This is a genomic window from Rhodococcus sp. 1168, assembly GCF_002091955.1.
In the GTDB taxonomy this organism is placed as follows: Bacteria; Actinomycetota; Actinomycetes; order Mycobacteriales; family Mycobacteriaceae; genus Rhodococcoides.
Genome location: NZ_MKKY01000036.1, coordinates 56,845 through 114,515, shown reverse-complemented (window position 1 = coordinate 114,515; position 57,671 = coordinate 56,845). Strand labels below are relative to the sequence as shown.

General features: G+C 62.0%; 53 protein-coding genes, 4 tRNA genes and 2 pseudogenes (2 of these 59 only partly in view). 40 read left to right on the top strand and 19 right to left on the bottom strand.

Features of this window, described 5'->3' with window-relative positions:
• The 4 genes and pseudogenes from BJI47_RS05605 to BJI47_RS05585 form a co-directional block, all read right to left on the bottom strand.
• Positions 1-264 carry the 5' portion of a nuclear transport factor 2 family protein gene (locus tag BJI47_RS05605; RefSeq protein WP_088942800.1) on the bottom strand. 240 nt of this gene lie to the left of the window's left edge, so the window shows 264 of its 504 coding nt (coding positions 1-264); the start codon lies at positions 262-264; its stop codon lies beyond the left edge, outside the window.
• 42 nt (positions 265-306) lie between these two features.
• The gene (locus BJI47_RS05600) at positions 307-1,170 is read right to left on the bottom strand and encodes an SDR family NAD(P)-dependent oxidoreductase (RefSeq protein WP_254900405.1); all 864 of its coding nucleotides are present in this window, start codon (positions 1,168-1,170) and stop codon (positions 307-309) included.
• A 260-nt stretch (positions 1,171-1,430) separates the two neighbouring features.
• A pseudogene (locus tag BJI47_RS05595) lies at positions 1,431-1,640 on the bottom strand (hydroxylase); the annotation flags it as partial.
• A gap of 340 nt (positions 1,641-1,980) precedes the next feature.
• Positions 1,981-2,394 carry a nuclear transport factor 2 family protein gene (locus tag BJI47_RS05585; protein WP_088942798.1) on the bottom strand — a complete coding sequence of 138 codons (414 nt, stop codon included), beginning with the start codon at positions 2,392-2,394 and terminating at the stop codon, positions 1,981-1,983.
• 183 nt (positions 2,395-2,577) lie between these two features.
• Between BJI47_RS05585 and BJI47_RS23655 the strand changes: the two are divergent.
• Both BJI47_RS23655 and BJI47_RS05575 read left to right on the top strand, forming a co-directional pair.
• Positions 2,578-2,703: pseudogene (locus BJI47_RS23655) on the top strand (2,3-dihydroxybiphenyl 1,2-dioxygenase); the annotation flags it as partial.
• Positions 2,704-2,832: 129 nt separating this feature from the next.
• Positions 2,833-3,366, top strand: coding sequence for a LiaF domain-containing protein (locus BJI47_RS05575; RefSeq protein WP_088942796.1), 534 nt, complete (start codon positions 2,833-2,835; stop codon positions 3,364-3,366).
• Positions 3,367-3,369: 3 nt separating this feature from the next.
• Here BJI47_RS05575 and BJI47_RS05570 read toward each other — a convergent pair whose 3' ends face one another.
• The 4 genes from BJI47_RS05570 to BJI47_RS05555 form a co-directional block, all read right to left on the bottom strand.
• Positions 3,370-4,143: a PIG-L family deacetylase gene (locus BJI47_RS05570; RefSeq protein WP_088942795.1), complete on the bottom strand. Its 774-nt coding sequence runs from the start codon at positions 4,141-4,143 to the stop codon at positions 3,370-3,372.
• Between the two features lie 156 nt (positions 4,144-4,299).
• Positions 4,300-5,448, bottom strand: coding sequence for an o-succinylbenzoate--CoA ligase (menE, locus tag BJI47_RS05565; RefSeq protein ID WP_088942794.1), 1,149 nt, complete (start codon positions 5,446-5,448; stop codon positions 4,300-4,302).
• A 10-nt stretch (positions 5,449-5,458) separates the two neighbouring features.
• Positions 5,459-5,734, bottom strand: coding sequence for a DUF3349 domain-containing protein (locus BJI47_RS05560; protein ID WP_088942793.1), 276 nt, complete (start codon positions 5,732-5,734; stop codon positions 5,459-5,461).
• Positions 5,735-6,079, bottom strand: a complete 345-nt coding sequence (locus BJI47_RS05555) for a DUF3349 domain-containing protein (protein WP_088942792.1) — start codon at positions 6,077-6,079, stop codon at positions 5,735-5,737.
• Positions 6,080-6,229: 150 nt separating this feature from the next.
• Between BJI47_RS05555 and BJI47_RS05550 the strand changes: the two genes are divergently transcribed.
• Both BJI47_RS05550 and BJI47_RS05545 read left to right on the top strand, forming a co-directional pair.
• Positions 6,230-7,570: a hypothetical protein gene (locus tag BJI47_RS05550; RefSeq protein WP_254900404.1), complete on the top strand. Its 1,341-nt coding sequence runs from the start codon at positions 6,230-6,232 to the stop codon at positions 7,568-7,570.
• 76 nt (positions 7,571-7,646) lie between these two features.
• On the top strand, positions 7,647-8,951 hold the full coding sequence (locus BJI47_RS05545; protein WP_088942791.1) for an EAL domain-containing protein: 1,305 nt from the start codon (positions 7,647-7,649) through the stop codon (positions 8,949-8,951).
• On the opposite strand, the gene BJI47_RS05540 is transcribed toward BJI47_RS05545, so the two are convergent.
• From BJI47_RS05540 to BJI47_RS05525, 4 genes are read right to left on the bottom strand one after another with little or no spacing between them, the layout of a single operon-like run.
• Positions 8,918-9,304, bottom strand: coding sequence for a VOC family protein (locus BJI47_RS05540; RefSeq protein WP_088942790.1), 387 nt, complete (start codon positions 9,302-9,304; stop codon positions 8,918-8,920). The two genes, BJI47_RS05545 and BJI47_RS05540, sit on opposite strands and share 34 nt — an antisense overlap.
• 41 nt (positions 9,305-9,345) lie before the next feature.
• A complete protein-coding gene (locus tag BJI47_RS05535) occupies positions 9,346-9,783 on the bottom strand; it encodes a hypothetical protein (protein WP_088942789.1) in 438 nt (145 codons plus the stop codon).
• 42 nt (positions 9,784-9,825) lie between these two features.
• A complete protein-coding gene (locus tag BJI47_RS05530; protein WP_088942788.1) occupies positions 9,826-10,962 on the bottom strand; it encodes a GGDEF domain-containing protein in 1,137 nt (378 codons plus the stop codon).
• Between the two features lie 21 nt (positions 10,963-10,983).
• The gene (locus BJI47_RS05525) at positions 10,984-11,877 is read right to left on the bottom strand and encodes a 1,4-dihydroxy-2-naphthoyl-CoA synthase (RefSeq protein WP_084346377.1); all 894 of its coding nucleotides are present in this window, start codon (positions 11,875-11,877) and stop codon (positions 10,984-10,986) included.
• Between the two features lie 72 nt (positions 11,878-11,949).
• Between BJI47_RS05525 and BJI47_RS05520 the strand changes: the two genes are divergently transcribed.
• The 3 genes from BJI47_RS05520 to BJI47_RS05510 all read left to right on the top strand — a co-directional run bounded on the left by BJI47_RS05520 (position 11,950) and on the right by BJI47_RS05510 (position 14,368).
• On the top strand, positions 11,950-12,579 hold the full coding sequence (locus BJI47_RS05520) for a PaaI family thioesterase (protein WP_088942787.1): 630 nt from the start codon (positions 11,950-11,952) through the stop codon (positions 12,577-12,579).
• Positions 12,576-13,559 carry an o-succinylbenzoate synthase gene (locus BJI47_RS05515; RefSeq protein WP_088942786.1) on the top strand — a complete coding sequence of 328 codons (984 nt, stop codon included), beginning with the start codon at positions 12,576-12,578 and terminating at the stop codon, positions 13,557-13,559. The genes BJI47_RS05520 and BJI47_RS05515 overlap by 4 nt, the downstream gene beginning before the upstream one ends.
• A gap of 362 nt (positions 13,560-13,921) precedes the next feature.
• Positions 13,922-14,368, top strand: a complete 447-nt coding sequence (locus tag BJI47_RS05510) for a hypothetical protein (RefSeq protein ID WP_088942785.1) — start codon at positions 13,922-13,924, stop codon at positions 14,366-14,368.
• A 49-nt stretch (positions 14,369-14,417) separates the two neighbouring features.
• On the opposite strand, the gene BJI47_RS05505 is transcribed toward BJI47_RS05510, so the two are convergent.
• On the bottom strand, positions 14,418-15,836 hold the full coding sequence (locus tag BJI47_RS05505; protein WP_088942784.1) for a DUF2252 domain-containing protein: 1,419 nt from the start codon (positions 15,834-15,836) through the stop codon (positions 14,418-14,420).
• Between the two features lie 61 nt (positions 15,837-15,897).
• A complete protein-coding gene (locus tag BJI47_RS05500; RefSeq protein ID WP_088942783.1) occupies positions 15,898-16,491 on the bottom strand; it encodes a flavin reductase family protein in 594 nt (197 codons plus the stop codon).
• A gap of 168 nt (positions 16,492-16,659) precedes the next feature.
• Here BJI47_RS05500 and menD point away from each other — a divergent pair, with 168 nt between their 5' ends.
• Entirely contained in the window at positions 16,660-18,270 is a 1,611-nt protein-coding gene (gene menD, locus BJI47_RS05495) for a 2-succinyl-5-enolpyruvyl-6-hydroxy-3-cyclohexene-1-carboxylic-acid synthase (RefSeq protein ID WP_088942782.1), read from the top strand.
• Here menD and BJI47_RS05490 read toward each other — a convergent pair.
• Complete coding sequence (locus BJI47_RS05490; RefSeq protein ID WP_088942781.1) at positions 18,267-18,785, bottom strand: DUF2505 domain-containing protein; 519 nt, start codon at positions 18,783-18,785, stop codon at positions 18,267-18,269. The two genes, menD and BJI47_RS05490, sit on opposite strands and share 4 nt — an antisense overlap.
• A gap of 64 nt (positions 18,786-18,849) precedes the next feature.
• On the opposite strand from BJI47_RS05490, the gene BJI47_RS05485 reads away from it, so the two are divergent.
• The 3 genes from BJI47_RS05485 to BJI47_RS05475 all read left to right on the top strand — a co-directional run bounded on the left by BJI47_RS05485 (position 18,850) and on the right by BJI47_RS05475 (position 21,214).
• Complete coding sequence (locus BJI47_RS05485) at positions 18,850-19,293, top strand: DUF3592 domain-containing protein (RefSeq protein ID WP_254900403.1); 444 nt, start codon at positions 18,850-18,852, stop codon at positions 19,291-19,293.
• Between the two features lie 75 nt (positions 19,294-19,368).
• The gene (locus tag BJI47_RS05480) at positions 19,369-20,505 is read left to right on the top strand and encodes a glycosyltransferase family 1 protein (protein WP_217808509.1); all 1,137 of its coding nucleotides are present in this window, start codon (positions 19,369-19,371) and stop codon (positions 20,503-20,505) included.
• 16 nt (positions 20,506-20,521) lie between these two features.
• Positions 20,522-21,214: a demethylmenaquinone methyltransferase gene (locus BJI47_RS05475; protein ID WP_088942780.1), complete on the top strand. Its 693-nt coding sequence runs from the start codon at positions 20,522-20,524 to the stop codon at positions 21,212-21,214.
• A gap of 6 nt (positions 21,215-21,220) precedes the next feature.
• Here BJI47_RS05475 and BJI47_RS05470 read toward each other — a convergent pair whose 3' ends face one another.
• Positions 21,221-22,465, bottom strand: a complete 1,245-nt coding sequence (locus BJI47_RS05470; RefSeq protein ID WP_088942779.1) for a geranylgeranyl reductase family protein — start codon at positions 22,463-22,465, stop codon at positions 21,221-21,223.
• Between the two features lie 174 nt (positions 22,466-22,639).
• On the opposite strand from BJI47_RS05470, the gene BJI47_RS05465 reads away from it, so the two are divergent.
• The gene (locus BJI47_RS05465; RefSeq protein ID WP_088942778.1) at positions 22,640-23,659 is read left to right on the top strand and encodes a polyprenyl synthetase family protein; all 1,020 of its coding nucleotides are present in this window, start codon (positions 22,640-22,642) and stop codon (positions 23,657-23,659) included.
• A gap of 73 nt (positions 23,660-23,732) precedes the next feature.
• Positions 23,733-24,596, top strand: coding sequence for a zinc metalloprotease HtpX (gene htpX / locus BJI47_RS05460; protein ID WP_088942777.1), 864 nt, complete (start codon positions 23,733-23,735; stop codon positions 24,594-24,596).
• Between the two features lie 57 nt (positions 24,597-24,653).
• Here the strand turns inward: htpX and BJI47_RS05455 are convergent, their stop codons facing one another.
• Positions 24,654-25,154, bottom strand: coding sequence for a YajQ family cyclic di-GMP-binding protein (locus BJI47_RS05455; protein WP_088942776.1), 501 nt, complete (start codon positions 25,152-25,154; stop codon positions 24,654-24,656).
• Positions 25,155-25,309: 155 nt separating this feature from the next.
• Here BJI47_RS05455 and BJI47_RS05450 point away from each other — a divergent pair.
• The 11 genes from BJI47_RS05450 (at position 25,310) to rplA (ending at position 30,111) form a co-directional block, all read left to right on the top strand.
• Positions 25,310-25,392: transfer RNA gene (locus tag BJI47_RS05450), tRNA-Tyr, on the top strand.
• 149 nt (positions 25,393-25,541) lie between these two features.
• Positions 25,542-25,614: transfer RNA gene (locus BJI47_RS05445), tRNA-Thr, on the top strand.
• Between the two features lie 82 nt (positions 25,615-25,696).
• Positions 25,697-25,769 (top strand) — tRNA-Met (locus BJI47_RS05440).
• A gap of 84 nt (positions 25,770-25,853) precedes the next feature.
• Positions 25,854-26,021 carry a 50S ribosomal protein L33 gene (gene rpmG, locus BJI47_RS05435; protein WP_084346147.1) on the top strand — a complete coding sequence of 56 codons (168 nt, stop codon included), beginning with the start codon at positions 25,854-25,856 and terminating at the stop codon, positions 26,019-26,021.
• Between the two features lie 157 nt (positions 26,022-26,178).
• Positions 26,179-26,664, top strand: coding sequence for a (3R)-hydroxyacyl-ACP dehydratase subunit HadA (gene hadA / locus BJI47_RS05430; RefSeq protein WP_254900417.1), 486 nt, complete (start codon positions 26,179-26,181; stop codon positions 26,662-26,664).
• Positions 26,651-27,076 carry a (3R)-hydroxyacyl-ACP dehydratase subunit HadB gene (gene hadB / locus BJI47_RS05425; protein WP_217808508.1) on the top strand — a complete coding sequence of 142 codons (426 nt, stop codon included), beginning with the start codon at positions 26,651-26,653 and terminating at the stop codon, positions 27,074-27,076. Before hadA ends, hadB begins: the two co-directional genes overlap by 14 nt.
• A gap of 198 nt (positions 27,077-27,274) precedes the next feature.
• Positions 27,275-27,347: transfer RNA gene (locus BJI47_RS05420), tRNA-Trp, on the top strand.
• 66 nt (positions 27,348-27,413) lie between these two features.
• Positions 27,414-27,875 carry a preprotein translocase subunit SecE gene (gene secE / locus BJI47_RS05415; RefSeq protein WP_088942774.1) on the top strand — a complete coding sequence of 154 codons (462 nt, stop codon included), beginning with the start codon at positions 27,414-27,416 and terminating at the stop codon, positions 27,873-27,875.
• A gap of 74 nt (positions 27,876-27,949) precedes the next feature.
• On the top strand, positions 27,950-28,792 hold the full coding sequence (gene nusG, locus BJI47_RS05410; protein ID WP_088942773.1) for a transcription termination/antitermination protein NusG: 843 nt from the start codon (positions 27,950-27,952) through the stop codon (positions 28,790-28,792).
• A gap of 63 nt (positions 28,793-28,855) precedes the next feature.
• Complete coding sequence (gene rplK, locus BJI47_RS05405) at positions 28,856-29,293, top strand: 50S ribosomal protein L11 (protein ID WP_084346142.1); 438 nt, start codon at positions 28,856-28,858, stop codon at positions 29,291-29,293.
• Positions 29,294-29,391: 98 nt separating this feature from the next.
• The gene (gene rplA / locus BJI47_RS05400) at positions 29,392-30,111 is read left to right on the top strand and encodes a 50S ribosomal protein L1 (RefSeq protein WP_088942772.1); all 720 of its coding nucleotides are present in this window, start codon (positions 29,392-29,394) and stop codon (positions 30,109-30,111) included.
• A gap of 57 nt (positions 30,112-30,168) precedes the next feature.
• On the opposite strand, the gene BJI47_RS05395 is transcribed toward rplA, so the two are convergent.
• On the bottom strand, positions 30,169-31,080 hold the full coding sequence (locus BJI47_RS05395; RefSeq protein ID WP_088942771.1) for an alpha/beta fold hydrolase: 912 nt from the start codon (positions 31,078-31,080) through the stop codon (positions 30,169-30,171).
• 8 nt (positions 31,081-31,088) lie between these two features.
• Positions 31,089-33,059, bottom strand: a complete 1,971-nt coding sequence (locus tag BJI47_RS05390; RefSeq protein ID WP_088942770.1) for a CocE/NonD family hydrolase — start codon at positions 33,057-33,059, stop codon at positions 31,089-31,091.
• A 499-nt stretch (positions 33,060-33,558) separates the two neighbouring features.
• On the opposite strand from BJI47_RS05390, the gene rplJ reads away from it, so the two are divergent.
• The 16 genes from rplJ to BJI47_RS05310 form a co-directional block, all read left to right on the top strand.
• Positions 33,559-34,140, top strand: a complete 582-nt coding sequence (gene rplJ, locus BJI47_RS05385) for a 50S ribosomal protein L10 (RefSeq protein ID WP_088942769.1) — start codon at positions 33,559-33,561, stop codon at positions 34,138-34,140.
• Between the two features lie 84 nt (positions 34,141-34,224).
• Entirely contained in the window at positions 34,225-34,611 is a 387-nt protein-coding gene (gene rplL / locus BJI47_RS05380) for a 50S ribosomal protein L7/L12 (protein WP_088942768.1), read from the top strand.
• A 397-nt stretch (positions 34,612-35,008) separates the two neighbouring features.
• On the top strand, positions 35,009-36,262 hold the full coding sequence (locus tag BJI47_RS05375) for an ABC transporter ATP-binding protein (protein ID WP_176224683.1): 1,254 nt from the start codon (positions 35,009-35,011) through the stop codon (positions 36,260-36,262).
• A 5-nt stretch (positions 36,263-36,267) separates the two neighbouring features.
• On the top strand, positions 36,268-37,062 hold the full coding sequence (locus BJI47_RS05370) for an ABC transporter permease (protein ID WP_088942766.1): 795 nt from the start codon (positions 36,268-36,270) through the stop codon (positions 37,060-37,062).
• Between the two features lie 6 nt (positions 37,063-37,068).
• Positions 37,069-37,929, top strand: coding sequence for an ABC transporter permease (locus BJI47_RS05365; RefSeq protein ID WP_088942765.1), 861 nt, complete (start codon positions 37,069-37,071; stop codon positions 37,927-37,929).
• On the top strand, positions 37,926-39,281 hold the full coding sequence (locus tag BJI47_RS05360) for an MCE family protein (RefSeq protein WP_088942764.1): 1,356 nt from the start codon (positions 37,926-37,928) through the stop codon (positions 39,279-39,281). Before BJI47_RS05365 ends, BJI47_RS05360 begins: the two co-directional genes overlap by 4 nt.
• Entirely contained in the window at positions 39,278-40,345 is a 1,068-nt protein-coding gene (locus tag BJI47_RS05355; protein WP_088942763.1) for an MCE family protein, read from the top strand. The genes BJI47_RS05360 and BJI47_RS05355 overlap by 4 nt, the downstream gene beginning before the upstream one ends.
• Positions 40,342-41,334: an MCE family protein gene (locus tag BJI47_RS05350; RefSeq protein ID WP_088942762.1), complete on the top strand. Its 993-nt coding sequence runs from the start codon at positions 40,342-40,344 to the stop codon at positions 41,332-41,334. The genes BJI47_RS05355 and BJI47_RS05350 overlap by 4 nt, the downstream gene beginning before the upstream one ends.
• Positions 41,334-42,620, top strand: a complete 1,287-nt coding sequence (locus BJI47_RS05345; RefSeq protein ID WP_088942761.1) for an MCE family protein — start codon at positions 41,334-41,336, stop codon at positions 42,618-42,620. Before BJI47_RS05350 ends, BJI47_RS05345 begins: the two co-directional genes overlap by 1 nt.
• Positions 42,621-42,622: 2 nt before the next feature.
• Positions 42,623-43,912 carry an MCE family protein gene (locus tag BJI47_RS05340; RefSeq protein WP_176224694.1) on the top strand — a complete coding sequence of 430 codons (1,290 nt, stop codon included), beginning with the start codon at positions 42,623-42,625 and terminating at the stop codon, positions 43,910-43,912.
• Positions 43,909-45,156 (top strand): MCE family protein, encoded by a 1,248-nt coding sequence (locus BJI47_RS05335; protein ID WP_088942759.1) that lies wholly within the window; start codon positions 43,909-43,911, stop codon positions 45,154-45,156. Before BJI47_RS05340 ends, BJI47_RS05335 begins: the two co-directional genes overlap by 4 nt.
• A gap of 91 nt (positions 45,157-45,247) precedes the next feature.
• Positions 45,248-45,955, top strand: coding sequence for a hypothetical protein (locus BJI47_RS05330; RefSeq protein WP_254900416.1), 708 nt, complete (start codon positions 45,248-45,250; stop codon positions 45,953-45,955).
• Positions 45,956-46,026: 71 nt separating this feature from the next.
• On the top strand, positions 46,027-46,806 hold the full coding sequence (locus tag BJI47_RS05325; RefSeq protein ID WP_088942757.1) for a hypothetical protein: 780 nt from the start codon (positions 46,027-46,029) through the stop codon (positions 46,804-46,806).
• A 212-nt stretch (positions 46,807-47,018) separates the two neighbouring features.
• Positions 47,019-49,580 (top strand): aminotransferase class III-fold pyridoxal phosphate-dependent enzyme, encoded by a 2,562-nt coding sequence (locus BJI47_RS05320; protein ID WP_088942756.1) that lies wholly within the window; start codon positions 47,019-47,021, stop codon positions 49,578-49,580.
• A 574-nt stretch (positions 49,581-50,154) separates the two neighbouring features.
• On the top strand, positions 50,155-53,661 hold the full coding sequence (gene rpoB / locus BJI47_RS05315) for a DNA-directed RNA polymerase subunit beta (protein WP_088942755.1): 3,507 nt from the start codon (positions 50,155-50,157) through the stop codon (positions 53,659-53,661).
• Between the two features lie 110 nt (positions 53,662-53,771).
• Positions 53,772-57,671 carry the 5' portion of a DNA-directed RNA polymerase subunit beta' gene (locus tag BJI47_RS05310; RefSeq protein WP_088942754.1) on the top strand. It continues 57 nt past the right edge of the window, so 3,900 of the gene's 3,957 nt are visible here — the first part of the coding sequence; it begins with the start codon at positions 53,772-53,774; its stop codon lies beyond the right edge, outside the window.

Sequence of the window (57,671 nt, the reverse complement as noted above, 5' to 3'; positions counted from 1 at the left end):
GAACGCGTGGTGCATGTCGAGGACGGCATACGTTCCCGATTCTTTCCTCAGTGCAACCTTGCGGAAGATCTCGGCGACTGGATCTGCATCCTCGTGTTTTCCTAGTCGGCCGTAGTCCATGATCGCTCCGCGTTCGATGAAGCATGCGCGAAATGTGTCGACATCCTTGGAGTCGCATGCTCTCAGGTAGCGATGTTTCAGCGATTTGATTGCCTCGATCTTCTCGAGGTCGGACAATCTTTGTTCGATCGATGGAATGCTCACATCAGAATCCTTTCGTCGGAAAAATTTGAATCGGTCTGAGCCTCAATCGATTACCGCGGAACTGTACTGCGGTGGATCGCCCAGCATGGGCCGATGCGAAGGGGGCAGATTTCCGTCGACGTCGACCACACCGAGTTCGGCGGCGAGCTCTGCACCGACGAGAACGTGTCCGCTGCGCTGCATCAGGTGCGGATCACGCGCCAACGCTGCGATGATCCTTCCGGTGAATTCCGGTGTCTCCGCAGTAGCAGCCAACTGTGCGTACGCGTCCGGATTGGCGGCAAAGCCCGCGAGGGTGCGCTCGGTCTTGAGCAACCCCATCCAGATCGAGATCACTGCCACACCGAACGGCCGGAAGTCGTGAGCCATGTCGTGAGCCATCTTGTCCACCGCTGCTTTTCCTGCGCCGTAGGCAGGTCCGTGCATGTAACACGTGCCGCCGAAGCTGGAAGTGTTCACCACGAGGCCGCTTCCGCCTTCGATCAGCAATGGCGCCGCGAAGTGCGAAGCGACATAGGTCGATCGCATTCCGACATCGAGCAGATCGAGCAACGACAGCGGCTTCTCCCAGAACGGACCCTTCATGGTCAGCGCATCGGGAACGGCGAGTGCATTGTTGACGAGGATGTCCAGTCGACCTTGCTCTTTGCGAACTTTCTCGAAGAGATTCTCGACCTCGCCGTCCACCGAGTGGTCGGTGATCACTGGAATACCGGTTCCGCCGCGCCGAGTGATCTCCTCTGCCGTCGCGAAGACGGTGCCTGGAAGAGGCGAATCCCCGGCCGAGGCAGTACGACCCGTGACATACACGGTGGCCCCCGTATCGCCGAGTGCCAACGCTATTCCCTTGCCGGCCCCGCGGCTTGCGCCCGTCACCACAGCGACGCGATCATCTTCCGAACTCAACACAAGCTCCTTCTTCGATTCTTCCGTCACGGGATTACCCGAACGGTACGCGTTCGATCTCTCAGTGCAGCAACAAAAGTAGAAAGTCGGCTCACCGAAGGGCCACCCTCGGTGAGCCGCATGAGGCAGCTGCGCGGATACCGACCCGGGTGGGTGAATTCATGGCGGATCGGTCCGAATCGCAGCGGCGACAACATATGTAGGAAGTCTTACCGTCAGATCATCGCTCGCAGTGGCCCCTCCGGCACTTCACCCATGGCAATCGTGTAGTCCTTACGTGGCAGCACCACGTGAATCATCTCGGGTGGCATCATGGCGTTTCCCTCGGCATCGCCGACCATCGCGCCCAGAAAGATCCATTCGCAGTGATCGGTGCCCGAAGAGAAGTTCCAGTGGCCACGCAGGGTGTATCCACCATCGGTAGGCGTCGCGATACCTTGGGCGGCGTACGGAGATGCGATCCAGGTGTCCGGCTTGTCGGACCAGTCTCACGCTCTGGTCCGAGAGCTTGCCGAGATCTCCGGTCTCCTGGGCCGCTCCAGCCAACTGAGCGGCAATTTCCTCGACTTCGAGAACCACTTCATGGACCATCGTGTACCTCCGTGTGATGTCCGGCGACCCATCCGGTAGCTGACTCCTTGGTCACAGTAGATTTCACAGTCCGGCGAAAGAACGGGCGCTCCCGCTCATCGGAAGCGCCAGTTCTTTCGCCGGGCACGGGGCATGGATTCCCACGTCGTCCTCGATTGGTTCCAAGTTTCGGGGCAGCAGTATCACCGGACGTGCGAACGGGCACCCGTTCCTTCAGATCTATTCGCTCGAATCGTCCGCACCACGAGACATCCGGACGTCCTCAGGAGACCAATACGCTTTCGTCGAGGTGATTCGTCCGTCGCCATCCAGCGTCATCACATCGAACGGCTCTATCTCGACAACTCCGTCTGCTGTGTGGGTTCGCACGAGAAAGTGAAATGCGACCGAATCGCCACTGTGGCGGAAGTTGAGCAGTTCGGTCTCTCGTCTGGACTCGATCAACGGTTTGAAGAACTGTGCAATCGCGTCCTTTCCACACAATGCTGCGGATCCGACTGGATCCTCCACCGTTGCTCCCTCGGCGTACAGGCTTGCGATCTGGTCCGATGACGTCGCACCCGCGATCGTGGCCAGGTATCGGGTCACGGTGGAGAGGGCTGAATCGCGAGTGATCTTGTTTGTCAGGGTCATGTGATGAAACTACGACCACTCCACACTCGTAGAACACTGCAACTCCTACTGAGCGGACTGATCGAGAGTGCCCCTCGCTCGATCGGATTCCACAAAACTTGTCCGGATCTCCCGATGCACGGAAGGATTCGCTTCGGTGGTCGAACAGACGCAATAGCTTTGTGTCGAAGGCGAACTCGGTTTCACGAGCGGCATCACAGCCTTGCTCTGATGCCGGTACCCGAGGGCAAAGATCCCGGACTGGTGCACGTGATGGTCGAAGTCGACCAGCTGGACGCAGTCGGGCGGGCACTCGATGAGGTGACGAAGCTGAAGTTCCCGGTGCACGTGGGTATGTGTGCATCCACAGCAGCTCACTCTCGTGGACTGTTCGATCAACGGTGGATCCGACATCGGTAGTTGGTTGGTTGCCTATCGACTGGACGTACCCTGTGCACTATGTCTGAGGGAAATGAGCTCGAAAATGCCCGTGGTGCTGCACAAACGAGGCTGGAGCGAGCAGTCGGCCAGGGGAGGCTGACGCTTGCTCAGTATTCAGAACACGCTGCCGTGGTGTGGGCGCCGACGGCAAAGCAGAACGAACTCGATGCCATTGCGCCCAACACGGTGGAACCCATTCCGACGCGCGCTCAATCTCAGTCGAAAATCCTGTGCCTGTTGAGCGATGTGAAGCGCGCCGGACGATGGGCTTTGGCGAAGTCGACAGTGGCAATGCTGATCATGGGTGACCTCACCTTGGATCTACGGTCTGCGATCATCGGCTCCAACGAATCGACCATCACCATCGTCTCGCTCTTCGGCGATTCCGAGCTGATCGTGCCCGAAGGCGTGAACGTCGAGATCGGAGGATTCGACGTCCTCGGCGATCGCGACATAGATACGGGCTCGGTGGACCCGGGCCCGTATGCGCCCACCATCAAGATCCGATCGTTCTCGATGTTCGGTGACCTGAAAGTGCAGTCCGCACGCTGACCGTCACATCGGCAGTGATGTCTCCGTCTGACCGTGCTCGGCGCCGACACGGCGGAACCACTCGCGGCCGAAGGCAGCCGTGAGCATGTCGAGCGGCAGATCCAGGAACGGTCCGAAGTCGCCGACCTGAGTCTCGTGGGCGTGCATCGCTGCCCGCTTGGCGTCCATCGCGGCGCTGACGTCCACGATCGTGGTGATCTCCGCTTCCGGGAGGCCGAACGAATCGAGATCCGGCGGAGAGTTCTCCTCCGACCAATTCGGGTTCGCCATAACGAGAGCCTTCATATGGTCGCGATTGGTCGTTGCCTCGTAGACGTTCGGGGTGCCTGCTAGTTCGGCCGCACGCATACCCACGACATGCACCTTGATGTGATCGGGATGCCCGTAACCACCGTTGGGGTCGTAGATCGTGACGACATCGGCCTGCTCTTCCTCGAGGACGTCGGCCAGCTTTCGCGCGGCCGCATCCACATCGGCATTGCAGAACGCGTCGGGGTTGTCGTTCTCGACGGTCCCCGCCATCCCCGAGTCCGCATAGTGCAGCATCACCACACGGTCGGCGCCGAGCACTGACGCGGAGCTCTCCAGTTCGAACCTGCGTCGCTCGACGAGGGTTTCGCCGTCGCGGAGGATACCGTCGGGGAACTCGCCGAGTGCACCGTCGGTTGCGATGACCAGAACGACGCGGTGACCGGCGTTGGCGGCGAGACGCATGATCCCGCCGGTGGTGAAGACCTCGTCGTCGGGATGGGCGTGAAAGCAGACCAGAGTGCTCATGCCCGAAATGTTTGCACGAACGCTCCGGCAGTTCCTACTCGGTGGAGTAGGAGCACACCGAGCGCACACCCTTTTTGCCAACCGCACCCCCGTCCTCGGACATCGAAATGGTGTTCCGGTTTGCAAAAACGGTGCGCGCTCACCCCTCAGCGAGACCTACGACGGCGTCAGCCCGGCCAGCGTGAGACGCAGCGCCGCCCGATCGAGTTTGCCGGGGCCACGGGTGGGAAGGGAGTCGAGCAGGTACAGCTCGCGGGGTGCGGCGGTGACGTCCAAGGTGCTCCCGACGTGTTCGCGTAACGCCGCCAATGTCACTGGACCGCCGACGACAGCGACCACGACGCGGTGCCCGAGGCGCTCGTCGGCCAGGCCGACCACCGCGCACTCCTGCACGGCCGGATGCGTCGAGAGTGCGGCTTCCACCACCTGCGGCACGACGGTGAGTCCGCCGGTCGTGATGGCCTCGTCGAGGCGGCCCTGTATCGACAGCACCCCGTCGAGGAGAACTCCGGCATCGTCGGTGCGGAACCACCCCGGCTCGGCGAAGGCAGGGTGAGTGGGCATGCCGCGGTAGCCGAGCGCGAGAGTGGCCCCACCGAGTACGACCCTGCCGTTGTCGATCCGGACCCGGGCGCCATCGAGCGGCATACCGTCGTACACGCAGCCGCCGGCGGTCTCGCTCATCCCATAAGTACCGACGAGGGTGATTCCGGCTGCGGCCGCCCGTTCGCGGAGGGGCACCGGTGCGGCTGCGCCACCGAGTAGCACCGCATCCAACGATGCGAGTGCCTCGACGGCAGCAGGGTGGTCCAGCGCTTTGACGAGCTGGGTGGGAACGAGCGAGGTGTATCGACGCGGGCCGGCGAGCGCGCCGACGGCAGCAGGCAGCGCCGACGGGTCGAAGCCGGTGGAGACGTCGAGTATCACCGGATCGGTGCCGGCGAGAACACTGCGTAGCAAGACCTGTAGGCCGGCGATGTGATGGGCGGGCAACGCCAACAGCCATGAGCCGGGGCCGCCGATGCGCTCGTGCGTGGCAGTGCCACTTGCCCGCAACGCTGCCGCGGAGAGCATTGCACCCTTCGGGATTCCGGTGGTGCCGGACGTGGCCACGACGAGAGCGGCGGCGGAATCGATCGGCGTGCCGGGAGCCAAAGCGTCGCGCAACCGGGCGATCTCTCGCGCGTCGGATGCCGGGAGCGGAAGTACCGCAGGGCAATTCCCGTCGAGTACGTCGCTCAGCCGTGGTAACAGATCTGCTGCGGCTGGTCCGGTCGGGATAGGTAGTTCTTCGAGCATGTCCACATCGGCGAGCCTAATCGGATGTTCCCAGTGTGAACGGATCGGCGAGAGGCCATCCGCCCGTCGTGAGATTCGACCGAACCCGATCGATGTCCTCTTCGCGTGGCATCTCGTTGGTGACCTTGGTTATGGTCACCGCGATACCCGCCTTGTCCGCGGGAAGTTGCCCGTCGGCGATGAGCGCGTCCATGACGGAATGAACCTCGTCATCGGACAGTCTGCGGGCCAGCAATGCCAGCAACGGGATGTAGTCAATCCAGGATCGCGGTGAGAACGAAGGAACCGCCATTTACTTCAGCGATATCGGATCTGCGAGGGGCCATCCGCCTGCAGCGAGTCGGGCCGAGACGCGAGCAATGTCCTCGGGGGTCGGCTCGGTGTCGATCAGTTCCTTGATGTACTCCGAGATGATGTACTCCGAGATCTCGTAGTTGGAGATCGCCCCGTCACTCAGTGCGCCACCGATGGGGGCGACCAAGCCGAGTACGACCTCGTGTACTCGAGAGTCGGTCAATTCGGCGCGACGCAGCCGAGCCACGAGGGGGAACCGATCCTTCGGAGGTATGCCCTCCGGGTAGCCGGCACGCAACCATTGGAGGACGGATGCGGGAAACGTGGTCTTGGGGTCGGTCATGATGCTTGTCCTTCCTGGTCGGATAGCGAAGTGGATCAGAAGACAGAAATTCCGAACGTGTTGTCGAGGAAGTCTGTCCAATTTTGGCGAGGTCTGCGTCAACGTCGTACCGACCGAGCTCTCCGCGACGGCTGTGGGACAGTGGAGCCCGTGGAATTCGACGACGGAATCGGCGGTGAGCTCGGTGGGCGGGACGACTCTGTCGCGGCCGCGCTGTCGTACCTGGACTCCGTCGATCCGGCGTCCGGCGCGGACGCCCGCATCGGCTGGGACGGACTACAGGCTGCGTCTCCGGATTCCGGTCCCACACAGACTTCGGTGCAAACATTTCTGTGGCTGCATCTACGCCTCCTCGGCGAGGATCGGGACCGGTCGTGGGAAGTAGCGCGGGCGCTCGCCGATCTGCTCGACCGGCTCGGCCACGCCAGATACGCCGACATCGCGCGAAGCGAGCAGACGCGGACTCTGCTCTCGGCGGTCGACGAGGCAACCTGGCAAGAGCAGTACCTGACAGCCGTTGCCGAATCCGGAATCGGGCCGGCGGACACCGAATTGGTCACCTGGCAGCAGGCACCGGAAGGTACCGAACGAGCCATCGTCGACCTGATCGGGGAAACCCTCGAAGTCGCTACGGTTGCCGGCGAGTTCATGCCGTCTCGACTTCATGCACCGCCCCTGAAGGCAAGTGCACTGGCCGCTCGTCGACGCGGTATGACCGACGCGGTACTGCGCACCGAGCGACTCGGGGGTGTGCTTCTCGAACAGCTACTCGATCACCGGATCGCGATCTGGTCTGCCTACAGCACCCCGAGGGCCGAGCTCTATCGCGGACTGACCGAGGAACTGCACAGTGCGAACGAACCTGCTTTCGGATGCGTTCGTCGACTCGAAGGCATCCTCGACCTGGTCGGCGACGGCATCACACTGACCGACACCGGTTTTCTTCCCGACTCGGTCGTGGAGCGGGCAATCGGCACCCTGTGGTCGCCGAGGGAATGGCCGTTTCCTGCAGGCTCCGAACGCGAGACAGCACCGGTCCTGACCGTTCGGCGCCTCTTACTGCGGCTCGGGTTGGTTCGCAAACACCACGGTCGGTTGGTGCCGACGGCCCGGGCCCGTGGAATGAGTGCCGATCGGATGTGGCGCACCCTCGTTTCCCGGCTGGTCGGAACCCAGTACCACCCGGAAACCATCGCAGCCGAAGTGGTGCTCGGCGAGGTCGCCCGAGGACGTAGACCGGTCGAGACCACCGGACTCACCTCGGCTCTGCTGGCGGCCGAAGGGTGGACGCACAGCGGTGAATCTCCTCGCGTCGCCGACATCGAGCCACTCGCCGACGTCATGACAGCCGAACTCACGGCTCTGGGCGCGTTTTCGTTCCCTGATTCGCGGTCCGGACAGTTCTCGGAAACCCCGTCGCCCGACGGCGTTCGACTCGCGGCAGCGCTCCTCCGACACCGCCTGTTGCACACGCGGCTTCCGTCTATCTGATTTGTCGATCTCGCGCACGGCTAGGCTGGACGCACACGTAGTTCGGTCGGACCGCGCGGAGAGCAGGGAGACGCCGGTGGACCACAATCCCATGTCGCCCAATCTGCGACCGCGGGCGCGCAGGCAGAGCGATTCGGCAAGGCGTTACCTCGATGTCGAGGCAACCACTCCGGCCCTTCGGAACACCGTCGAACTGGCAGCGAAGAGCGTCGGATTCGCTATTGCGCAGTTGAACGTACTCGACGATGAAACTATGTACACCCTGGTCAACGTCGGTGGGCCGCCGATGTCGACGGTGGCACGCTCCATGACGTTGTGCGACGACGTCGTCCGCAGTGGTAAGTCGGCGCTGATTTCCCGCACTCGCGTCGATGCCACCGAGCGACAACGAGACATTCTCGGTCAGGTCGGACTGCAGTCGTATGCGTCGGTCCCGCTTCGTGGTCGCGAAGGCTTGGTGATCGGGACACTGTGCTTGATCGATCCACAGTCGCGGGAGGTCGATGACGGCCAATTGCAGAAGCTGGAGCAATTTGCGTCCGTTCTCGAGGAGCAACTGGACCTGCATCGACGCGTCGGTTCCACCATCGCCAAGCCCGACAGTGACGTCGACCTGGCCGGTGCTCTGCGGGGCGGTCAGATCGTGCCGTGGTTCCAGTCGATCGTCGATCTTCGGACCGAGGAGATCGACGGCTTCGAGGCGTTGGCGAGATGGCACCATCCAACGAACGGCCTGGTCTCCCCGGCAGACTTCGTCCCACTGGCCGAGTCGAGCGAACTGATCATCGACGTCGACCTGGAGGTTCTGCGGCAGGCCGTACGAGCGGCGGAGACGTGGCAGCAACTTCGGCCGGGGTTGCGACTGAGCGTGAACTTGTCCGGTCGTCATCTGGCCCACCCGGACGCTGTTGCGCAGTTGCAGTGCGCGGTCTCCGAGTCCGACCTCGACCCGCGTTTGATCTCACTCGAGCTCACCGAAACCTCCGCGGTGACCGACGGTCCGATGATTCGACGACATATCGACGACGTACACGCACTCGGCTTCCGTGTACTGCTCGACGATTTCGGCTCCGGCTGGTCTTCCCTGGAACGGCTCGTCACCCTCGAACCCGATGGAATCAAGATCGATGGTGGGCTGACTCGGCTGGTGAATACTCCTCGCGGCAAAGCTCTGCTCGGTGCCATCTCGACAGTCACGAGGGAGCTCGGCTTGTCGATGATCATCGAAGGTATCGAGACGCGCGAACAGGCCGATATCGCCCTCGAACTCGGGTGCACGCTTGCCCAAGGTTTCCTCTGGTCACACCCGCAATCGGCCGGCGCGGTCCTCCGCTTGCTCAGCGGTGGTCAGTCCCCGCGCACATCGCGGCGGAGCGGATGATCGGCCGGGATCTGCACCAACACGATGTCGACGCCGTCCGGGTCGCGTAGCCACATCTCCGTCAACCCCCAGAACTCCGTTTTAGCTGCTCGTTCGATCGGAATCCCGCGAGCACGCAGTTCGGCCGCGGCGGACTCGATATCACGAACCTGCAACCACAATGCGCCGTCGAACGACGTCGGTCCGCTCGCTCCGCCGTGTGCGGCGAGCTCGATGAGGCTCTGGCCGGCGAAGAAAACGGTGCCGGCGCTGTATTCGCGATGTATTGCCAGCCCGAGGCCGTCCCGATAGAACGCGAGGGTGCGCTGGTAGTCGGTAGGGCGCAGAATCGTTCGACTACTCAAGATCTCCACACCCCATCGATATCACATATGTCTCGACGCGTCGGTCGCCGTCATGGGGTCGCCTCGTGTCCGGGCGCGTTGTGAGTTCTGCGCGACTCTTTCATCTCGGCCTCGAATACGTGCCGCTTTCCTTCCTGCAGTTCGGCCCGCACCTGTTGCTCGTGGCTTCGGAAATGAGACCAGTAGAGATCGTCGAATTCCTCGACGATTTGGAACGACCATCGTCCGTCGATCGCATTGCGTCCGACCATCTCGGTTTCGAGCCTGTCCGCCTGCGTGGGATGCCCGGCCTCCCTCAGGGCGGCGACTGCCTCGCCGAGTTGGAGATCGGCATGACCCATCAGCTGATGGAACGAATAGAGGTGGCCGCGGGCCCGTTCGATGGTTTCGAGGGCCTCGGAGACCTTTCCGATCGCCTCGACGGTGTCGTCGGAGGTGTTCTCCGGCCGTACATGGCGGGGCTCGGGGTGCTGAGAATCGTTGCTCATGACGCAGGCATGCCCCCACCAGCTTATTCCGAACCTGGCTCCTCAGATCAGGGTGGTCACCACTCGGTTGCCGCCGGCAGCTTTGGCCTCGTACATCATCGAATCCGCCACGCGAGTCGCGGTACCGACGGGATCGGCGCTGTCGGTCCATAGATCGGATTCGGCGTAGAGAATGGCGGCTCCGATGCTGACCGTCACCGGTATTGCGTCGTTCGCGCCATGGAGGGCACGTCTGACGCCGTGAATCAAAGCATCGATGTGCAGCCGCGAGGTGACGACGGCTGCCAGATACTCCTCGCCGCCGGTACGGCCCACGATCCCGTATCTCGACACATGAGCGCTCAGGCGTTCCGCGACGCGGCAGATGACGGCGTCGCCCTCGTCATGGCCGTAGATATCGTTGACCGACTTGAAACTGTCGATGTCTACGACCACCACCGCGGCGCACCAGCCGTGGCGTTGTCCCTGCGGCAGCAGGTCCTCGATGGCTGTCGTCAGTCCTCGGCGGTTGAGAAGTCCGGTCAGCGGATCGAGGACCGAGCTCCGAGCGTCCGCTGACAATGTCGTCAGAAAGATGTGCGAGGTGATCGGCACACTCATGATCGCGAGCAATACCACGTTGGTTCGGACCGCCAAGTTCAGCGTGTCCATCCGGCCCTGCAGATACAAGGCCCCGGCGATACCGAGTACGACGGCGGATGCGAAACCAAGGTGCAGCACGACCCATCGCGGACTCACGAAGAACGTGACGAAACCGCCGATCACCGCGAACAGGACGCAACCGAGCAGAGCGTTGCCCAGCTCCATCAACACCAGTGCAGAGGTGATGCCGAGGTCTGCGTACAACGCGAACAGAACGACCCCGAGTCTCCCGGGGAACGGCAACAGGAGCCACAGTGCCGCGATGATCAGGTTGGTGATGCACAGCGTCAACGTCCAGATCGTCGCGGCAGCACCGCTCGGCCCCCCGTCGGCGAACAAAGAGACGAAGGACATGACGCTGACGTTGATCATCGACAGCGCGATGAGTAATCGGATGACCTTGCCCGATGGATGGGAGTTCTGGAACTCGCGCATCCATTCGTAATCGTGAGCTGCCGTGAACCACTCGATGACAGCCTTCCTGGCACCGACGGCCGGCGGCCGACGACTGCGTAGAGCTTGGCGCGAGGGGGACATGAGGGGGTGTCGACTCTTTTTTTAAAAGTAGCGGGGGAACGGCGACCAGTCGGGATCGCGCTTTTCGAGGAACGAGTCGCGGCCTTCGACGGCTTCATCGGTCATGTATGCCAACCGTGTCGCCTCACCCGCGAACAACTGCTGACCGACGAGGCCGTCGTCCTGCAGGTTGAACGCATACTTGAGCATCCGCTGCGCCTGTGGCGACTTGGCGTTGATCTTCGCGGCCCATTCGATGGCCACGTTCTCGAGCTCGTCGTGATCTACGACGCGATTGACCGCACCCATGCGATGCATGTCCTCGGCCGTGTAGGTGTCGCCGAGGAAGAATATCTCGCGAGCGAACTTCTGTCCCACCATCTTGGCGAGGTACGCGCTGCCGTAACCGCCGTCGAAGCTGCCGACGTCAGCGTCGGTTTGCTTGAACCGTGCGTGCTCGCGGCTGGCGAGAGTCAGATCGCATACGACGTGCAAGCTGTGGCCACCGCCCGCTGCCCAGCCGTTGACGAGGCAGATGACGACCTTGGGCATGAAGCGGATCAGCCGCTGCACTTCGAGGATGTGTAGTCGGCCAGCGCGTGCTCGGTCCACCGTCTCTGCAGTCTCACCGTCGGCGTACTGATATCCGCTTCTGCCTCGGATCCGCTGGTCACCACCGGAACAGAACGACCACACGCCGTCCTTCGAGCTCGGTCCGTTACCGGTCAGCAACACTGTGCCGACGTCGGAGCTCATCCGAGCATGCTCGAGTGCGCGGTACAGCTCGTCGACGGTGTGTGGACGGAATGCGTTCCTGATGTCGGGCCGATCGAACGCGACGCGAACCGTATCGTCACGTACGTGACGGTGGTACGTGATATCGGTGAGGTCTTCGAAGCCGGGAACGGTTTGCCACAGAGAAGGAGTGAAGGTCACCTGGCCACGATAGAGCGCCACGATCGGTACGTCGCGAATACCCGGGTCTCGAATACGGGTTACGGTGCTGGAATGAGCGAACAGGCAGGCCAGGACCAGTACGAGCGCCACGGCGGGTTTCCGAAGTACAGACAAGCCGACGTCGGGCCTGAATACGGCAGGCTCGTGGAGGGGTTGCGAACGCTTCAGGATCTGGCGGTGAGTGCCGCGCCGACGCCGGAGGCAACTGTCGAGGCGGCCGAACGGGTCGAAGCATTGATCGATCTACTGAAGCCGTTCCAGGTGCCGGAGGGAGTGGCGCCTGCCGGTCGTGTGATGACCCTTCCCGGCCGCGGCTCGCTGCTGATGCTGCCGTGGACCATCGAGAAGTTCGATGCCGAAGGAGTCCGTAGCCGTGGCGTGTTCCGTCGTTATCACCTCGGCGGAAACGGAGCTGCGCACGGCGGCACGCTCCCGTTGCTGTTCGACGACATGCTGGGGTTGATTCAACATGCTTACGGCAGGCCCATCAGTCGGACCGCATTCCTGCACGTCAATTACCGCAAGATCACCCCGTTGGACACCGAACTCGTCGTCGAGGGCAGTGTCGACCGCGTCGAGGGCCGCAAGACGTTCATCAACGCCGTACTCCGCGATCTGGAGGGGAACGTTCTTGCCGACTGCAATGCACTGATGCTGCAGCTTCTGGAGGGGCAGCAGTGAACCAGCCATCCGTCGAGGAGTTTCTCGATGGATCTCACGTCCTGTCGATTCCGTTGCGCACCAAGTTTCGCGGTATCACCACCCGCGAAGTGATGCTGGTCCGAGGGCCGGCCGGTTGGGGTGAGTTTTCGCCGTTCCTCGAGTACGACGACCAGGAATCCTCCGCGTGGCTGCGCTCTGCCATCGAAAGTGCCTGGGAAGGGCCGCCTGCGCCGTACCGCGAGCGGGTCCGTGTCAACGCGACAGTGCCCGCGGTGGCCGCAGCCGAGGTTCCGGCCATTCTCGAACGGTTCCCCGGCGTCGACACCGCGAAAGTGAAGGTGGCCGAGAAGGGTCAGAGCGTCGCCGACGACGTCGATCGCGTGCGTGCCGTGCGTGCACTCGTGCCGCGGGTACGCGTCGACGCGAACGGAGGCTGGACCGTCGATCAGGCCGTGGAGGTCCTGTCGAGGTTGCTCGACGACGGCGAACTCGAATATGCGGAACAGCCGTGTGCGACGGTGCCCGAACTCGTCGAGGTTCGGCGACGTCTACCGGCCGTTCGGATCGCAGCAGACGAAAGCATCAGGCGCGCCGAGGACCCACTGCGAGTCGTTCGAGCTGGGGGAGCCGATATCGCCGTACTCAAAGTGGCGCCGCTCGGCGGGATGCGCGCGTTGCTGGAGCTGGCCGGTGAATTGGGCGAATACGGGGTTCCCGTGGTGGTATCGAGCGCTTTGGACTCCGCTGTCGGTATGGCATCCGGACTTGCTGCCGCGGCGGCCATCCCGAAACTCGAGTTCGCCTGCGGACTCGGCACCGGAAGTCTGTTCGAATCCGATGTCGTCGCCGCGCAGGAACTTCTCGACGGCACTGTGCGCGTCGAGCCTGTCGAGCCCGACCCGGAGAGGTTGACGGCGCTGGCGGCACCGGAGGATCGGGCGCTGTGGTGGCGCGAGCGGGTGCGGAGGTGTTGGGCGGGAGCGCAGCCTGCGGAGTGACCTTTCCGGTGTTGGGGGGGGAGCGCAGCCTGCGGAGTGACCTTTCCGGTGTTGGGGGGGGGAGCGCAGCCTGCGGAGTGACCTTTCCGGTGTTGGGGGGAGCGCAGCCTGCGGAGTGACCTTTCCGGTGTTGGGGGGGGAGCGCAGCCTGCGGAGTGACCTTTCCGGTGTTGGGGGGGAGCGCAGCCTGCGGAGTGACCTTTCCGGTGTTGGGGGGCGCGCAGCCTGCGGAGTGACCTTTCCAAGTTGGGCGGAGTGACCAGGGAATCGGGAGTTCAGCCTGTGGAGTACCGGGGAAACAATCCTGAGGTACCCTTTCCCACGTCGTTCGCCGAACGTGAAGATCTGGGAGGAATTTCGAAGTGGTTGCTGCACTGAAGGAATCGTTGCTCGACGAGTCCAAGCGCGATGTCCTGTTGCATGATGTCTTGGCTTTGATCGACGCGGAGGTGTCGGACAAGAAGGGCGCGAGCGGCTTGGCCGTCAAGGGCGGCTACGGGGCGGTCAAGAAGGTCGGACCGTCGTACATCGAGCGGGCCGTCGAACAGCTGTGGCCGGAGTTCGTGGACAAGTTGGAGCCGCTGTGGCAGTCGTACAATGCTGCTCCGGTGGGGTCGTTCTCGGATTACCTCGTCGCCAACTCGGATCAGGCTTCCGACGCGTTGCTGGCGGTCACGGACGAGCGTATCGATGAGACGGACAAGAGCGTGGTGAAGAAGTTCTACGGGAGTCTTCGTGGCTCGGCGAAGAAGAATGTTGCCGAGGCGCTGCCGCGCGTCGGTGACCTGGTCACCAAGTACGCAGGCTAGGCGACTTCGTCTGGAGTGAGGGGGGTACGTCCGCAAGGACGTATCCCCCTCACCTCGTTGCGAGGCGGCCGTTCTCGATCGCTTTCAACAGCAGTGCATGATCAGCCTCGGTTTGGTCGGCGTACAGCCGCGCGAATCTGGAGAGCGCGACATCGAGAACGTCGGATGTGCCTACGTAGCCGGCGATCATCGAGGCCCCGCTGGTTCGGGCGTGACCTTTCGCCAGCAGTCTGCCGACAACACCCGCATAGTCGACGAGCGCGGGGGCGTCGATCGAGGACAGGTCGATGGTGCCCTTCATGTTGCGGAACTGTCGCACGTAGTACTGGCGCCCGTCGATGGTCGTCCATCCCAGCAGTGGATCGCTCACGGTCTGCAGATCCTGCTGGTACTCCACGACGCGTTGGCCCTGGTGTGCATGCCACGCGGACTCACCGTGGACATAGGGGGCCAGGACCGAGCGTCGTGCCTGCTTGAGTTGGAGGAACACGACGTCGTCGGGACTGCTGCCTTCCAGGAGCGCCACGTAGGCACGTAGGCCCACACTGCCGACGCCGACGACGCGATGCGCGACGTCGATCAACGTGTAGCCACCGAGCACGCGGCGCCAATGCGGGGACAAGGTCCCCAGGTACTCGTCGAGTCCTTGGGCGAGCAGTTCTTCGTCACGAGCAGGGATGCGCGTGGTGATCGGTGGTTCCTCGACCAGGCGGCGCTGCCCCTCGTGTTCGAAGGTGAATCTGGGGAGCGCACGATCGCTGGTACTTCGCCGCGCCTTCTTCGATGCCCGCTTGATCTCCTTGCGCAACGACCCTTCGGTGACGTCCGCTTCCAGTTTCTCGGCGGTCAGGCGTTGGAAGGACCGCGACATCAGCGGTTCGTCGGCCAGCCTCGACACTTCGAGTCGGTAGGAGCGGACGCAGGCGACTACGGCTTCCTCACATTGGGGTTCGGTACGGCCGTTCTGCCGCCCGGCCACCCAGATGCTCGCGGCGAGGCGTCGTAGATCCCATTCCCAACCGCCCGGATGTGCCTCGTCGAAATCGTTGAGATCGATCACCAGGTCGCGTTCGGGGGAGGCGTAAAACCCGAAATTGCCCAGGTGCGAGTCCCCGCTGATGATCGGGGTGATTCCCGTGGACGGCAACAGTGCGACGTCTCGTGCCATGACGATCGCAGTCCCGCGGAGGAACCCGTACGGAGACTCGGCCATCCGCTCTACGCGCACCGGTATCAGCCAGTCGATGCGACCGTCGTGCGAGAACTCGATCTGCCGGATCGGATCCGGTCGGTCGGGGGGCGCGGTCCAGTCGCCCATCGATTCGCGGGAGACCTTCTCGCGCAGGCTCCGACCGAGCTCGTATCGCTCGGCCCTCGGCGTCGGACGAGCCCGCAACGTCGCAAAAGACCGTTTGTCGTCTTCGCCGATGCCGGCGACGACGGCGTGGCCATGGGGAGCGTTGGGCATAGGTGAACTCTAGGACCTGGCTGTCTCGGAGATGGGGCAGGTCGTGCAGTGGGCGGCGGCGTCAGGGGCGCGTGGGGCGATCGATCGAACGCACCCGAGGTGGGAGCCCCCATTCGGTTCGGCCGAGCCTGCTGAGTGGGGCGATGTCGGCGAACGACGGTAGGCCGTCTTCGGCAAGGAATTCGGGGCGCACGGCGACGGCGACGACGTTGCCCATGACGACGAAGGAGTCACCCACTTCGATGATCCGATGCAGGGTTGCCTCGATGGCTATCGGTGATTCGGCGACGCGAGGGGGAGAGATTTTCTCGCTGGGCTCGTGGGAGATGCCGAGTTCGTCCAGTTCACTGATGCCGTGCTCGTAATCGGCGGACGAAGCGTTCACCTGTTCCATGAGGGGTTCGGATGCGAGATTGATCACGAACTCGCCCGTTGCTTCGATGTTCCGCAGGCTGTCCTTTCGGCCTACGGAGGTGAATTGCACTACCGGGGGATTGGCTGAGGACACCGAGAAGAAGCTGTAGGGAGCGAGGTTCGCCACGCCTTCCGAAGACAGTGTCGACACCCAGGCGATGGGTCGAGGCACGACCGAGGCGGTGAGCACGCGATAGAAGCCGCTCGGGGGCATTTCGGACGGATGGAAGATGGTGCGCATCGGTTCATTGTGTCAAAGTCCTCGGCCAACCCGCCGGTAGTGCAGTGGACTTCGAAGCAGGCGGCATCGGTTGTTCGAAGGACCGGCCTGGGATTCGAAGACTGTTCCAGTGAATCGAGGAGTGGGCCGAATAGGCCGCGCCGCGTCGAATCTGACAACCTTGGAGATGTGAATCCGTCCAGTGCTCAGGCCACCGCCGTCGTCGACGAGCTGGTTCGGGGTGGTGTTCGTGAGGTCGTGCTGTGCCCGGGCTCGCGTAATGCTCCGCTCGCGTTCGCGCTACAGGAAGCCGACGCTGCAGGCGTGCTGCGGTTGCACATGCGGATCGACGAGCGCACCGCGGGATTTCTTGCGATCGGGTTGATTCTGGCCGGGGGTCGTCCTGTTCCGGTGGTCATGACCTCCGGAACCGCAGTCGCCAATCTGGGGCCAGCCGTTCTCGAAGCGAACTATGCACGAATGCCGCTCATCGTGCTGAGTGCGAACCGGCCCTACGAGATGCTCGGCACCGGCGCGAATCAGACCATCGAGCAGTTGGGGCTGTTCGGCAGTCAGGTGCGAGCCACGGTCAGCTTGGGCCTGGCAGAGGACGGGTCCGGACAGAACAGTCAGTGGCGCAGCGCGGTGTGCAGGGTGCTGGCGGCGGCGCGCGGAACTCGATCGGGCAACGCCGGCCCGGTGCATTTCGACATTCCGCTACGTGAGCCTTTGGTGCCCGATATCGGTGACCGTGAGCCCGCCGCTCTCGGACGTCCCGACGGCGCAGCCTGGACGACGACCCAGCAGGCAACTCTCGATGTGCCGGTCGATATCGATCTCACCGTGGACACGATCGTCGTATCCGGTCACGGCGCAGCCTTACGGCCCGAACTGGCAGGTTTGCCGACGGTCGCGGAACCGACGGCTCCCTTGCATGGCGTCCCTCTGCATCCGATGGCTCTGTCGCAGCTGAAGCCGCGTCAGGTGATCATCACCGGACGTCCCACACTGCATCGAACCGTCTCGAAAGTGCTCGCCGATCCGGCTGTCGACGTTTTCGCCTTGACGACGGGTCCGCGGTGGCCCGACGTGTCCGGCAACGTCCTTGCCACCGGCACCCGCGCGCTCGTGTCGGGGACGCCGAGGGCGGCCTGGTTGGAACGTTGCGCGACGCTGTCCGCGAAGGCGGACCACGCCGTCCGTGATCAGCTCGATGCGCATCCCAAGCCGACGGGACTCCACGTCGCCGCAACGGTGATGTCCTCGCTGCGCGTCGGCGATCGGTTGCTGCTGGGAGCCTCGAACCCGGTTCGCGACGCGGCCCTGGTGAGCTATCCGACTGAAGGCATTTCCGTGTTGTCCAACCGTGGGGTCGCGGGCATCGACGGCACGGTCTCGACGGCTGTCGGGGCGGCGCTGGCAGGTGGGGGTCGCACGATTGCGCTACTCGGCGACCTGACGTTTCTCCACGACGCGTCCGGACTGCTCATCGGTACGGGGGAGCCACGGCCCAGTGATCTGACGATCGTCGTCGCCAACGACGACGGTGGTGGCATCTTCGAACTTCTCGAGCAGGGGGATCCGCAGTACGCCGGTGCTTTCGAGCGAGTGTTCGGAACTCCTCACGGCATGGATCTGGCAGCGTTGTGCGCGGCGTACCGCATCCCGCATCGCAGTGTCGACACGGCGGAGCTTGCCGTTCTGCTGGAGGGCAATGCCGATGGAATCCGCGTCCTCGAGGTCACCACCGAGCGTTCGGGTCTACGGGAGTTGCATGCGGGGATTCGCGCTCGCCTCTAGGGGGAGTCGTTCGGATCTTGCTGTGCGGAAACCCAATCGATGGTTTCCTGGGTTTCGGTGTCGATGATGTCCTTGATCATGTCGTTGACGAGCGACTCGATCTTGCCGCCGATGAGTGGAATCTTGACCGTCGAACTGCCCTTGACCGTCAGTACCGCCCCGGTGCCTGCAGGCCGCAGAGCCAACGTGCCTGCGACCTTTGCGGGGAGCGAAGACGATCCGCCCGTCAAGGTGCCGTCCGCGTGGTCACCCTGCAGCGGGCCCCAATGGTCGGACCGGGTGATCAGCAGGGTGCCCTTGATGACCTTCTTGACCAATGCCGGCAACTCGGTCACACCGACTTCCTCCGAGATGTCCACCGTCAGACCGCCGTCTTCGTGACTGGTCAGCCGGTATCCCTCGGTCTTCTCGGCCTTGGCGAACCTGGCCATCCACTGTTCCTCGCTGGTCAGTGCCTGGTAGACCTGGGCGGGAGTGTGTTCGGAGGAAATGGTGAACTCGAAGTCGCGCGACATGTCAGCAGAGGCTACCTTCAGGCGCCCACCTGTGCGCCGAACTCGGGAAGTAACCTCTATCGACGTGGACGCCCCCGACAGTGCCGACGGACCGAACAAGGGGTTGGCTCGTACGCGGATTTCGGTTCTCGTCATCGCAATCGGAATTTCCGTGCTGGCGTTTCTTCTGGTCGTCGCCGCGTGGCAGAACGATCGCACGATCACCTCCGACGAGGGAACGGCGACGGCCGAGGTCCTCTCGGCAGGCAGACTCCGCTCTGCGGTCAGCTTCATCACTCCCGACGGTGTCACCCACAATCCGCAACTGGGTGTGCTCTATCCGACCAATCTGATTGCCGGACAACGAATCGACGTCGAATACAACAAGGCCGATCCCGACCTCGTTCGCGTATCCGGACGCGATGCGAGCGTTGCGATCATCCCGGCCGCATCGGTAGTCGTCGTGACCTGGCTGATTGCTGTCCCGGCGCAACTGCTTCTTCGTCGGCGTGAAGAAGCCGATCGGTAGCCGTTCGTGTGAACTTCGCTCGCCCGTAACGTCGACGCTCCCTGGCAGCCGAAGAAGTTGCGCACACTGAGGATCGTGCGAGTAGCCATCGTTGCGGAATCGTTCCTACCCAACATGAACGGCGTCACCAACTCGGTGCTTCGAGTTCTCGAGCATCTCGAACGGACCGGCCACGAAGCCATGGTTTTCGCGCCGGACAATCCATCGGGCAACCCGCGGGCAGCCACTGTGCACGGGCGCATCCCGGTCCACCGGGTGCCGGCCGTCATGGTGCCCAGGGTGAGCTCGCTCCCCGTCGGGGTACCGGGGCCTTCCTTGACGGCGGCTCTGCGCGGGTTCGACCCCGACATCGTGCATCTCGCGTCGCCGTTCGTCCTCGGCGCGGGCGGGATGGCGGCCGCCAAACGGCTCGGCGTTCCCTCGGTTGCGGTCTACCAGACCGATGTCGCTGGGTTCGCCGAAAGCTACGGGCTCGGTCTGACGTCGAAAGCGGTGTGGCGGTGGACGCGTCGGATTCACCGAGGTGCGGCGCGGACGCTTGCGCCGTCCTCGTCCGCGGTACAGGCATTGGAGCAGCACGGCGTTCCACGGGTGCATCGATGGGCCCGAGGCGTCGACGCTGTCCGGTTCGCACCGTCCGCACGCCGCGAAGATCTACGCAGACAATGGGCACCGAGCGGCGAACTCATCGTCGGGTTCGTCGGACGGCTTGCACCGGAGAAGCATCTCGAGCGGCTTGCCTCGCTGAGCGGCGCCACCCAGCTCGTGATCGTCGGTGACGGCCCGGATCGGGGTGCGCTCGAGAAGCTGATGCCGTCGGCGATCTTCACCGGGCAGCTCGGAGGCGAAGAGCTGGCTCAGGCTTACGCGAGCTTCGACATCTTCGTTCACCCCGGGGAACACGAGACGTTCTGTCAGGCGGTTCAGGAAGCGCTCGCCAGTGGGCTTCCCGTCGTCGGACCCGACGCAGGTGGACCGCGAGACCTGATCACGCACTGCCGAAACGGGTATCTGCTGCCGGTGGACCGGTTCTCCGAACTCCTACCGAGCGCAGTGTCGGCGCTCGGGTCGCCGAAGACGCGCGCACGGTTCGGTGAGGCAGCACGGAGGTCCGTGCTGCACCGCACGTGGCCCGTGATCTGCGACGAACTTCTCGAGCACTACGGCGAAGTCCTCGGTTGGGAAAACCGCGCCGCGCTCCGAACGGCATGACCCGTAAGCTCGAGACGTGCCTACAAGTTCGCGTGCAACGCTCGAGAAGGACCCACACGAAGTCGCATCGATGTTCGACGGCGTCGCCCGTCGCTACGACATCACCAACACCGTGCTGTCCTTCGGTCAGGACCGGAGCTGGCGGAAGTCAACGCGCGCCGCGCTGAATCTGAAAGCGGGCGAGAAAGTTCTCGATCTGGCTGCTGGGACCGGGGTGTCGACGGTCGAACTCGCTCGAAGTGGCGCGTGGTGCGTTGCCACCGACTTCTCGAAGGGGATGTTGCAGGCAGGTTCCGGTCGCCCGGTACCGATGGTGGCTGGCGATGCGATGCATCTGCCTTACGCCGACGCGAGCTTCGACGCCGCAACCATTTCCTTCGGACTGCGCAATGTCTCGGATTTCGAGGCCGGACTACGTGAGATCGCCCGCGTTACCAAGCCCGGGGGAAGGCTCGTCGTCTGCGAATTCTCGACGCCCGTCTTTCGGCCGTTCCGCACCGTCTACATGGAATACCTGATGAAAGCGCTGCCCGCGGTCGCTCGCGCGGTATCGAGCAACCCCGACGCGTACGTGTACCTGGCCGAGTCGATCCGGGCATGGCCCACGCAGGACGAACTCGCGACGCGCATCGCCGACAGCGGCTGGTCGAACGTGCAGTGGCGGAACCTGACCGGTGGGGTCGTGGCCCTGCATCGCGCTGTTCGCTGATTCGCGTCAGCTGAACGGCGGTCGGGAGTCTGCTTTCAGTGACGCGCTGCCCGATGCACGCCACGTACGTGCAACGAGGTCCGAATCTGCTTCGGTGACGAGGTTTCCCATCACCCGCACTGCGATCTTCATCAGAGCTGTCGAACGCATGCCGATAGGTCCCGTTGCGGGGAGGAATCGGGGGACCGTGAGCAGACCTGCGAGTCGCCGGGCTATGGAGAATGCTTGCCCGTAGTGCTCGCGAAGGAGCGCGGGCCACGCCTCGCTCAGGTCGTTCTCGTCGAGCATGTCCGCAATCAATCGGCCACCCTCGAGCCCGTAGTCGATCCCTTCACCGTTGAGCGGATTAACACACGCAGCCGCGTCGCCGATGATCGCCCAGTTCTTTCCGGCGATGTTGGACACCGCGCCACCCATCGGGAGCAGGGCCGATGCCACAGCCCGAAGGTCACCGGTCAGTCCCCAGTCCGCGCGACGCTGCTCGGTGTACAGATCCAGCAGCGGACGCAATGCGCCAGGCCCGGGCCGCTTGGCCGTCGCAAGTGTGCCGACACCGATGTTCACCTCGCCGGTGCCGAGCGGGAAGATCCAGCCATAACCCGGTTGCAGCACTCCCTCGCCGTCGCGCAGCTCGAGATGTGAGGAAATCCATGGGTCCTCGCTTCGGCCGGAAGAAATGTAGGCACGAGCGGCCACCCCGAAGGTGGTGTCCCGATGCCATTGCCGACCCAGCTTCTTTCCGAGGGAGGACCGGACGCCGTCGGCGATGATCAGCGTCTTGCATGTGAGAGTGCGTTCCATACCGCCGTGCTCGAAGGTGACCGATTCGACACCCCGCTCGTTCCGTGTAACCGACACCGCCTTGGCGCCTTGGAACATCCGAGCGCCGGACTCGACCGCTGTGCGACGGATTCGGTCGTCGAGCTCCGAGCGGGGGACAGCGCTGCCGATCGTCGGAAGTGAGCCGCCCGGCCACTCGAGCTGTAGTTCCTGACCGAACCCTGACAGTCGCAGACCACGGTTCTCGGCGCGTCCGCGGACCCACTCGCCCAGACCGAGGCGGTCGAGTTCGGCGATGGCACGCGGGGTCAGGCCGTCGCCGCACGTCTTGTCACGCGGGAACGTCGCGGCGTCGGCGAGAACTACCTGCCGACCGGCGCGCGCCGCCCAGGTAGCGGCCGCCGAACCAGCGGGGCCTGCGCCGATTACCAGCACTTCGGCTTCGGTGGGAAACTCCGCAGTAGTGGACACAGATCCAGTATGCAGTGGACCGCGGCGCAGCCCACCGCGCCCGGACGTGGGGTGAAGCACCTTGTGGGCACAGCGCGCACTAGATTCACTACGGTAGTGGCGGGTATTCGGGGGCGCCGACTAGCAAACGAGATTTCAGATCCGTTCAAGACACCGAGGACAGGACCAACAAACGTGAGCACAGACGACGCGGCCGGATCGACGGTCGTTGCCGGGGTGGATCTGGTCGATCCAGAGCTTGCACGAACCGTGGCCGCAGGTTTGGTCAGCGTCGAGAATCTGATGATCTCGGAACTGTCCGACGGCGAAGATTTCCTCACCGAGGCCGCGCTGCATCTCGCGCGGGCCGGTGGAAAGCGTTTCCGCCCGCTGTTCACCGTGCTGACTGCCCAGCTGGGACCAAATCCGGCTGACGAATCAGTGGTGACCGCGGCGACGGTCGTCGAGCTCGTCCACTTGGCCACGCTCTACCACGACGACGTCATGGACGAAGCCTCGATGCGACGCGGCGCCGAGAGCGCCAACGCACGATGGGGCAACAGCATCGCGATCCTGGCAGGTGACTACCTCTTCGCGCACGCCTCGCGCCTGGTTTCCACTCTCGGCCCCGAAGCCGTTCGAATCATTGCCGAGACGTTCGCGGAGCTGGTCACCGGGCAGATGCGCGAAACGATCGGTGTCAAAGCGGACCAGGACCCCGTTGCGCACTACCTCAAGGTCGTGTGGGAGAAAACCGGGTCTTTGATCGCTGCGTGCGGAAGATTCGGCGGGACGTTCTCCGGTGGCGACAGTGACCATGTCGCAGGCCTCGAACGCCTGGGCGACGCCGTAGGCACGGCCTTTCAAATCTCCGACGACATCATCGACATCTCTTCGGAGTCGGAACAGTCCGGTAAGACTCCTGGCACCGATCTGCGGGAAGGTGTCCACACTCTGCCGGTGCTCTACGCACTGGCCGAGCAGGGCGTCGATGGCGACCGTCTGCGAGTACTTCTGGATGGGCCGGTCACCGACGACGCCGAGTTGGCGGAGGCACTCCAGTTGCTGGAACGCTCGCCAGGAATGACAAAGGCCAAAGCCACGCTGGAGGAGTTCGCCGACAAGGCCTATGCCGAGCTGGCGAAGCTCCCGCAGGGGGCCGCAAACGACGCGCTGGGACGCCTGGTCCATTACACCGTCGAGCGGGTGGGCTGACCGCAGGGAACCTTGTCGAGTGTCGTGGACGTTCTCACAGTGAACAACCACGACACTCGAGGAAGAGGCACCATTGCGCTTCGCAAACGGGGCAAAGACGTTCGGGCTGCTGGTCGGGATGTCTGCGCTGATCGTATTCATCGGTGCACTGTTTCGGAGCCCGGTCATACTCTTCGGCTCGATCGTATTTGCCGTCGGAATGAACGGCTACGTCTATTTCAACAGCGCCAAGCTCGCGCTGCGATCGATGCATGCCCAGCCGGTGACTCAGCTCGAGGCACCCGCCATGTACAAAATCGTGCTCGAGCTGGCCACCACCGCGCATCAGCCCATGCCTGCGCTCTACATCAGTCCCACCAACAGTCCCAATGCGTTCGCCACCGGCCGCAACCCGAGGAACGCGGCTGTGTGCTGCACCACCGGTATTTTGGCGATCCTCGACGAACGGGAACTCCGAGCCGTTCTGGGGCATGAGCTTTCTCACGTCTACAACCGAGACATCCTGATCTCTTCCGTGGCAGGGGCGATGGCCGCAGTGGTCAGCGGTCTTGCGAACTTTGCGCTGTACGCGTCGATGTTCGGTGGCCGCGGAAACGGGGGCGCCGCCAATCCGATCGCGCTCATCTTGGTCTCGTTGCTCGGTCCCATCGCGGCAACCGTCGTCAAGCTCGCGGTGTCGCGGTCGCGGGAGTATCAGGCCGATCAGTCGGGCGCCGAGCTCACCGGTGATCCGCTCGCACTGGCGTCGGCACTGCGCAAGTTGGAGCGCGGCATTGCGGCCGCCCCATTGCCGCCCGAGCCGCGTATAGCTGCGGAGTCGCACCTGATGATCGCAAACCCGTTCAGAGCGGGAGAGAAGATCGGGCGGCTTTTCTCGACGCACCCGCCGATGGCGGACCGAATCGAGCGACTCGAGCGAATGGCTATGGGCGGTTGATGACGTAGGTGGCAGGTCCAGCTCAGGTAGCTCCCACCCACCACCTACGTCGATCACCTACCGATAGTTGACGAACTGCAATGCGATGCCGAAGTCCTCGCCCTTGAGCATCGACTGAATGGCTTGCAGATCGTCGCGTTTCTTGCTGCTGACGCGAAGTTCGTCCCCCTGAATCTGTGCTTTGACGCCCTTGGGGCCGTCGTCGCGAATCTTCTTGGTGATCTTCTTCGCGTTCTCGGTGGTGATTCCCTGTACCAGCTTGCCGGTGACCTTGTAGATCTTGCCGGATGGTGCCGGGTCGTTGGCCTCGAACGCCTTGAGCGAGACGTCACGGCGGATCAACTTTTCCTTGAACACGTCGAGCGCTGCCTTGACTTTTTCTTCACTCTCGGACGTGATGACGATCACCTCCGATTCACCGCTGCCCGACCACTCGATCGTCGTGTCTGAGCCGCGGAAATCGAAGCGCGTCGAGAGCTCCTTCGCCGCTTGTCCTACTGCGTTGTCGACCTCCTGACGGTCGACCTTGCTCACTACATCGAAGGACGAATCTGCCACTTGACTACTCCTGTGTCGAATCGAATTGCGTAAGGCACTTACCCCGACGTTAGCCCGCTTGCATGGCCTCTATGCACCCGGTTTGCGTTCGAGGGGCACGTACGTTGTATTCTTCAAACCGCATCGAGGAGAGCGAATGTCTTCGGTGCAAGCACGGCAGATTGCCCGAGCGGCCAATGGGAGCGGACTGTAAATCCGTCGGCTTATGCCTACGTAGGTTCGAATCCTACATCTGCCACCCAGGAGCCCCAGCGAGTTTCGACTCGCTGGGGTTTCTACTTGAAGAGTTACGTTTCACCGGTGCTGAGCATGCAATTTGGTACTCGACGCTAGGAATGTGTAACCTCTTGAAGGCTTCAGTGCACGGCTTGCCGTGCTTGTCGCATCGCCCCCTTAGCTCAGTCGGTAGAGCGTTTCCATGGTAAGGAAAAGGTCAACGGTTCGATTCCGTTAGGGGGCTCGCTGGGTTGGATGGTTCGCGTCGGCACCCTCACTTTCGAGGACGTACTTGAAAGTGAGAAGGTGTAGGGGTGAGCACCTGAGGCGGTGTAGCTCAGTTGGTAGAGCAAACGACTCATAATCGTTGCGTCGCCGGTTCAAGTCCGGTCACCGCTACACAAGAAGACCAGATACACGCAGCACCAGAAGTAAGCACAGTCCTGATTAACCGGATCAGATTTACCCGAAAGTAGGCGTCCAGTGGCCTCCTCCACCGATGTGCGGCCCAAGGTCACCTTGGCCTGCGAGGTTTGCAAGCACCGCAACTACATCACGAAGAAGAACCGTCGTAACGATCCCGATCGCCTCGAGCTGAAGAAATTCTGCCCGAACTGCGGCACGCACCGCTCACACCGCGAATCTCGTTAGGAAGCGGCCGGTTCGCCGGCCGCTCTTTTTCGTTCGGAGGCGATGCCACGCGTTGGGCTTACTCCTCGAACCCTAACGTCTGTGGCGTCCTGGGTAGAAAAGGTTCGTATACCGCGTGACTGAGTCAGTGCAAGATCCCGCTGCGCATGCCGCCAGTATGGTAGGCCACCACTACACGGTGGACCACCCGTACGAAGTCGGTCGCGAGAAGGTGCGGGAGTACGCTCGCGCCGTGCAGGATCTGCATCCGGCGCATCATGATGAGGACACCGCCAAGGCACTCGGCTACGACGGCCTGCTGGCGCCGCTGACCTTCATTTCGCTCGTCGGCATCATCGCGCAGTCGAAGATGTTCAGAGAGATCATCACCGGTTACGACCCGAGCCAAATTCTTCAGACCGATCAGCGTCTGCAGTTTCACAAGGCGATCCAGGTCGGCGACGAACTCACGTGCGATGTACACCTCGAATCTTTCCGTCAGATGAGTGGTAGCGACATCATCACCACGAAGAACATCGTCACAGACCAACACGGCGAACTCGTGCAAACCACCTGGACGACCCTGGTGGCCCGTACGGGAGGCGAAGTCGACGAGAACATCGCCCACGCAGTGAAGGACGTGATCATGCATGGCGCTTCGTAGTTTTGCCGATGTGACGGTCGGTGACGAACTTCCCGATCGGATCGTCAAACTCACCCGTGGTGACCTGGTCAACTATGCCGGAGTGTCCGGAGATCCGAACCCGATTCACTGGAGCGACGAGGTCGTCAAGCTTGCCGGGTTGGACAACGTTATTGCACACGGCATGTTGACGATGGGTCTCGGGGCGGGCTTTCTGACAGCATGGCTCGGCGATCCAGGTGCGGTCACCGAGTACAACGTTCGTTTCACCAGTTCGGTGTACGTTCCGGCAGATTCGGCCGCGTCCGTGGAATACACCGGCAAGGTCAAATCAATCGATGCGGAGTCCAAGTCCGCAGTCATCGCGATCACCGCGAAGTTCGAGGGCAAGAAGATCTTCGGACGGGCGACTGCGACCGTTCGTCTGGCGTAACCGGCCTGTAGATCCACTGGTCCCGCGCAGGGATTTCAGGGTTTACACGCCGTGCAGTACACTGAGATTTCTGGGGTTACTCAGCGCTGCGCGCTGCCATGGCTATCAATTTTCGAAAGTCCAGGGCCGGCGCGTATGTTGTGTGACGCAGTGTTGTGTAATTCCAGGACGGTTCCACCCGCATGCGGGTAGTACCGAAGGGGCGTAGCTCAATTGGTAGAGCAACGGTCTCCAAAACCGTAGGTTGCAGGTTCAAGTCCTGTCGCCCCTGCCCATGTTGCTCGTCTCCCGCCATTGGCGGGGGCTGCAACGGTGTCAGCTACTGAGAGGAACGACGGTGAGCGAGGAGCGCGGAAAGCGCGACGACCAGTCCGAGGACTCGTCGACGCCCGACGACGCCGCCCGCACCGCCGACCGAGCTGCCACCGAGGGTGCAGCCGATTCGACAGCAGCGGTTCGGCCGACCGGTAAGCGAACAACTCGTCGGGCGCGCACTGCGTCGGACACAGAGTCTCCCGATGGAGCATCGTCCGGCAAGGTCTCCGTCACCAAGTCGTCGACAGCCAAGATCTCGACTCGTGCTGACAGAACTCGTCAGCCGAAGCGCATGAATATCTTCAAGCGCTTGCGTAAGTTTCTCCGTGAGGTCATTGCCGAGCTGCGTAAGGTCATTTGGCCGAACCGCAAGCAGATGGTCACCTACACCTCGGTGGTTCTCGCGTTCGTGGTGTTCATGGTTGCGTTCATCAGCGGCTCGGATCTGGCGTTCATCAAAGGTATCGGCTGGCTGTTCGGCTGAAACCTCACGACCAATACTGCGACGACCAGGTCGACGACCGCCGACACGCACGAAACGAAAGAAAGGGTGCTGCTGTGAGCACGCCGCATAACGACGCCACCGAAGTGGCCGCATTCGACGCCGATGTCGAGGCGACCAAGCAGGGCCTCGAAGCGGAGCAGGCCGCTCAGGACCGCGAGACCGACGAAGCCATCAAGGCCGACGTCGCGGCAGCCGCCGGTGAACAGGTCTCAGAAGAGGTCCCAACCGAAGGTGACGATGTCGATGCAGGCGTCGATGCCGATATCTCTGCCGAACCCGAGGATCCAGTTGCGGAGATGAAGGCTGCGCTGCGGCGCGCCCCCGGCGACTGGTACGTCATCCACTCGTACGCAGGCTACGAGAACAAGGTCAAGGCCAACCTCGAAACCCGAGTTCAGAACCTCGACGTCGGCGACTACATCTTCCAGGTCGAGGTTCCGATCGAAGAGGTCACCGAGATCAAGAACGGCCAGCGTAAGCAGGTCAACCGCAAGGTTCTGCCGGGGTACATCTTGGTCCGCATGGAACTGAACGACGAGTCCTGGGGCGCGGTGCGCAACACCCCTGGTGTGACCGGGTTCGTCGGCGCTACCTCGCGCCCTTCCCCGTTGACCATCAACGAGGTCGTCAAGTTCCTGATGCCGCAGGAAGGCTCGAAGAAGGACGCCAAGGACTCGAAGACGTCCGGCGATCAGGGCGAGTCCTCTTCGAAGCCGACCATCGAGGTCGACTTCGAGGTCGGCGAGTCGGTCACCGTCATGGACGGCCCGTTCGCGACCCTTCCGGCCAGCATCAGCGAGGTCAATGCCGAGCAGCAGAAGCTCAAGGTTCTGGTGTCGATCTTCGGTCGAGAGACTCCGGTCGAACTCGGCTTCACCCAGGTCGCCAAGATCTAGCCGGCCTCCTCACAACTTGCAGTAGCAACCGCAAGAAACCCGAGCGAATACAAGGAAAAAGAAATGCCCCCGAAGAAGAAGAAGAAGCTAGCCGGGATTATCAAGCTCCAGATCCAGGCAGGAATGGCCAACCCGGCCCCTCCTGTCGGTCCCGCGCTGGGTCAGCACGGCGTCAACATCATGGAGTTCTGCAAGGCGTACAACGCAGCGACGGAATCGCAGCGCGGAAACGTCGTGCCGGTCGAGATCTCGGTCTACGAGGACCGCACGTTCGACTTCAAGCTCAAGACTCCGCCGGCAGCCAAACTGCTCCTCAAAGCAGCAGGCGTAGCCAAGGGTTCGGGCGAGCCGCACAAGACCAAGGTCGCCAAGGTGACCATGGATCAGGTGCGCGAGATCGCCAAGACCAAGGCGGAAGACTTGAATGCCAACGACATCGATCAGGCCGCGAAGATCATCGCAGGCACTGCTCGCTCGATGGGTATCACAGTAGAGGGATGACCTCCTCGTCAGCTTCTACCAGAAGCTGACAACCGTACGACGTGGTAGGGCCGGCCAGGCCCGTCAACCACTTCTGAACCAACGATTGGACAGTAAACATGGCAAAGCGAAGTAAGGCGTACCTCGAGCAGGCAGCGAAGATCGACGCTGACAACCTGTACTCGCCGCTCGAAGCAGCACAGTTGGCCAAGGACACGGCGTCGAGCAAGTTCGATCCGACCGTCGAGGTTGCTGTTCGTCTCGGTGTCGACCCCCGCAAGGCCGATCAGATGGTGCGCGGCACCGTCAACCTTCCCCACGGCACCGGCAAGACCGCTCGGGTTATTGTTTTTGCCGCTGGCGAGAAGGCTGTCGAGGCGCAGGCAGCAGGCGCCGACGTTGTCGGTGCCGAGGATCTGATCGAGCGCATTCAGGGCGGATTTTTGGACTTCGACGCAGCGATCGCTACCCCTGACCAGATGGCCAAGGTCGGCCGCATCGCTCGTGTCCTCGGACCGCGTGGCCTGATGCCGAACCCGAAGACGGGCACAGTCACCAACGATGTGACCAAGGCTGTCAACGACATCAAGGGCGGCAAGATCAACTTCCGCGTCGACAAGCAGGCCAACCTGCACTTCGTCATCGGCAAGGCGTCGTTCGATCAGACCAAGCTGGTGGAGAACTACGGCGCTGCGCTGGACGAGATCCTGCGTGCAAAGCCGTCGTCTGCCAAGGGCCGCTACGTCAAGAAGATCACCGTATCGACCACGACGGGCCCGGGTATTCAGGTCGACCCGACCCGCACGCGCAACCTTCTCGAGACCGATGTGACCGCGTAGTCACACCGCAACGACAAGAAAAGGCCGGCCCCCTCGATGGGGCCGGTCTTTTTTGTGTCAGCTAGTGGCAGCCTTGGCGAAGTTGCTGGACAACTCGCCGAGTATTTCGTTCCACAGTGGTTTTGGGAGGTCGTGCCCCATACCCTCGATCAGATGCAGTTTCGATCCCTCGATCGCACGCGCGACTGCCTTTCCGCCTGCCGGCCGCATCAGCCGGTCAGCGCATCCGTGGATCACGACGGAAGGTGCGGTGATCGACGCGGCAATGCGCCGTAGACTGCCAGTCCCGGTAACTGCAGCCATGTGGCGGAGTGCACCCGCGGGGTAGTAGTTGCGGTCGTACATCTCACCGGCTGTGGCGAGTAGTTCGGTTAGCGGTGTCGGGTAGGCGGGGCTGCCGATGATCCGACGGGTACTGGCCGAGTGCGCGATGATCTCCTCGCGCGTTGCATCAGGTCCTGGGCCTTTCATGAGTGGGAGCAACGCTCGTGGATCAGGTGGCGGAAGGAAGGCCTCGTTCGTGCTGGAGAAGATGATTGCAGTGCTCGATACTCGCTCCGGATACAGGCCGGAGAATACTTGCGCGATCATTCCACCCATCGATGCGCCGACGACGTGCACCCGCGGGATCTCGAGGTAGTCGAGCAGTCCGAGCGCATCGAGTGCCATGTCCCTCAACGTGTATGGAACTTTGCTGGATGCACCGAGTTCGGTACGCAACAACCGCAGGAGCGTCGAACCTTCGATACGGTGGCCGTCCATCTTGGTGGACAAGCCGATGTCGCGGTTGTCGAATCGGATGACCCGAAAGCCCTGCTGGACGATACGTTCGCAGAACTCACGCGGCCACAACGTCATCTGAGCGCTCAGGCCCATGATCATAAGCACCACAGGGTCGTTCGGATTGCCCATGTCCTCGTAGGCGATCTCGATCGAATTCGAAGGCGCGAAACCCGTTGTGGAGTGCATGGTTCTCCTTACCAGCCAGGCTCGCCGAGTAGCGGAACCACCAGAAAGCTCGGGTGCTCGGGGTCGAGGATCAGATCTTGTCTTCGTCCCCGCGTGCGCAGCAGATCCGGGAGTATCGGCATGAATCGTGGTGCGTCGGTGGGGAAGACGTCGACTCGGAGACGATGGCCCGTTGCGATCACCGCTTCGGTCGTCAGCAGATCGATATCGAGAGTCAACGGCCGACCGATGGGAACAGGCAGGAGCGTGGCTGCCGTGAGCGGGTGGTGCGGGCGGGTGTAGTCACCGTTGGGTGCGTAGAGGGACAACTCGTCGTCCACCGCGCGACGGGTAGTCAAGAGCGCACCGTTGGTCAGGACGGTGGATCGCCCGTGCGGATCGACATCGCACAGCATGATCGCCCACAGTGCTTCCGGGGCATGACACACCACTCGGAGGTGCAGATTCATCGGCCCCGAAAGAACCGTGTCGGAGTGGGCGATGGGAGTGGTGAAGGTCAGTGCCCCGCGCTCGGCGGTTCTGTTGTCATAGGTGAAACCACCACCGAGAACCGCGGGGATGCCGGCGAGGACCTGAGTGGTGTCGCGCGAGATGACCGACCACAACGACGGCCGCACTGTGAATTCACCGCACGTCCCGTCGGGTGAACTCCCGAGGCTTCCGTCGTCCACCGCATGTGGCGCCGTCCCCGACGTCGCAGCCGAGAGATACAACCGAGTGGGTTGCGCCTGCGGTGCGGGGAACCTGCCGTGCGCGGTCCACTGCCCGCCTTGCTGGCGAAGGGTGACGGGCCCGTAGTTTTCGATTCCGTTGTCCTCGTCGCGAAGCCACTTGTCGAACCAGGCGCGCTCGAGCACATCGAGTCGTGGTGGAAACCCGGGTTCGCCGAATCCGATACCCGGGTTCCCGTGATACCCGTCGCCGACGAGAAGTTGCTTGTCTCCGCGCGGTAGTGAGAGCCGGTTGTAGATATCGGGTGCCGATCCTCCGAAAATGTCGTGCCAGCAGCCGTAAAGGAATGTCGGGGCAGTGATGTCCTCGATCGTCGCGTTGATCGTGTCGTAATAGTCGACGTCGTAGATTCGCGGGTCGCCGCCTGTGACGAAGCCTCGGGCCAGGTCCAGGAGATCGGTTGCGGGCGAACGCAGTCGGTCTCGTAGCCATTCCGAGAATTCGAGATCGCCGAGGGACGGTGCCCACTTGAGGGCATTGACTGCGGTGAGCCACAACGGAATGAACAGCGAAGGCGCACCACCGGTCGCGAAGATTTCCCGAACTATATCCACCGACCCTTCCACGGCGAAAACTGCCTCGAGTCCGGCAGGGCGGTTCGAGGCGGTCTGGAGCGCATTGATCGCAGAATACGAAATTCCTGCCATTCCAATTCGACCGTTGCACCATCCCTGGGCCCGGGCCCATTCGATGATCTCGAGCGAATCGAGTTGCTCGCGGGTGCCGAGAACATCCCATGTTCCCGTCGACGACCCGGTTCCGCGAACGTCGACGATGATCTGCACGTATCCACTGCGCACCAGATGGCGATTGACGGACATCAGGTCGGCGACTCCACCCGCAACGACCCTGGTCATCTCGGTGATGCCTTCGAACGGGGTGCCCCCGAGATCGAATGATGCAGAGAATCGTCTGATCAGGGGGCCGAGCACCGGAGTGTCGAGGACCGAGTCGATCCCCTTGACGAGCAGTTTGTTGTAGGGAGTGATGTTGAGGACGGTAGGAAACTCGGCTTGCACGGCACGTCCCGATGCATCGGCAGGGCGAAAGACGTAGGCACGCAGCACAGCGCCGTCGCTCATCGGGATTCGGACGTTCTTCGAGATGGCGATCTTGGGGTGCAGAGGGTGATCGTCGATCAGTGCACGCCACCGCTGGGCTGCGGTACCCCCGCTGGGGTCGCGCTCGCTTCCCGATCCGGGAGCGCGACCGGGGCGAAGCAGTGGACGTAGTTGTGCTGCCGTCATGTATCCGATTGAACAGTCATCGACGCCGTTTGTCTTACAACAGGGCAATATTGTCCCAACTGACCGTGTGTTCGGCCGGTAGTTGGTGCGCAATCGCAGGGTGTCGACCATGCTTTGGGCGCATCTCTTGGGAAAACCAGGCAGGCCGTTCCCCGGTCGTTTTGGAGTTGCGGCCCTGGCTGAGGTAGCCTGGTCGACGGTTCTGATCACGGTGACTTTCGAGTGACCGCGAGATGATCCGCCCAAATCAAGTTCTACCCAAGACCGTTGGTCACCGCCTTTCTCGAGGGCTTGTTCTGATTTCAGAACGTCCTGAGAGGTATGCGGTTGAAGGTCCGAGCATGTTCGGACGACCCACGCAGGAGAACGAGGTCAGGGACCTGCTGCACGGCCTTCGAGCCGTGTGTATGTCTACGCCCCGTGTGCTTCTTGCGCCGGGGCGTTCGTCGTTTTCCGGCCCTCTCGCGATCGACAAAACCTCAACGAGAGGAGGCGAAGTATGGCAAAGCCCGAAAAGATCTCAGCAGTATCGGAGATCACCGAACAGTTCAAGGGATCGACGGCTGCTGTCGTCACGGAATACCGCGGATTGTCGGTTTCCGGTCTGACGCAGCTCCGACGTGCACTTGGCGATGGTGCCACGTACTCCGTCGCCAAGAACACCCTGGTCAAGCGTGCAGCTGCCGAGGCCGGTATCACCGGGCTCGACCAATTGTTCGTCGGACCGACCGCCATTGCATTCATCAAGGGCGAGCCGGTCGACGCTGCGAAGGCCATCAAGGCTTTCGCTAAGGACAACAAGGCCTTGGTTGTCAAGGGCGGCTACATGGACGGCGCAACGCTGTCCGTGGACGAGATCAACAAGATCGCCGACCTCGAGTCGCGCGAGATCCTGTTGGCAAAGCTCGCAGGTGCCATGAAGGGCAACTTGTCGAAGGCTGCAGGCCTGTTCAACGCTCCCGCATCGCAGTTCGCCCGCTTGGCGTTCGCATTGCAGGAGAAGAAGGCAGCAGGAGAACCCGCAGCTGCCGAGGCTCCTGCAGAAGCAGAAGCCCCGGCGGAAGCTCCCGCCGAAAGCTGATCCGCGCACCAGCGAACAGCTCAACCCGAAACACTTTCGTCGCGGATCAGCGACTGGAGTACTTATCAGGAAGGACCCGCCACCATGGCGAAGCTCAGCACCGAAGAATTGCTCGGCCAGTTCAAGGAGCTCACCCTCCTCGAGCTCAGTGAGTTCGTAAAGGCATTCGAGGAGACCTTCGAGGTCACCGCAGCCGCTCCCGTCGCAGTCGCCGCTGCAGGCGGAGCAGGCGCTCCGGCCGAGGCTGCAGAAGAGCAGGACGAGTTCGACGTCGTGCTCGAGTCTGCTGGCGACAAGAAGATCCAGGTCATCAAGGTCGTCCGTGAGGTCGTTTCCGGCCTGGGTCTGAAGGAAGCCAAGGATCTCGTCGAGAGCGCTCCGAAGGCCATCCTGGAGAAGGTCGCCAAGGATGCTGCCGAGGCAGCCAAGGAGAAGCTCGAAGCAGCAGGCGCGAAGATCTCCATCAAGTAATTCTTGATGGGCCGTCTTCACGGTCTGTTCTGTTACACACGAAAGGGTCATTCCCGTTAGGGAATGGCCCTTTTTGTGTTCTCTGAAGTGAATTCCTTCGGAACGTACCTTCTGCTTTACACGCCGAATGGTGACCGGATGGTCGATGGACACGTCGAAAAAAGTGTTCGACGACAAATCGACACTCGATCGCAGCGCGGTCACTCGGAGCTGAGCGAAAATTCGGCGAGTTGCCCGCATGCCGACTTGTGATGGGTCACACTGACTACAGAATTCAGGTCCGGGTTCGAGGATGTTGTTACTCGGCAGTAGGCTCCATTGTCGGTGCGGACACTTACATGCGATAGAGTGACGCAACCCACATACGGGTCGATATCAACGAGTGGTGGAGGTCAGCGTGGGAGTCGAGGTTTCGGTCGAGGGATTGACCAAGTCTTTCGGTGTACAGAAGATTTGGCAGGACGTCTCTTTGACGTTACCGTCGGGCGAAGTCAGTGCGCTGCTGGGGCCGTCGGGCACGGGTAAGTCGGTGTTCCTGAAGTCGTTGATCGGTTTGCTCCGTCCTGAGCACGGCAAGATCTTCATCGACGGCACAGATATTTTGCAGTGCTCCTCACGGGAGCTCTACGAGATCCGCAAATTGTTCGGGGTGTTGTTTCAGGACGGCGCGCTGTTCGGCTCGATGAATCTTTACGACAATGTCGCGTTCCCGCTTCGCGAGCACACGAAGAAGTCCGAGTCGGACGTCCGCAAGATCGTGATGGAGAAGCTGGAGCTGACGGGTCTGATCGGCGCGGAGGACAAGCTTCCCGGTGAGATTTCCGGCGGTATGCGCAAGCGCGCCGGCTTGGCTCGTGCCCTGGTACTCGACCCGGAGATCATCCTTGTCGACGAGCCGGACTCCGGTTTGGACCCAGTGCGTACGACCTACATCTCGCAGACCTTGATCGATATCAATGCCGAGATCGATGCGACCATTCTGATTGTCTCGCACAACATCAACCTGGCGCGGACGGTCCCGGACAACATTGGAATGCTATTCCGTCGTCAGCTGGTGATGTTCGGTCCCCGCGAGGTGCTCTTGACCTCCGACGAGCCAGTGGTGAAGCAGTTCTTGAACGGCACGATGATCGGACCGATCGGAATGTCGGAGGAGAAGGACGAAGCGCAGATGGCGCAGGAGCAGGCGATGGTCGACGCCGGCCACCATGCTGGTGGCGTCGAAGACGTCGAAGGCATCGTTCCGCAGATGAAGGCAACCCCAGGCACACCGGTGCGCAAGGCAGTGGGGCGTCGTCAGGAACGAGTACGCCAGATCATGCATACGCTCCCGCACAGTGCGCAGGTTGCCATTCAGGAAAGCCTCGACACCACCGACCCGGGTGACCACATTCCGGCATACAGTGGCGCGGGCTCGTACGAAGATGGCACTTACGCCGAAGCAGGTCAGGGCCAGGCCAACGACAACCAGGCTTACGGCAACCAGGCTTACGACAACCAGGCTTACGACAACGCTGCCTATGACAACGCTGCCTATGACAACTCCGGTTACGCCAACCCGGGTCAGGACACTGCCGGATACGACAACGCAGGTCACGAGGCCGGTCACAGCGATCCGGGTCACAGCCCATCGCAGGGGCGGGGACAGTAAGGGTTATGGGCAGTGCCAAGAAATCCGTTTTCGCTCCCGCGGAAGCCGCAATTGCGCAAGCCGGAAACATTGTCGAACTGCTCGTAGATGTCGCACGGAACACGTTCAGAAGGCCTTTTCAATTCCGCGAGTTCATCGAGCAGGCCTGGTTCATCGCCAGCGTCACGATTTTGCCGACGGCTCTGGTTGCTATTCCCTTCGGCGCTGTCGTCTCACTTCAGACCGGTTCGTTGATCAAGCAGCTCGGTGCAGAGTCCTTCACCGGCGCCGCGAGTGTTCTCGCCGTCATTCAGCAGGGAAGTCCGATCGTCACGGCGCTGCTCATTGCCGGCGCTGCCGGTTCTGCAGTGACCGCTGACCTCGGTTCGCGGACAATCCGCGAAGAGATCGACGCAATGCGCGTGTTGGGGATCGATCCGGTGCACCGACTGGTGGTCCCACGAGTCCTCGCGATGATCCTCATCGCGTTGCTGCTCAACGGCCTCGTATCGGTCGTCGGCATCACCGGTGGTTACTTCTTCAATGTCGTTCTCCAAGGTGGCACTCCGGGTGCCTATCTCTCGTCGTTCTCCGCGCTCGCCCAGCTTCCGGATCTCTACGTTGCCGAATTGAAGGCGGCCATCTTCGGCCTCATCGCCGGAATCATCGCGTCCTACAAGGGCCTCAACCCGAATCCGGGTCCGAAGGGCGTGGGTGAAGCAGTGAATCAGACGGTGGTCATCACCTTCCTGTTGTTGTTCTTCGCCAACCTCATTCTCACCCTGGTTTACCTCCAGGTTGTTCCGGCGAAGGGAAGCTGACCCGCAATGACCATCTCGAAAGGTCGGGGCGACCGTACCCTCATGCGCGTGAAACGCGTTGCGAGTGCACCGCTGAACGTGCTCGACAAAGCCGGCGAGCAAATGTCGTTCTACGTCCGTGCCATCGGCTGGGTGCCTCGGACTCTGATTCATTACAAGAAGGAAGTTCTGCGTCTTCTTGCAGAGGTCACCTTCGGTAGCGGTGCGCTCGCCGTCATCGGCGGCACCATCGGTGTCATCGTGATGCTGTCCGGCGCAACAGGCGTCGTAGTCGGACTACAGGGTTATGCCGCACTGGAGCAGCTCGGCAGTTCCGTCCTCACCGGGTTCTTGTCCGCATACGTCAATACCCGTGAAATCGCTCCTATCGTCGCCGGTCTCGCTCTGTCCGCGACGGTCGGAGCCGGCTTCACTGCGCAACTCGGGGCGATGCGCATCTCGGAGGAGATCGACGCGCTGGAGGTCATGGCAGTCCCCAGCGTTCCGTTCTTGGTCACAACCCGCATGATTGCAGGTTTCGTCGCCGTCATTCCCTTGTACATCGTGGGTCTGCTCGCGTCGTATATCGCTTCACGGGGGATCAGCACGATCTTCAACGGTCAGTCCCGCGGATCGTACGACCACTACTTCAACCTCTTCCTGCCGCCGGAAGACGTTCTGTATTCGTTCCTGAAGGTATTGATCTTCGCCTTCGTGTTGATCATGATCCATTGCTACTACGGATTTCATGCTTCGGGCGGCCCGGCGGGCGTGGGTGTCGCCGTGGGACGCGCCGTTCGAACTGCCATCGTGACGATTGCTGTTCTGGACTTCTTCCTCAGTCTCGCTATCTGGGGTACCACCACCACAGTGAGGGTTGCCGGATGATCGACTCGCCATCGCGATTGAGGCGACTTCTGCTCGGTCTTGCATTTTTCTTGATCCTCATCCTGTTCGTCGGGTGGTCGATCACCTCGTACAACAAGACCTTCAAGAAGGTCGTGAGCATCGATCTCGTGACCGATTCGGTCGGCAACGCCTTGCCGTCCAACGCAGACGTCAAGGTCCGTGGCCTCATCGTCGGTGAGGTGCGCTCGGCGTCTACCCAAGACGGAGTCGTCACCGCACATCTGGCAATCGATCCGGACAAGGCGGAGCTGATCCCGTCGAACACCACGGCACGGCTGCTTCCGAAGACGTTGTTCGGTGAGCGGTACGTATCGCTGATAGTCCCGCCAGGTGATACGGCGTCGCCGATTACCAACGGCACTGTGTTGAAGCAGGACACCAGCGGCAATGCGATCGAGGTCGGGCAATTGCTCGACAATCTGCTGCCGTTGCTCGAAGCGATTCCGCCGCAGGACCTGGCGAGTACGCTCGGTGCACTCGCGCAGGGGCTCAGCGGGCGCGGAGAACAGCTCGGCTTCACGATCGACCGGTTGGAAAATATCTTCAAGGGCTTGAACACCGAACTCCCGAACATTCAGCAGGGTCTGCGTGGTCTCGCCGACTTTTCCGAGACCTATTCCGATGCAGCTCCGCAGCTGATCGATGCTCTCGACAATCTCAGCGTCACCGGAAATACGTTGGTAGAACAGCGTCCTGCGGTGGACACGTTGATTTCCTCCTTGACCTCGACCAGTTCGAGTACGGCCGATTTCTTACAGGCCAACTCGTCGAATTTGATCGCAATCGCCGCCGATTCGCGAGAGGCTTTGGGATTGCTGGCGGAGTATTCGCCGTCGTTCGGATGCACATTCGCTCAGTTCGCCCCCATCGTGGCGCGTGCTCAGGAGGTGATCGGCGTCGGTGACGAGTATCGGGGTATCAACGTCTCGGCCTCCTTCGTCAATCCCAAGGGGCGTTATCTGCCAAATCAGGATGAGCCGCGCCTGTTCGACGATCGCGGCCCGCGCTGCTACACCCCCGCCGATACTGCTGCGGGAGAGTTTTTTCCCCAGTACCCGGGCGGTTCGGCGAACGACGGCTCCTACCAAGTTCCGTCGAGAAACCCAGGCGTGCAGGATATTCCGGAGCTACCGTCCCCGCAGTATTCGGCAGTGCCCAGGGCGACGACCGGTGATGCCGCACCGGCAAGCTACGAGGGTTCCGATTTCGAGCGCGACACCCTGGCAGTGATCTACGGCCAGGCAGGGGGAGTGGCCCCAGGCGAGATTCCCTCGTGGACGACGTCTTTGGGAGCGCCTGCACTGAGAGGAGCGGAGGTGACCATCAAATGAGGGGACTTCTTGCTCCACTCGTCAAGTTGATCGTGTTCGCAGTGGTAACGATCTTGGCCACCGCGACGCTTGCATTCTCGATCGCCAACATCAGTGGTGGCGGTGGTGAGACCTACAGTGCTGTTTTCAGCGATGTGGCGTCGCTGAACAAGGGCGACGAGGTCCGCATCGCGGGCGTCCGGGTCGGTGATGTCAAAGACATCAAGATCGTCAACGAGCGCGAGGCCGAAGTCGAGTTCTCGGTGTCGGGTCGAGACTGGCTGCCGGCGACCGTAACTGCGAATCTGCGGTACCGGAACCTGGTAGGCCAGCGCTACATCGCGCTCGAGCAGGGTGCCGGTGAGCAAGGCCGCAAAATCAACCCGGGCGAGACGATTCCGCTGACGCAGACGAAACCCGCGGTGAATCTGACGACGCTGTTCGACGGCTTCCGTCCGTTGTTCACCACACTCAACGCCGACGACGTGAACAAGCTGTCGTACCAGATCATCCAGGTGTTCCAGGGTGAGTCGGGAACGATCTCGGAGTTGGTACGCAGCACCGCGAGCCTCACGAACACCGTCGCAGACAAGGACCGGGTGATCGGCGCCGTGATCACCAATCTCAATACGGTGCTGCAAACTGTCAATCAGCATGACAAGGAACTCGATTCGTTGATCGTCAATACCCAGCAGCTGGTGTCGGGGCTTTCCGCCGACCGTGAGGTTGTCGGTTCGGCCGTTACCTCGCTTGCAGGCCTGACCGATGCGACGGCTGGTTTGCTCGAACCGACACGTCCGGCGATTCAGGGCTCGATCGCTGCACTGAACACGTTGGCAACGACTTTGAACAACCGAGAAGGTGACCTGACGAAGGTAATCCAGACGTTGCCGAAGAAGCTCGACAAATTGGTTCGTACCGCACAGCAGGGATCGTGGTTCACCTTCTATCTGTGCGGTCTCGACATCAAGGCCGGGCCGGGTTCGTCACCCAATCTGAATTTGCCGACAGGACTTCCGACTGTGAATCAGCCGCTGTACACGAACTCGGCTTCGCGTTGCAAAGCTGGGGGGATCCAAGGATGACAAAGCGCAGCCCGCTGGTACTAGGCGCGCTCGGCATTTCGATCGTGCTGCTTGCGACAATTTCGGTCTTCTTTCTCGACAAGCTTCCCATTCTCGGAGCCGGCTCGACATTCAGCGCCGAGTTCTCGGAAGCTGCAGGTCTGAAGCCCGGCAACGAAGTTCGCATCGCCGGGGTCAAAGTCGGCAAGGTCGACTCCGTGGAACTCGCGGGTGACCGCGTGGTCGTGGACTTCCGAGTCCAGGATGCATGGGTCGGCAACAACTCGTCCGCATCCATCCAGATCAAGACCGTGCTGGGTCAGAAGTACCTTGCCATCGATCCCCGCGGCGACGCGGTGCTCAAACCCAAGGATCCGATCCCGTTGGAGCGCACCACGTCCCCGTACGACGTCATCGACGCGTTCTCCGACGCGGCCTCCACCATCACCGACATCGACACCCCACAGTTGGCATCGAGCTTCGAGGCGCTCTCGCAAGCGTTCTCCGAAACTCCGGCCGATGTTCGGGCGTCGCTGGACGGGGTGAGTCGGCTGTCGGAGACGATCGCCAGCCGTGATACGGAGCTGAAAAAGCTTTTCGAAGCGACGGGCAAGACGTCGAAGGTTCTCGCAGACCGAAACGAAGAGTTCAACCGCCTCATCACCGATGCCGGTCCATTACTGGCCGAACTCAACAATCGGCAGCAGTCGATCTCGCAGCTTCTGACTGGCGTCCAACGCCTTTCGGCGCAGCTCACAGGACTGGTTCGTGACAACGAAGAGCAGATCAACCCGATGCTCCAGCAGTTGAACGGAGTCATCGACATTCTCAACGAGAACAACGACGCCCTCTCCCGCGGACTGGAGCTCTACGCACCCTTCGTGCGGCTCTATGCCAACGTTGTCGGTAACGGACGCTGGCTCGACATCACGTTGGCCAACCTCACGCCTCCTGGCCTGCCGCTGATCCCTGGCTATCGTCAGCCTGCGCAAGACCTTGGGGGCAACTGATGAGTGACACCGGAGATTCCGTGAAGAAGGTCGGCGGAGGACGTGTGGTGATCATCGGCGTCGTCATCGTTGCGTTGGTCGTCGCAGTCGGGGGTGGCTGGTGGCTGCTCACCCGAGCCGGTTCGACGAACATCACCGCATACTTCGACAAGTCGGTCGGAATTTACTCCGGTTCCGATGTGCGAGTGCTGGGGGTAGAGGTAGGGCAAGTGACTTCCGTGGTGCCACAGGGGGACCAGGTCGAGGTGAAGATGCGCGTCAAGCGCGGTGTCGACATTCCCGCCGATGCCAAGGCCGCTCAGATCACGCCGTCGTTGGTGTCCGACCGATACGTTCAGCTTGCCCCCGCATACACCGGCGGCGACACGATGGCCGATGGCGCAGTGATTCCGCGTGAGCGCACGGCGACCCCGGTCGAGGTCGATCAGCTCTACGCGAGCATCGACGAACTCTCCACTGCCCTCGGGCCGGACGGGGCGAACAAGAACGGTGCCCTCACCGATCTGGTCAACACCGGCGCAGCCAACCTCGACGGCAACGGAGAGGCATTGGGGGACACGATCACTCAGCTGTCAGAGGCTTCGCGAACTCTCAGCGACTCACGAGGGGACTTGTTCGACACGGTGAAGAACCTGCAGACCTTCGTGTCGGCGCTCGCTGCCAACGATCAGCAGGTTCGCGAGTTCAACAATCAGCTCGCAGATCTGACGGGCTTTCTCAATGGAGAGCGCGACGACCTCGGCGCTGCGTTGAATCAACTTTCCATCTCGCTCGGTGACGTGGCTGTGTTCGTCGCAGACAACCGCGAACAGCTCGTCACAGCAGCCAACGGCTTGGTGCAGCCGACGCAGACGCTCTCCGATCGTAAGGATTCGCTGGTCGAAACGCTGACCCTGCTGCCTCTGGCCATCAGCAATCTCGTCAACTCGTACGACGCGGAGTCCGGAACTCTTGCATCCCGTGCCAACTTGCAGGGCGAGACCCAAGATCCGCTGGGAACAGTGTGCAAGCTGATCGACCTCGGCAAGCTCGTGCCGGGCGACCCGCGATTCGAACAACTGGGTGCCCAGATTCAGCCGATCATCGACCGTTGTGGTGAGTTCACCAAGCTGATCCAGGGACCAGTTCTCGACAATCCGGATCTCATCCTGCCGTTCGGATTGCTCAGCGGCGAAAAGGAACAGAGAAATGCGGTTCCGGGAACCGTGCCGGGGACCGTCTCACCGCGGTTCAGCAGTGGCACCCCATTACCCGGGATCGAGCAGTCGCTTGGAGGGGGACAATGAGCATGTCGAAAATAGGTAGGCGCCCTCTCGTCGCCATTGTCGGGGCTACCGTCGTCGCGTTGTCGGCCACCGCGTGCTCGCAGGGCGTCTATTCGATTCCACTACCAGGTGGCGCGGACACCGGCAGTGACCCGATGCATCTGACCATTCAATTCGAGGACGTTCTCGATCTGGTTCCACAGTCGACAGTCAAGGTCGACGGCGTCCAGGTCGGTCGCGTCGACTCGATCACAGTCGCGGACGGGGAGTGGACGGCCAACGTAGGTGTCGTCGTCAACAACTCGGTGGATCTGCCTGCCAATGCTTTTGCTGCGGTGGAACAGACGTCGATCCTCGGTGAGAAGTTCATCCAGCTCACGGTGCCCGAGGGTGATGCGGATCCGCAGAAGCTATCCGACGGTGACACGATTCCCCTGGATCGGACTCGCGCGACAATCAATATCGAGCAGGTACTGGGTGCATTGTCGTTGTTACTGAACGGCGGTGGCGTCGGTCAGCTCGCGCCGATCGTGAAGGAGCTCAACGCGGCTTTCGCCGGTCGCGAGGGGACGACCCGCAGTTTGCTCGAACAGGCGAACACGCTGATCGGCGGGTTGGACGAGCAGCGCAACGACATCACGAGGGCTTTGGACGGACTCGATGTTCTGACGACCGAGGTCAGCGGTCAGACTGAGAAGATCGACAGGGTGTTGCAGGACCTCCCGATCGCGACCGAGACGTTGGAGCAGCAGCGTCCGCAGCTCACTCAGATGTTGTCTCAGTTGGATCGTCTCGGCGCTGTCGGTACCGATGTCATCGAGCAGTCGAAGGACGATCTCATCGCCGATCTGCGCGCGTTGCGGCCGACGCTACAAGCACTTGCGGCCTCGGCAGACGACATCGTCTCCTCGTTGCCGTTGGTTCCGACCCTTCCATTCCCCGACGGCATCGAGGAGGTCACTCAGGGAAACTCCGCCAATCTGTTCCTCTCACTAGACTTGACGATCGGAACTGCGCTACGCAACTTCGGTGTCGGAGAGGGCGATCCGGTGTACATCCCGCCGAAGTACGGTGACACATTGCCGTTGGTCGACCCGACGAACCCGTACTACAACGGCAACGGCCCACGCCCAGGCTGGCCGACCGTCTCGTTGCTGCCGTTGCCGCCGATCACTCCTGCCCCCGCACCCGCGCCCGGTGTGCCCGTGGCACCAGGAACGGAGCCGGTATCTGCAGTTGCGAACGGTGGGGCGGAACCGACCCCGTTCGGTCCGCTCAATGATTTGATCGAGCAATTCGGAGGTGGACAGTGAGGTCGAGGCTGGTCAAATTTCAGCTCATCGGGTTCGTCCTCGTCGCCGTGCTCGGCGTTCTTTACGTCGGTGGAAAGTACGTTCGTCTCGACAATCTGCTCGGTTTCGGGCAGTACAGCGTCAATGCTCAGTTCGCGGACTCCGGGGGCATCTTCAAGAATGCCGAAGTGACCTACCGAGGTGTGCCCGTGGGAACTGTCGGCGCTTTGTCGTTGACCTCGGACGGCATCAACGTGGAGTTGCTGTTGAACGATGGCGGTCCGAGTATTCCGTCTTCGGCAAAAGCAGTGGTGGCCAACAGATCTGCAATCGGAGAGCAGTATGTCGATCTGCAGCCGACCAGCGACGAGGGACCGTATCTGGAAGACGGTTCGATCATCACCGAGGCGAACACCGCGACTCCTGTTCCGGTGGAGGAGGTGCTCGCGAGCACCGATCGGCTGGTGAGTTCGGTTCCGACGAAGAATCTGACCACCGTAGTGAAGGAACTCGGCACCGCTTTCAACGGCAAGGGCGACGACCTGCAGCTACTGATCGATTCGCTCGGAACACTGACGGAGACCGGTAACGAAGCGTTACCCCAGACGCTCGCGCTCGTTCGCGACACCCGAACAGTTCTGGACACGCAGTCCGAACAGTCCTCGTCGATTCGGCAATTCAGCAACGATCTGAACAACGTCACCGCCCAGCTGCGAAGCAACGACCCCGATATCAGGCGCCTCATCAATACCGGGACAGCGGCAAGCGATCAGGTGGGTGCCTTGATCGCCGACGGCGGACCAGCGTTGACGACCGATCTGACGAACATCAACTCGGTGACCTCGCTTGCCGCACCGCGTGCGATGGCACTGAGGCCCTTACTGATCTTCCTGCCTGCCTTGGCCGCGGGAGCCGGCACCCTCACACCGGGTGACGGGACGATTCACCAGGGTTTGTTGCTGGAAACGAACAATCCACCGCCGTGCACCATCGGTTACGAGGCTTCGCAGGCAATTCTTGACGAGGAGAAGGCGAAGAACCCGAACTTCGATCCGACCCAGGAAAACTATCCGCTGAACTTGCAAGCGAATTGTGCGACACCACAGGGCAGTATCACCGGCGTGCGTAGCTCGAACCGCATCGTTTTCGCAGACCCGGCGACACCCCAACCCTGGGATCTGAAGCCGAAGGTCGATCCGGACAAGCTCAACTTGAATCCGATTGCCACTCAGCTGGCTCCCGTCGTTGGAGCGTCGCCGAAGTAAGCGTCGGTAGCGTGGGCGGTGGCTGCGTTCTTACCGACGGAATGATAGAAGACAAGTAACTAAGTTACTGAGTAGTAGGGTTGTGAGTGTGATGTCAAACACCGACACCCAGGAGGCGACACCGTCGTCTCCTGGGGCGAAGAACAAAGCCAGGCCGGTCTTGATCGGCGTATCCATCGTTGCCGTCGCGGCACTCGTCGCTGCGGTGTGGTTCGGCATTGGCTGGGGGAAAGCGCTCTTCGTCGACAAGCCCATCGCCGACACGCGTGATTCCGCGTTGACCGGTGCGCAGCAGGTGGCTATCAATCTCAACACCGTCGATGCTGCCAATATCGACCAGTCGTTCGAGGACATGAAGTCCTCTATCACCGGTGACTCGATGTTGAACGACCTGACTTCCACTCAGTCCAGCATTTCCGACGAAGTGCGCGATTCGGGTGCCAAGGGTTCAGCCGAACTGCTGCACGGGACCCTCACCGAACTCAGTGCCGACGAGGGGACTGCAACGGCGCTCGTGGTCATCGCCACGACCACGACCTGGCCGGATCGCCCCGCAGTCAAAAGCAAGCTGACCTTGCGTCTGTTCATGGAAGAAGTGGACGGTACGTGGAAGGCCAACAAGGTCGACCCCGTAGGGACCGGAATCGCCCTTGACAACGGTGTTGTCGACCCGGACGCGGTGCCGACGGGTCCGAATGCACAGCCGGTCGATCCGAATGCAGTGCCGACGGATCAGAACGCAGCACCGTCCACAGTCGAAGGTCCCCCAGCAGAACCCGACGCAACCGGTGGACCGTAAGTCCATCCGGATGTTTCGTCGAACCACATCTGCGTAGGTCGAAGAACGTATCTCACAAGGAGTTGTCCGCAGTGCCTCCTCAGCGCCGGAAAATAGTTCCACCCAACACCACCAGCAAGGCCCGCAAGAAGGTCGCCGGATCGAACCGACCTCCGAGCGAAGGCCCTGAACAGGTGCAGGATTCTGCAATCCGAGAAGCACCCTCGGTGGCGACTGCATCCGGTGTCAGTCCCTCCGGCGGTACAGCAGCGGCCGACACGACGTCCTCTGCGACGCCGAAGGTGTCCACTGCGAAGGCGGAGAAAACGGACACGACACAGCCCGTCGAGGCTCCGAAAGCCGGCGCTGTCACCGCTTCGAATCGAACGAATTGGAAACCGGTGATCGTGGTCGGCGTAGTCGCCGTCGCACTTGCCGCGTTTGCCGTGGTTGCGGCATTTCGACCCGGGGCGACGATCGACAACCAGGCTTGGGTAGATCAGGGCGCAACATCGGAGGCCACTCGTGCTGCGACGGACGCCGTCGTAACTTTGTACTCGTACAAGGACACGACCATCGACGAGGATTTCGACAATGCTCGGTCGTACCTCAATCCGCAGATGCTGTCCGATTTCGACAAGGCGGCCGAGACAACGAAGTCGGCAGTTCTGCAGACCCAGACGGCTACAGAGGCCAGCTTGACCGACATCGGCGTCACCATCCTCGAGGACGGCAAAGCCGAACTTTTAGCGAACCTGAATGTCAGTGCGACACAGGCCGGGGTCGCGCAAGGCAATGCCGAAGGACCGATCACCATCAATCTCGAGAAGGTCGACGGGAAGTGGCTGTTGTCGGCGCTGTCGGACAAGTAGTGCCGTTCTCTTTTCGCATTCCACGATTGGTTGGATGGTGTTGTTTTCATCGGTCCGATGCGTGCATGTGAGTGGGTTCACCGCGAGGGTAGACGCAATCGGCGGTTAACATCGCGATTGCGTCCTGCAGTGGGGCGAGCTCTGGTTGCTCGAGGTCGCCGCAGGGGTGCGCGGGCGGCCAGGGGCGGGTTTCGCGAGATCACGGAGCAGTCATGACCGACACGACAATTGCACGAGTTTCAACGCAGTCCTCCGGAAGGGTCGGATTTTCGGAGCGGGTGAACCCCGAGCTGATGCGGCTGTTGAGCGCTGTCGACCTGGACACCGAGTACGTCCGGGGCGAGGGCACCGTCTTGTTCGACGCCGAAGGTCGAAGCTATCTCGATTTCGCGGGCGCCTATGGAGCCTTGCCTTTCGGGCACAATCCTCGCGCTGTGTGGCAGGCGATGGACGCCGTACGCAACAGTGGTGAGGCCGTCTTCGTGCAGCCGGCGGTGCTCTCTGCAGCCGGGGATCTTGCGTCGAGTTTGGTTGCTGCCGCGCCTGCCGGATTGGGGCGTGTCACGTTTGTCAACAGTGGCGCCGAGGCGGTGGAGGTCGCCATCAAGATCGCACGTTCGGCGACGGGGCGGCTGGGAGTTCTCAGCACACACAACAGTTTTCACGGAAAGACGCTGGGCGCGCTGTCGGCCACCGGAAATGCGAAGTATCAGGCGGGTTTCGGGGCTCCGGCCCCCGGGTTTGCCACCATTGCGTTCGGTGACAGTGACGCGCTGGAGGTGGCGCTCACCGACAATCCGGATCAGTACGCGGTATTCGTGGTCGAACCCATTCAGGGAGAGGGTGGAGTGATCACGCCACCGGAGGGATATCTGCGTCGAGTTCGTGAAATCTGCTCTGCGCATGGAGTTCTCATGGCCCTCGACGAAGTGCAGACCGGCCTGGGGCGAACAGGAAGGCTGTTCGCATGTGAACACGAATCAGTAGTGCCGGACATCCTGACGCTTGCCAAGGCCCTGGGCGGCGGTGTTCTCCCCAGTGGCGCAGTGCTGTGCAAGCCGGAGCTGGTTGGCGAAAGCTTTTCTCTCCGACATACTTCGACGTTCGCCGGAAATGCATTGACCGCTCGCGTCGGAGTGGCAGTAGTGGATGAATTGATCGCCGATAGCCAGGCACTGGTCCGGAGAGTCCGCGACTGTGGTGAGGTGTTGAAGGGTGAGCTCGAGAGGATCGCACGGAAGTATCCGTCGGTCGTCACCGACGTCCGTGGACGCGGACTTCTCCTCGGCGTCGAGCTGACGGAAGACATCAACTTCGTGGGTGTGCAGTCACTCCTCGGTTCCATCGCGCATCAGCAGAATCTTGCGGTGATGATCTCCTCCTACCTGTCACGGGTCGAAGGAATACGTCTCGCGCCGACACTGTTCGGGGCGCGGGTGCTTCGCGTCGAGCCACCGCTGACCGTGTCCGACTCCGAATGCCGTCAATTCGTGGCAGCGTTGGATCGTGCCCTCGCCTTCGTGGCAGAGGGTGATCTGGGAGGCCTGATCGGCCACCTCGTCGGACGGCCGGCCAAAGCGGAGCCGACGGTATATCCGACCGGGGCCCGGCGGATCCCGCACCTACCGGCGCAGGAGAACGACCACCGATTCGGCTTCATCGCGCACCCCTTGAACTTGGAGGTGTTCGGTGCGTTCGATCCGACTCTCGTCGAATTCACACATGCCGAACGAGCGGAACTGTTGAATCGATTCGCCTCGGCAACTTCGGAATTGAATCCGTCTCCGTTCGTTATCGGCAGTGGTCGGGTTGTTCCGACATCTGGGGTTGCCGCACACGGGTACCTGATCGGATTGCCGTACACCTCGGCGGCACTGCTCAAGCTGCCTGCCGAAGTAGCGGTGGCGTCGGTGTCGGCGGCAGTGCAGTTGGCATTCGACGCGGGTGCAGAAGTTGTGGGTTTGGGCGGGTATTCCTCGGTGGTCACCGCCAACGGCCTGGCGCTCGGTGAGATGTCGGGCGTCGTGACGACAGGTAACTCGTTCACTGCAGCAGCCAGTATCCGCGCGGTGCGCCGTGTATGTGCTGAGCGTGGGCTCGACCTTGCAGATCTGCGGGTGACCATCCTCGGTGCCGCGGGTGCAATCGGTCGGACGATCGCGCGTGCATTGGCGCCCGACGTCGGCACCGTCACTTTGGTGGGCCGTCCCGGTGAACGAGGGCAGATTGCCCCGAAACTATGGGATGCGGCAATCGAAATCGCAGCTGCCGCGCGTGGGGGGAGAGGTGCGCTGGCAATTGCTGCAGAGCGGGCAGGGGGCTCGGTCGACGACCTGATCGGATCGGGGCATCTGGAATTCTTCGACGATCCGACGGCGGGCGTTGCGCGCGCACATATCGTGATCGCGGCGACGTCGGCCCCACATGCGCTGATCGAAGCGGTCGACCTGGCTCCGAATGCGATTGTATGTGACGTCGCTCAGCCGCCGAACATTCCTTACGACGTCGGCCTCGTCCGCCCGGACGTGACCGTGTTCGACGGTGGCATCGTGCGTCTGCCCGAGGGGTCGGACTTCGGTCTTACTTTCGGCCTCGCACCTGGCCTGACTTACGCATGCTTCGCCGAGACGATGTTGTTGTCGTTGTCTCGGCAATTCGAACTTCGTAGCCTCGGTACCGCTCTGGACGGTGCGAATGTCGAACGGCTCGGAGAGCTGGCCGACCGCTACGGTTTCGAGCTGGCAGAGGCGACCCGCTGGCGCGAGACGAAGTAGGAACGAGCAGGTAGCGGTAGTGACGGGTGGGCATGGTCGAGTGCCATTGCCCGCCCGGCACGTCGCGGCCCAATCGCATGAATGGCGCACCCAAGTCATCTGATCGTATGAATGGACCTTCGAAGCGATGGTGGGGTTCGAGCCGCCGAACCGGACTGTAAAGCGCATGGAAAGCGCATGGAAAGCGCATGGAATACGCGTGGAACGCAGACTCGCCGACCGGCCCTCTTGACGCGCGGGCGCGCAGGGTCCAGTCTTGTCGTCGTAAGCACCCCCGCGGTGAACGACCGGAGTGTTCGGTCGAACGCACGGTCTGCGACTCGCCGTTCTCAGGGCCTCGCAGGATCGAATCCCGGGTGCTACTTTTGATGCCCCTGTTGCGCTGTGTGCACGTATGGGGTACCTTTGGACGTTGCGCTGGGTGCCTCCTGTCCACCTCTCGATTGCTGTGCTGCGAAGTGATGACTTCGTCGGTGTTGTGATGGGGATTCGTTCGGGTTGTGACCAGCGAATTCGCCCCACATTAAGCAAGCAGATACAGCGGCGGTCGCACTGCACGAGCGACCCGCGTGAGGTGCTGGAAGGACGCATCTTGGCAGTCTCTAGCCAGACCAAGGCAGTTGTCGGAACACCGGGAGCCCCGAGGAGGGTTTCGTTCGCGAATATTCGCGAGCCGTTGGAGGTACCCGGTCTCCTAGATGTACAGACGGACTCTTTCGAATGGCTGGTAGGTGCGCAGAGTTGGCGCGACCGTGCCGCCGCGCGCGGAGACAGTGGTGTCTCCGGCGGTCTCGAGGACATCCTGACCGAACTGTCCCCGATCGAGGACTTCTCGGGCTCTATGTCCCTCTCCTTCTCTGATCCACGGTTCGACGAGGTCAAGGCCTCGATGGACGAGTGCAAAGACAAGGACATGACGTACGCGGCGCCATTGTTCGTGACGGCCGAGTTCATCAACAACAACACCGGTGAGATCAAAAGCCAGACGGTCTTCATGGGTGATTTCCCCATGATGACCGGCAAGGGCACGTTCATCATCAACGGCACCGAGCGTGTCGTCGTCTCCCAGCTCGTCCGCTCTCCAGGCGTCTACTTCGACCATTCGGTCGACAAGACGACGGAGAAGGACCTGCACAGCGTCAAGGTCATTCCTGGTCGCGGTGCCTGGTTGGAGTTCGACGTCGACAAGCGCGACACCGTCGGTGTTCGTATCGACCGTAAGCGTCGCCAGCCCGTCACGGTGCTGCTGAAGGCTCTCGGCTGGTCCACCGAGCAGATCACGGAGCGCTTCGGCTTCTCCGAGATCCTCATGGCCACGCTGGAGAAAGACAACACAGCTGGTACCGACGAGGCGCTTCTCGACATCTACCGCAAGTTGCGTCCGGGCGAGCCGCCCACGAAGGAGAGCGCGCAGACGCTCCTGGAGAACTTGTTCTTCAAGGACAAGCGCTACGACCTCGCTCGCGTGGGTCGCTACAAGATCAACAAAAAGCTCGGCCTCAATGCAGGTCAGCCGATCGTCGCTTCGACTCTCACCGAAGAAGACATCGTCGCCACCATCGAGTACCTCGTGCGTTTGCACGCAGGTGACACCTCGATGACGGCACCCGATGGCGTCGAGGTTCCCGTCGAGGTCGACGACATCGACCACTTCGGTAACCGTCGTCTCCGTACCGTCGGTGAGCTGATTCAGAACCAGATCCGCGTGGGGCTTTCCCGCATGGAGCGCGTCGTTCGCGAACGTATGACGACTCAGGATGTCGAGGCCATCACGCCGCAGACCCTGATCAACATTCGTCCCGTCGTCGCTGCGATCAAGGAGTTCTTCGGAACCTCCCAGCTGTCGCAGTTCATGGACCAGAACAACCCGCTGTCGGGTCTGACGCACAAGCGTCGCCTGTCGGCTCTCGGACCGGGTGGTCTTTCCCGTGAGCGCGCCGGCCTCGAGGTTCGTGACGTTCACCCGTCGCACTACGGCCGTATGTGCCCCATCGAGACCCCTGAAGGCCCGAACATCGGTCTGATCGGCTCGCTGTCGGTATACGCACGGGTCAACCCGTTCGGCTTCATCGAGACCCCGTACCGCAAGGTCGTCGACGGCCAGGTCACCGACGATGTCGACTACCTGACGGCCGACGAAGAGGATCGCCACACGCTCGCCCAGGCCAACGCGCCTCTGGACGACAGCGACCATTTCGTCGAGGACAAGATTCTTGTTCGCCGTAAGGGTGGCGAGGTCGAGTTCGTGTCGTCCTCGGACATCGATTACATGGACGTTTCACCGCGTCAGATGGTCTCGGTCGCAACCGCGATGATTCCGTTCCTCGAGCACGACGATGCCAACCGTGCCCTGATGGGTGCGAACATGCAGCGTCAGGCCGTTCCGCTGGTACGCAGCGAATCGCCGATCGTCGGTACCGGCATGGAACTGCGTGCCGCAGTCGATGCAGGTGACGTCGTGATCAGCGAGATGACCGGTGTCGTGGAAGAGGTCTCCGCCGACTACGTCACGGTCATGGCCGACGACGGTAGCCGCAAGACCTACCGGATGCGCAAGTTTGCGCGTTCGAACCAGGGCACGTGTGCCAACCAGCGTCCGATCGTGGACGAGGGTCAGCGCGTCGAGTCCGGTCAGGTCCTCGCCGACGGCCCATGCACCGAAGACGGTGAAATGGCGCTCGGCAAGAACCTGCTCGTGGCGATCATGCCGTGGGAAGGCCACAACTACGAGGACGCGATCATTCTTTCGCAGCGCCTCGTGGAAGAGGATGTTCTCACCTCGATTCACATCGAGGAGCACGAGATCGATGCTCGCGACACCAAGCTCGGTGCCGAGGAGATCACTCGTGACATTCCGAACGTGTCCGACGAGGTCCTCGCTGACCTCGACGAGCGCGGCATCATTCGTATCGGTGCCGAGGTTCGTGACGGCGACGTGCTGGTCGGAAAGGTCACGCCGAAGGGCGAGACCGAGCTGACCCCGGAAGAGCGTCTCCTGCGTGCCATCTTCGGTGAGAAGGCTCGCGAGGTTCGCGATACTTCCCTCAAGGTTCCGCACGGCGAGAACGGAAAGGTCATCGGCATTCGCGTGTTCTCACGCGACGACGATGACGATCTGCCTCCCGGCGTCAACGAGTTGGTCCGCGTCTACGTCGCCCAGAAGCGCAAGATTCAGGACGGCGACAAGCTCGCAGGCCGCCACGGTAACAAGGGCGTCATCGGCAAGATCCTCCCGCAGGAGGACATGCCGTTCCTGTCCGACGGCACCCCGATCGACATCATTCTCAACACCCACGGCGTTCCGCGTCGTATGAACATCGGTCAGATCTTGGAGACCCACCTCGGGTGGATCGGCAAGACCGGCTGGAATGTTCAAGTGGCGACGGACGGCACCCGGCCCGATTGGGCCGAGCGTCTTCCGGAGGAGATGCTCTCGGCACCTGCGGACAGCAATATCGCTACCCCGGTGTTCGACGGCGCCAAGGAGAATCAGCTGACCGGCCTGCTGGCCAGCACGATTCCCAACCGCGACGGCGAGCAGATGGTCGGTTCCGACGGAAAGGCCACCTTGTTCGACGGTCGTTCCGGCGAGCCGTTCCCGTACCCGGTGTCCGTGGGCTACATGTACATCATCAAGCTGCACCACTTGGTCGACGACAAGATCCACGCTCGTTCGACCGGGCCGTACTCGATGATCACGCAGCAGCCCCTCGGCGGTAAAGCGCAGTTCGGTGGACAGCGCTTCGGTGAGATGGAGTGCTGGGCCATGCAGGCTTACGGCGCTGCGTACACGCTGCAGGAGCTTCTCACCATCAAGTCGGACGACGTTGTCGGCCGCGTGAAGGTGTACGAAGCGATCGTCAAGGGCGAGAACATTCCCGAGCCCGGTATCCCCGAGTCCTTCAAGGTGCTCCTCAAGGAGCTCCAGTCACTGTGCCTCAACGTGGAGGTGCTGTCCTCGGACGGCGCTGCCATCACGATGGCCGACGGTGACGACGAGGACCTCGAGCGTGCCGCGGCCAACCTGGGAATCAACCTCTCCCGCAACGAAGCTGCAACGGTCGACGACCTCGCTCAGTAGTTCTACGGTCCTCGGGCCTGCGGTTGTCGCAGGCCCGAGGGCGCTCTTTCTCATATGACTGTTCTCAATGGCAGTTTGGTACAACACCCATAACGGGGAAAGGAAGTTACGTGCTCGACGTCAACTTCTTCGATGAACTTCGCATTGGCCTCGCCACTGCGGACGACATCCGTCAGTGGTCCTACGGTGAGGTCAAAAAGCCGGAGACTATCAACTACCGCACGCTCAAGCCCGAGAAGGACGGCCTCTTCTGCGAGAAGATTTTCGGCCCCACTCGGGACTGGGAGTGCTACTGCGGTAAGTACAAGCGTGTCCGGTTCAAGGGCATCATCTGTGAGCGTTGTGGCGTCGAGGTCACTCGCGCCAAGGTACGTCGTGAGCGCATGGGTCACATCGAACTGGCCGCTCCCGTCACGCACATCTGGTACTTCAAGGGTGTCCCGTCACGTCTGGGCTACCTGCTCGACCTGGCTCCGAAGGATCTCGAGAAGATCATCTACTTCGCTGCCTACGTCATCACGACGGTCGACGACGAGCTCCGTCACAACGAGCTGTCGACTCTCGAGGCCGAGATGGAGGTCGAGAAGAAGTCTGTCGCCGATCAGCGTGACGCCGACCTCGAAGCTCGTGCGCAGAAGCTCGAGGCCGACATCGCCGAGCTCGAAGCCGAGGGTGCCAAGTCGGACGTACGTCGCAAGGTGAAGGACGGCGGCGAGCGCGAAATGCGTCAGCTGCGCGACCGTTCGCAGCGCGAGCTGGATCGTCTGGAAGAGATCTGGACTACGTTCACGAAGCTGACCCCGAAGCAGCTCATCGTCGACGAGCTCATCTACCGCGAGCTCATCGATCGGTACGGCGAGTACTTCACCGGTGCCATGGGTGCCGAGTCGATCCAGAAGCTCATGCAGACCTTCGACATCGACGCCGAGGCAGAGTCGCTGCGCGAAACCATTCGTAGCGGCAAGGGCCAGAAGAAGCTTCGCGCGCTCAAGCGTCTGAAGGTCGTCGCGGCCTTCCAGAACAACCGCAACTCGCCGATGGGCATGGTTCTCGACGCTGTTCCGGTCATCCCACCGGAGCTTCGCCCGATGGTTCAGCTCGACGGTGGACGTTTCGCGACGTCCGACCTCAACGACCTGTACCGCCGTGTCATCAACCGCAACAACCGCCTCAAGCGTCTGATCGATCTCGGTGCTCCCGAGATCATCGTCAACAACGAGAAGCGGATGCTGCAGGAGTCGGTCGACGCACTGTTCGACAACGGCCGTCGTGGACGTCCGGTCACCGGACCGGGTAACCGTCCGCTCAAGTCGCTGTCCGACTTGCTCAAGGGCAAGCAGGGTCGCTTCCGTCAGAACCTCCTCGGCAAGCGCGTCGACTACTCGGGTCGTTCCGTGATCGTCGTCGGTCCTCAGCTCAAGCTGCACCAGTGTGGTCTGCCGAAGCTGATGGCACTCGAGCTGTTCAAGCCGTTCGTGATGAAGCGTCTGGTGGATCTGAACCACGCGCAGAACATCAAGTCGGCCAAGCGCATGGTCGAGCGTCAGCGCCCGCAGGTGTGGGATGTTCTCGAAGAGGTCATTGCCGAGCACCCGGTGCTGCTGAACCGTGCACCTACCCTGCACCGGTTGGGCATCCAGGCGTTCGAGCCGCAGCTCGTCGAGGGCAAGGCAATCCAGCTGCACCCGCTCGTGTGTGAGGCGTTCAACGCCGACTTCGACGGTGACCAGATGGCTGTCCACCTGCCGCTGTCCGCAGAGGCTCAGGCCGAGGCACGCATCTTGATGCTGTCCTCGAACAACATCCTCTCGCCTGCGTCGGGTCGTCCGCTCGCTATGCCGCGTCTGGACATGGTCACGGGTCTGTTCCACCTGACTCGTCTCGACGACGGTGCCATCGGTGAACGTGCCGACGCCAAGACGGACCATGCCGAGTTCGGTGCGTACTCCAGCCCGGCCGAGGCCCAGATGGCCGTCGACCGCGGTTCGCTCACCGTGCAGTCTTTGATCAAGGTTCGGTTGACGCTGCAGCGTCCGCCGCGCGACATCGAGACCGAGCGTTTCCCCGACGGTTGGCGTCGTGGCGAGGCTTGGATCGCGGAGACGACTTTGGGACGCGTTCTCTTCAACGAGCTGCTTCCGGCGGACTACCCGTTCGTCAACGAGCAGATGCCGAAGAAGCGTCAGGCGACGATCATCAACGATCTCGCCGAGCGTTACCCGATGATCGTTGTTGCGCAGACAGTCGACAAGCTCAAGGACACAGGCTTCTACTGGGCGACGCGTTCGGGTGTGACGATTTCCATCTCCGATGTCCTTGTGCCGCCGGAGAAGCCGGCGATCATGGAGACCTTCGAGGCGCAGGCCGATCAGATCGAGAAGAAGTACCAGCGTGGCGCACTCGACAAGATCGAGCGCAACTCTGCATTGGTCAAGATCTGGCAGGACGCGACCGAGCAGGTCGGTAAGGCCATGGAGGCGCACTTCCCCGACGACAACCCCATCCCGATGATCGTGAAGTCCGGCGCAGCCGGAAACATGACTCAGGTGCGGTCGCTCGCCGGCATGAAGGGCCTGGTGACCAACCCGAAGGGTGAGTTCATCCCGCGTCCGATCAAGTCTTCCTTCAAGGAAGGTCTGACGGTCCTCGAGTACTTCATCAACACGCACGGTGCTCGTAAGGGTCTGGCGGATACGGCACTTCGTACCGCCGACTCGGGTTACCTGACTCGTCGTCTCGTCGACGTCTCGCAGGATGTCATCGTTCGGGAAACCGACTGTGGCACCGAGCGCGGCATCAACACGACCATCGCCGAGAAGCTCGCCGATGGCACGATGATCCGCGACGCTCACGTCGAAACCAGTACGTATGCCCGCACGTTGGCGAGCGATGCTGTCGACGCGAACGGCACGGTCATCGTCGCTCGTGGACATGACCTCGGCGATCCGGCCATCGACGCACTGCTCGAAGCGGGCATCACGTCGGTCAAGGTTCGCTCGGTCCTGACCTGCACCACCGGTACCGGCGTCTGCGCCACGTGCTACGGCCGTTCGATGGCCACCGGCAAGTTGGTCGACATCGGTGAGGCCGTCGGTATCGTCGCCGCACAGTCGATCGGTGAGCCCGGTACTCAGCTGACCATGCGTACCTTCCACCAGGGTGGTGTCGCCGGAGATGACATCACCGGTGGTCTGCCTCGCGTGCAGGAACTGTTCGAGGCACGTGTGCCGAAGGGCAAGGCTCCGATCGCGGACGTGTCGGGTCGTATCCAGCTCGAGGACGGCGATCGTTTCTACAAGATCACCATCGTCCCGGACGACGGCGGAGAAGAGGTTGTCTACGACAAGCTCTCCAAGCGTCAGCGTCTGCGTGCCTTCAAGCACGACGACGGCACCGAGCGACTTCTGTCGGACGGTGACCACGTCGAGGTCGGCCAGCAGCTCATGGAAGGTGCTGCCGATCCGCACGAGGTTCTGCGCGTGATGGGTCCTCGTCAGGTTCAGATCCACCTGGTGAACGAGGTCCAGGAGGTGTACCGGTCGCAGGGTGTGTCGATTCACGACAAGCACATCGAGACGATCGTGCGCCAGATGCTCCGTCGTGTCACGATCATCGACTCCGGCTCCACCGAATTCCTGCCCGGTTCACTTACCGAGCGCAGCGAATTCGAGGCGTCGAACCGTCGCGTCGTGTCCGAAGGTGGCGAGCCCGCAGCCGGACGTCCGGTCCTGATGGGTATCACCAAGGCCTCGCTGGCAACCGATTCGTGGCTGTCTGCAGCGTCCTTCCAGGAGACCACTCGTGTGCTCACCGATGCGGCTATCAACTGCCGTAGCGACAAGCTCATAGGTCTGAAGGAGAACGTCATCATCGGAAAGCTCATCCCGGCTGGTACCGGCATCAACCGTTACCGGAACATCCAGGTGCAGCCGACCGAAGAGGCGCGTGCCGCGGCATACGCGGTGCCGTCGTACGACGATCAGTACTACAGCCCGGATGGCTTCGGAGCC

Excerpts from the sequence above, each read along its gene's own strand:
- BJI47_RS05490 (WP_088942781.1), bottom strand. The coding sequence starts at position 18,785 with ATGTCGCGCGACTTCGAGTTCACCATTTCCTCCGAACACACTCCCGCC.
- BJI47_RS05365 (WP_088942765.1), top strand. The coding sequence starts at position 37,069 with ATGACCATCTCGAAAGGTCGGGGCGACCGTACCCTCATGCGCGTGAAA.
- rplJ (WP_088942769.1), top strand. The coding sequence starts at position 33,559 with ATGGCAAAGCCCGAAAAGATCTCAGCAGTATCGGAGATCACCGAACAG.
- BJI47_RS05560 (WP_088942793.1), bottom strand. The coding sequence starts at position 5,734 with ATGGCGGTTCCTTCGTTCTCACCGCGATCCTGGATTGACTACATCCCG.
- BJI47_RS05575 (WP_088942796.1), top strand. The coding sequence starts at position 2,833 with ATGTCTGAGGGAAATGAGCTCGAAAATGCCCGTGGTGCTGCACAAACG.
- BJI47_RS05500 (WP_088942783.1), bottom strand. The coding sequence starts at position 16,491 with ATGCGCACCATCTTCCATCCGTCCGAAATGCCCCCGAGCGGCTTCTAT.
- BJI47_RS05570 (WP_088942795.1), bottom strand. The coding sequence starts at position 4,143 with ATGAGCACTCTGGTCTGCTTTCACGCCCATCCCGACGACGAGGTCTTC.
- rplL (WP_088942768.1), top strand. The coding sequence starts at position 34,225 with ATGGCGAAGCTCAGCACCGAAGAATTGCTCGGCCAGTTCAAGGAGCTC.
- hadB (WP_217808508.1), top strand. The coding sequence starts at position 26,651 with ATGGCGCTTCGTAGTTTTGCCGATGTGACGGTCGGTGACGAACTTCCC.
- BJI47_RS05350 (WP_088942762.1), top strand. The coding sequence starts at position 40,342 with ATGACAAAGCGCAGCCCGCTGGTACTAGGCGCGCTCGGCATTTCGATC.
- BJI47_RS05340 (WP_176224694.1), top strand. The coding sequence starts at position 42,623 with ATGTCGAAAATAGGTAGGCGCCCTCTCGTCGCCATTGTCGGGGCTACC.
- BJI47_RS05395 (WP_088942771.1), bottom strand. The coding sequence starts at position 31,080 with ATGCACTCCACAACGGGTTTCGCGCCTTCGAATTCGATCGAGATCGCC.
- BJI47_RS05360 (WP_088942764.1), top strand. The coding sequence starts at position 37,926 with ATGATCGACTCGCCATCGCGATTGAGGCGACTTCTGCTCGGTCTTGCA.
- BJI47_RS05390 (WP_088942770.1), bottom strand. The coding sequence starts at position 33,059 with ATGACGGCAGCACAACTACGTCCACTGCTTCGCCCCGGTCGCGCTCCC.
- rplK (WP_084346142.1), top strand. The coding sequence starts at position 28,856 with ATGCCCCCGAAGAAGAAGAAGAAGCTAGCCGGGATTATCAAGCTCCAG.
- BJI47_RS05345 (WP_088942761.1), top strand. The coding sequence starts at position 41,334 with ATGAGTGACACCGGAGATTCCGTGAAGAAGGTCGGCGGAGGACGTGTG.
- BJI47_RS05320 (WP_088942756.1), top strand. The coding sequence starts at position 47,019 with ATGACCGACACGACAATTGCACGAGTTTCAACGCAGTCCTCCGGAAGG.
- BJI47_RS05520 (WP_088942787.1), top strand. The coding sequence starts at position 11,950 with ATGAGCGAACAGGCAGGCCAGGACCAGTACGAGCGCCACGGCGGGTTT.
- BJI47_RS05585 (WP_088942798.1), bottom strand. The coding sequence starts at position 2,394 with ATGACCCTGACAAACAAGATCACTCGCGATTCAGCCCTCTCCACCGTG.
- BJI47_RS05330 (WP_254900416.1), top strand. The coding sequence starts at position 45,248 with ATGTCAAACACCGACACCCAGGAGGCGACACCGTCGTCTCCTGGGGCG.
- BJI47_RS05370 (WP_088942766.1), top strand. The coding sequence starts at position 36,268 with ATGGGCAGTGCCAAGAAATCCGTTTTCGCTCCCGCGGAAGCCGCAATT.
- BJI47_RS05555 (WP_088942792.1), bottom strand. The coding sequence starts at position 6,079 with ATGACCGACCCCAAGACCACGTTTCCCGCATCCGTCCTCCAATGGTTG.
- BJI47_RS05535 (WP_088942789.1), bottom strand. The coding sequence starts at position 9,783 with ATGAGCAACGATTCTCAGCACCCCGAGCCCCGCCATGTACGGCCGGAG.
- hadA (WP_254900417.1), top strand. The coding sequence starts at position 26,179 with ATGGTAGGCCACCACTACACGGTGGACCACCCGTACGAAGTCGGTCGC.
- BJI47_RS05355 (WP_088942763.1), top strand. The coding sequence starts at position 39,278 with ATGAGGGGACTTCTTGCTCCACTCGTCAAGTTGATCGTGTTCGCAGTG.
- rplA (WP_088942772.1), top strand. The coding sequence starts at position 29,392 with ATGGCAAAGCGAAGTAAGGCGTACCTCGAGCAGGCAGCGAAGATCGAC.
- BJI47_RS05530 (WP_088942788.1), bottom strand. The coding sequence starts at position 10,962 with ATGTCCCCCTCGCGCCAAGCTCTACGCAGTCGTCGGCCGCCGGCCGTC.
- BJI47_RS05505 (WP_088942784.1), bottom strand. The coding sequence starts at position 15,836 with ATGCCCAACGCTCCCCATGGCCACGCCGTCGTCGCCGGCATCGGCGAA.